The organism is Comamonas sp., from assembly GCF_036666375.1.
Lineage (GTDB): Bacteria > Pseudomonadota > Gammaproteobacteria > Burkholderiales > Burkholderiaceae_C > Comamonas.
This window is the reverse complement of sequence record NZ_JAVWWA010000030.1, coordinates 1-42,210: the sequence shown is the minus strand read 5'-3', so window position 1 is coordinate 42,210 and position 42,210 is coordinate 1. Positions and strand designations below refer to the sequence as shown.

Here is a 42,210-nt window from a genome sequence, read left to right as displayed (position 1 = left end):
GCGTCAATCCACGCGCAGCTTCGCCACCTTTGCCAGGTTCTGCCACACCGCCACATCCGTCTTCACCGTGGTCGCGAACTGCTCCACGCTCTTGATCGGCGGCTTGGCCATGTTCTGCAGCGCGAACTTCTGGATCACGTCGTCGGTCGCCAGGATGCGGTTGATTTCCTGGTTCAGGCGCTGCACGACTTCGGGCGGCGTGCCGGCCGGCGCGAACACGCCGTACCAGCCGTTCATGTCGAAGCGAAAGCCCTGCTCGTACAGCGTCGTCACTTCGGGCAGCGCCGGGCCGCGCGCCGAGCCGGTGCAGCCCAGGGCGCTGAGCTTGCCGGCGCGGATATGCGGCACGGGCGAGGCAATGTCGGTGAAACCCACCGAGATGTTGTTGCCCAGCAGATCGGTCACCAGCGGGGCCACGCCCTTGAACGGCACATGTTCCATCTGCAGCCCGTAGTGGGCCTTGATGCCTTCCATTGCCAGGTGGCCGGTCGAGCCGCTGCCCCAGGAGCCGTAGACCAGCTTGTTGGGATTGGCCTTGACGTGGCGCACCAGGTCGCCGAGGTTCTTGAAACCGGTCGAGGGATGGGCCACGAGCAGCACGCCGGCCGAGCCGACCTGGGCCACGGGCAGCAGGTCCTTCTCGGTGTCGTAGGGCATCTTGGCCTGGATCACGGGATTGATGGCGATCGCCGACGAGGGCGAGAGCAGCAGCGTATAGCCGTCGGCCTGGGCCTTGGCGACGTTGTCGGTGCCTATCAGGCTGTTGGCGCCGGGCTTGTTGTCGACCACCACGGTCTGGCGCAGCGCTTCCTGCAGGTTCACTGCGAGCAGGCGGCCAAAGATGTCCATGCCCGAGCCCGCGGGGCCGGGAACGACCAGGCGTATGGTGCGTGCCGGCCAGTTGCCCGTGCTGCTGCTGGCATGGGCCTGGAGGGCGAAGGCGGCCGTACCGGCCAGCAGCGTGCGGCGGGTGAGAGGCGTGTGGATCATGATTTGTCTCCTTTATGTTCTGCGTGGTCAGCTACCGGGCTGCCCGCAATTGGGTTGGCATCATGGCAGGGCAGGCATAAGCACCTGGCCTGTAAGGAACTGGGCGCGTGCGCCGCTCATGTAGTCAAGCAGCGCCACGCAGTCGGCGGGCGCGCAGGCGGGCGCCAGCGCATTGATGCGCAGGCCCGCCGCGCCCCATTCGGCGGCCAGCGTGCTGAGGGCCATGCGCGCCGCGGCGGCGTCGCCGGCAAGCTGCCAGTCGACAGCCGCAGGGGGTGGCGGCAGCAGCAGCGTCAGGCTGGCCTGGCGCGCATGCCGGGCGCGGAAGGCGCGCGCCGCCTCCAGCACGGCGGCAAGCAGGCCGCCGGCAGGTGCCTGCAAGGCGCGGCCGTCGATCACGGCCGGGTAGCCCGCAGCTGCGCTGGGCAGCTGCGCCAGCGCGGCCTGCCATTCGGCGCAATCAATGGATGCGGCCTGCAGCGCGCGCGGGGTGTCGAACGCCAGCGCGGTCAGTTGCGTGGGCGGCAAGGGCTGGCTGCCGCCATAGACGGACGAGCCGCCATCGAGCACCAGCAGCTGGCCGGCGCAGGGCCGGGCGCCGGGGCTCACGAGAAACGCCAGCGCCTCGGCCATGTCTTCGGGCTCGGCCATGCGCGCCAGCGGAATGCGCGCCAGCACCTGGGGCAGGTCCAGGCGCTGGCTGGCGATCAGCCGTTGCACGAGCTCGGTGCGCACAAAGCCCGGCGACAGCGCGCTCACGCTCCAGTCGGGCCGGGCGCGCGCCAATGCCTGGGTCTGGGCAATCACGCCGGCCTTGCTGGCGCTGTACAGCCCACGCCAGGGAATCGCGCGCAGGCCCGCGCCCGAGGCGACATTGACGATGCGCGCGCCGGCGCGCAGCTGCGGCGCGCAGGCCTGCACCATGCGCGCCGGCGCTTCGAGATTGAGCGCCAGCAGCCGCTGCGCCGCGCCGTCCTCGACACCCGCCAGCACCTCGGCGCCGCCGGCCGACATGCCGGCGTTGTTGATCAGCGCGTCCAGCGGCGGCAGCTGCGGGCCGAGCGCGGCAATGCGCGCCGCGTCGGTGAGATCGGCCACCAGCGCCAGCGGCGCGCGCGCCTGCTGCGGCCATTCGGCCTGCAGGCGATCGAGCGCCGCGGCGTCGGCGTCGACCAGCACGCAGTGCCAGCCGCGCCGCGCCAGCAGCAGCGCCGTGGCGCGGCCTATGCCGCCGGCGGCGCCTGTGATGAGTACGCTGCCTGGCATGGTCAGAGATTGGTGAAGGTCACGCCGCCGTCGACGGCCAGGCCCTGCGCGGTGACAAAGCCGGCGTCGTCGCTGGCCAGGAAGCAGATGGTGCGCGCGATGTCTTCAACCGTGCCCAGCCGGCCCATGGGCGTGGCGGCAATGCGCGCCGCGTCGCGCTCGGCGTTGCGGTTGCGCTGCGTGCCCTCGGTGGGCACGGCCGAAGGGCAGACCGCGTTGACGCGTATGCGCTGCGCGCCGAGTTCGGCTGCGGCCGCGCGCGTGATGCCCAGGATGCCCGACTTGATGCCCGAATAGACCAGCGAGTTGGGCGCCGAGCGCAAAGCGGCCGTGGAGGCGACGTTGACGATGGCGCCGCCGCGCTCGGCGTCCATGGCTGCCGTGGCGGCCTGAATGCCCCAGATCACGGCCTTGAAGCCTACGTCGAGCATGCGCTCCATGGTGTCGGCCTGGATGTCGGCCACGGCCTGGTAGCGCACCCAGGCCGCGTTGTTGACCAGGATGTCGAAACGCCCGCCTTCGCTGCGCGCCTGGGCCACGGCCGCATGGATGCCTTCGCGGCTGGCGATGTTCTGCACCACGCCAAACGCGCGGCCGCCGGCGGCGCGGATCTCGTCGACCACGGCCAGCACGAATTCGGGCTTGAGGTCGTTGACGGCCACCACGGCGCCGCGCGCCGCCATCTGGCGCGCGGTTTCACGGCCAATGCCGTTGCCCGCGCCGGTGATCAGGGCCACGCGGTCCTGCAAGTCGAGTTTGGCGCTGCTCATGCGGCCTCCTGTGCATTGATGAAGTCTTGTCCGATCCGGCGCGCGGCAGCGCCCGCGCCGCAGGCCGCTTCGAGCGCGCGCACGCTGCGCAGCGCGCGGTGCAGCGGCAGCTCCCAGGTGAAGCCCATGCCCCCGTGCAGGTGCATGGCCTTTTCGATGATGAACGCCGCGTGCTGCAGATTGAGCACCAGCGCGCTGCGCGCCACGCGTGCAGGCTTGGCGCGTTCGGGTTCCGCGGGATCGACGCGCAGCGCGTGGTAGATGGCCGCGCCGCTGGTCTCGTGGAACAGCTTCATGCGCGCCAGCCAGTGGCGCACGGCCTGGCGTGTCGACAGCGGTGCGCCGAACTGCACGCGCGTGCCGGTGTGTTCGACTGCGGCCTGCAGCGCGCCGTCGGCCGCGCCATGGGCGCTGGCCGCAAACAGCAGATCGAGGTCATGCCACAGCGCGGCGGCGGCCGCGGCATCGAGCTGCGCCAGCACCCGGGCCTGCGACAGGTCATGCCAGGCCGCGGGTTCCTCGGGGTCCAGCGACGGGTCGAGTTCGCGCGGCGCGCCGGCGAGATCGACCAGCTGCGCGCCGTCCCCTTCGGGCGCACGCAGCAGCAGCCAGTCGGCCTGCTGCGCCTGGCGCGCATGGCCTACCCAGGCATCGCCCAGGCGGCCCTGGGCGGCAATGGTCGCGCGGCGGCTGCCGTCGATCAGCGCGGCGCGCAGCGCGGCATCGGGCAGGTGGCGGGCCAGCACGATCTGCTCGGCCAGCGCAAAGCGCAGGCGCAGCTTTCCTGCGGCCTGCACCACGGGCACGGCAAAGGCCAGCGGCAGGTTCATGCCGCCGTCCTCTTCGGGTGCGCAGACGCCGAACAGGCCGGCCGCGGCCAGCACGCCCGCATGGGTGTCTTCGGGGCGGCCGAGCGCATCGGTGATCGCGGCTTCGGCGGCCTCGCCGAACTCTTCGGGGCGCAGCCCCTGGTCTTGTTGGGTCATGTCAGTGCTCCCGGGGCAGCTGGAGAATGCGTTGGGCAATCAGATCGAGCTGGACTTCGGAAGTCCCCGCATAGATCGTCTCGGCGCGTGAGAACAGGTAGGCCTGGGTGAAGACCTTGCGCGCGCGCCGGGCCAGCGCGCTTGACTGCGGGCCGATCTGGCTGACCTGCGACAGCGCGAAACTGGCGAACGACTGGTGGCATTCGGACCAGAACAGCTTGGTCAGCGAGCCGCGGGCGCCCACGGCCTGGCCTTGCAGGATCTGGTCGACCGAGCGCTCGACCAGTCCCTTGAGGCCGTCGATCTCGGCCAGCAGCTCGCCGACACGGCTCTGCACGCCGCCGTCTTCCAGCTGGAGCGCGAGCTGCGGATCGGAGCGCAGCGCGCGCACCAGGAAGCGCAGCTCGGCTTCGAAGCGCCAGGGACGGTACATGCGGTTGGTCGCGCGCTCTATGCCCAGCACCTTGAGCGCCGCGGCCCAGCCTTCGTCGGGCGCGCCCAGGCGCGCGCTGTCGGGCACGACCACGTCGTCGAAGAACACTTCGGCAAACGAATCCTTGCCGTCGATCGACTTGATAGGCACCACGCGGATGCCGGGCGTGTTCATGGGCACGGCAAACATCAGCAGGCCGCGGTGGCGGTCGGCGACGGTGCCGGTGCGCGCCAGCAGCAGGCAGTAGTGGGCCTTGGCCGCGCCGCTGGTCCAGATCTTCTGGCCGTTGATGCGCCACTGGTCGCCTTCCTGTACGGCCTTGGTGCGCAGGCGCGCGAGATCCGAGCCCGCGTCGGGCTCGGAAAAGCCCTGGCACCAGAATTCGCGCATGGCCAGGATATTGGCCAGGAAGCTCTGCTTTTGTTCCTCGGTGCCCACGGCCATGATGATCGGGCCCGCAAGCTCCTTGCCTATGGAGCTCACGCTGTCGGGCATCAGCAGGCGGCCGACTTCCTGGTTCACGACCAGATGCTCGCGCAGGCTAAGGCCATGGCCGCCGTAGATCTTGGGCCAGGTCATTCCCGCCAGGCCGGCCTGGTGCATTGCGGCTTCCCAGGCACTGCTTTCCTGCAGCGTGGGCGTGCGGTAGTCGAGGCTGTCGCCGCGCATGTGCGCGGGCAGGTGGGTCGCGAGCCAGTCGTGGGCATGGCGGCGGTAGCCGGCCAGGTCGACGCTCATAGGGAAATCATTCAGCATGGGCGCTCTCGGTTTCAGGAATGCAGGCCACCATCAGCGCGTCCAGGATGGCAATGCCTTGGCCAGCGGGGCGCACGAGAATGGGGTTGAGGTCGATTTCGCCGACCTGGTCGCGGTGCGTGCAGGCGAATTCGGACAGGCGGGCGACGGCGCGCGCCGCGGCATCGATATCGGCCCTGGCCTGGCCGCGCGCGCCGTCGAGCAGCGGGAACAGGCGCAGCGAGCGGATCATGGCCAGCGCCTGGGCCTGGCTCACGGGCGCGGGCTGCACGGCGACATCACGCAGCACTTCGGCGTAGATGCCGCCCATGCCGACCATGACCACCGGGCCGAACACCGGGTCGCGCGAGATGCCGGCGATCAGCTCGGTGCCGCCGCGCAGCATGGGCGCGACCAGCAGGCCCTCGATGCGCGCCTGCGGCGCATGCGCGGCGACGCTGGCAAAGATGCGCGCGCTCGCGGCGCGCACCGCAGCGGCATCGGCCAGGTTCAGCGCCACGCCGCCGGCTTCGGTCTTGTGCGCAATGTCTTCCGACAGGATCTTCAGCACCACCGGATAGCCCAGCGCCTCGGCGGCCTGCACGGCGGCGTCGGCATCGCGCACGCTGCGCTCCAGCGGCACTTCGAAGCCGGCGTCGATCAACACCTGCTTGGCCGCGTACTCGTTGCGGAACGCGGACTCGGGCAGGCGCGCGCCAGCGCTGCGCGCCGGGACCGCGGGAGGCTGTTCGGCGGCCAGCAGTTCGGCCTGGCGCACCAGCGCCGCGATGCCGCGCGCCGCGGCGTCTATGCTGGAGAACACTGGAATGCCCAGCGCCTGGATCTGCACCACGGCATCGGCCGGGCCACGGCTGATGATGATCAGCGGACGCTGCGGATAGGCCGCGCGCAGCTGGGCCAGCGCCTGCAGGTAGATATCGCGCAGCCGGCTGCTGTACAGGCCCAGCGAGAGAAACAGCACCGTCGTGGCTTCGCCCGGGTCTTCCTGCAAGGCGGACAGCACTTCGAACAGGATGTCGGGGCGGCTGGAAATCTGCGCCGAGGCATCGACAGGATTACTGGTGCTTGCGCCCGGCAGCACCTTGTGGATGCGCGCGCGCGTGGCGGCGGCAAGCGCGGGCAGGGCCAGGCCGGCGTCGCTCATCGCGTCGGCCATCATGATGCCGAAGCCGCCCGAAGCCGCGACCAGCGTCACCGCGGGCTTGCGCGGCAGGCTGTGAGGCAAGAGCTGGCTCAGCGCCTGGCCGATTTCCACCAGATCTTCATGCGAGCGCACGCGCAGCGCGCCATGGCGGCGCAGCACGGCGTCAATCACCGCGTCCGAGCCGGCAAGCGCGCCGGTGTGCGAGGCGGCCGCGGCCTGGCCTTGTTCCGTCGCGCCTATCTTGAGCACCACCACGGGCGTCTGGTGTTCACGCGCAATCGCCAGCGCCTGGGTCAGGCGTTCGCCGTCGCGGCAGGTTTCCATGCAGCACAGGATCACGCGCGTTGCCGGGTCGCGCGCCAGCGCGGCAATGCCGTCGGCCAGATCGACTTCGGCTTCGTTGCCCGTGGTCACCATGCGGCTGATGCCCACGCCGCGCTGCACCAGCAGCTGCAGCGTGTAGCTGCCGATGTTGCCCGACTGCGAAACGATGCCGATCGCGCCGGGCCGGGGGTAGTAGTCTTCCAGCGCGACCGAGAACGAGCCAATGGCGCGCTCGGCCACGCCCACCGTGCCCAGGCAGTTGGGGCCCAGCAGGCGCATGCCGTGGCGCAGCGCCGTGGCGCGCATCGCCGCCTGCCAGGCCGCGCCTTGCGCGCCGGCTTCGGCAAAGCCCGACGACAGCACGACCACGGCGCGCACGCCGCGCGCCGCGCAGTCCTCGACGGCCTGCAGCGCGTGGGCTGCCGGCACGGCAATCAGCGCCAGTTCGGGCGCTTCGGGCGTGTCGGCCAGGCGGGCATAGGCCGGCAGGCCCTGGATTTCACCGCCCTTGGGGTTGATGGGATAGATGGCGCCGGCATAGCCGTGGCGGCGCAGCAGGTGCACGGGGCGCCCGCCGATCTTGGTGGCGTCGGCCGAGGCGCCGATCACGGCAATGCCGCGCGCCAGGAAAAAGGCGTCCATCCCGGCCCCCGGGGCGGGTGTCTGGTAGTCGCTCATGGTTCAGCGGCCCTTGAATTGCGGCTCGCGCTTTTCGAGAAACGCCATGCGCGCTTCGCGTGCGTCCTCGGTGCGCGCCAGCGTCATGGTGAATTCCTGCTCGAAGCGGTAGGCGTCGCGCTGCGGCATCACGTCGACCATGTTGGCCGCGCGCTTGGCGTAGATCACGGCCAGCGGTGCCTTGGACGCGATTTCATGCGCGAGCTTCATGGCCACGGGCAGCAGTTCCTCGGGCGGCAGCACGGCTTCGAGCACATTGCGCTGCAGCAGCTCGGCGGCCGTGAGGCGCTGGCCGGTGAAGAACATGCGGCGTGCCGTGGAGCGGCCAAACAGCGTGCGCAGCATGGACGCGCCGCCGGCCAGGCCGACGTTGATCTCGGGCATGCCGAAGGTCGCGTTGTCCGAGGCGTAGAGGATGTCGCAGGCCGCGGCCAGCCCCAGGCCCGCGCCCAGCGCCGCGCCGTTGATCGCGGCAATCACGGGCTTGGCGCATTCGCGTATCGCATTGCCGGTTTCGCGGGTAATGCGGTTGTGTTCGAGAAAATCGCCGGGAATATCGGCGTCCGGGCGGTCCTTCAAATCGGCGCCGGCGCAGAAAACCGAGCCCTGGGCCGTCAATACCGCGCAGCGAATATCATCACGCGCTGAAATGTCGTCGAAGATCGCGACGATTTCCCGGCGCATTGCACGGTTGAGCGCATTGACGGGCGGGCGGTTGAGCGTGACCAGAGCCACTTTGTCCTTGACTTCAAACAGTACGCTTTTTTCAGCCATGGTTCACCTCCGCCAGATTAATCAGGGCATTTGCCGGGCAGGAATGGAAAATGTCCGCGGTCTGGCGCGGAAAATCGGTGGCGTTCAAGTTTGTCTCCTGGTATTCGGGGTAAACCCGAGCCCTCTACAAGGGGGGCGCAGGGAAATTCTAGGGACGAACCGGGCAGATCAGTCCCCGTCAAATCGTTGGATGTGTTCTGCGAAAACGTACGGAGTCGCGCTGTCATCCCCTCGTAAGATGAGCGCAATCGCCTCGCCCTTGCGGGCCTTTCACACGAGCTTTCCGCCATGTCCGCCTTCCCCGCTTCCCGTCCCGAGATCCAGGCGTTTGGCGCGCTGCACACGCGTCTGGGCGAATGCCCGGTCTGGGACGCGCGCCAGCAACTGCTGTGGCTGATCGACAGCCGCGACGGCCTGCTGCTGGCGCTAGATGCCCAGGGCGATGAATGCCGGCGCTTCGAGCTGCCCGCGCCGCTGGGTTCGTTTGCGCTCAACAGCGACGGCCGCCTGGTGGTCGCGCTGCGCGAAAGCGTGGTGCTGCTAGACCCGGCCAGCGGCCGCCTGCAGACGCTGGGCCGGCTGGAAGAGCAGCACCCCCACCTGCGCCTGAACGACGGCGCGGCCTTGGCCGACGGCAGCTTTTGCGTGGGCACCATGCACACGTTTCGCGAACCGGGCGAAGCGCCGCTGGGCGGCTTGTACCGCGTGGACCCCACGGGTCACATGGCGCGCGTCGATCAAGGCTATGGCGTGGTCAACGGCCCGGTCCAGCACCCGGTCGACGGCCGGGTGTTCGTCTGCGACAGCGCGGCGCGGCGCATCTATGTCTACCCGCAGGCCGGCGTCGCGCCCTGGCAGCGTTCCTTGTTTGCCGATACCCAGCCGCTGGGCTCGGCGCCCGACGGCTGCTGCTTCGACGACGAAGGCGGGCTGTGGAGCGCGCTGGTGCATACCGGCGAGATCGTGCGCTTCGACGCCCAGGGCCGGCCGGGCCAGCGCCTGCGCCTGCCGCTGGCCCACCCCAGCTCACTGTGTTTTGGCGGCCCGCTGCTCGACGAGCTCTATGTGACTTCGATTTCCGACAGCGGCCGGCTCAGCGCCAGCGGCCCGCTTGACGGGCGCGTGCTGCGCCTGCGCGGCCTGGGCCGGCGCGGCGCCTCGCGCTCGGCCTGCGATATTCAGCCGCCGACCTGATCGCTGGCCGCGGGCTCGTCGCCCAGCGCGATGAAACGGTTGCTCTCGCCCGACACATGCTCGACGACGAAGTCGAGAAACAGCCGCAGCTTGGTCGGCACCATGGGCGTGTCGAGGATGGTCGCGTACATGCCTTCCTCGTAGGTGGTGTTGGTCACCTGGTAGTCGGGCAGCAGCCGCACCAGGCTGCCGCGTTCCAGGTCGGCATGCACCGTGTAGTCGTCGAGCAGGGCAATGCCTTCGCCCAGGCGCGCCATCTCGAGCAGCGCCATGCCGTTGTTGCTGGCGTGGCGCGGCTGGAAGGCCAGGTCCTCGATCTGGCCAGCCTGGCTGAAATGCCAGACGCTTTCGCCGCCGGGTCGCAGGTAGTTCAGGCAGTCATGCTCGCCCAGGTCGGCAGGCTTTTGCGGCAGCGCGCGCCCTTGCAGGTAGGCGGGCGCGGCCACAAGATAGCGCGCGCTGCGAAACAGGATGCGGCGCTTGACGCCGGCCTCGACCGGCGGCGAGATGCGAAAGTCGATGTCGATCTGGTCGCGCCGCAGGTCGGCCGGCGTTTCCGACAGGATCAGCTCGATGTGGATGTCGCGGTAGAGCTTGCGAAAGCGCGCGATCAGCGGCGGCAGCACGCCCAGGCCGAACATCATGCGCGAGTGCACCCTCAGGTGGCCCTTGGGCGCCTCGCGTATCGCGGTGATGCTGGAGTGGGCCGCGTTGATGTTCCAGAGAATGCCTTCGAGCTGGCGCGCATATTCCTCACCCGATTCGGTCAGCATGATCTGGCGCGTGGAGCGCAGCAGCAATTTGACGCCCAGCGAATCCTCGAAATCGGTGATCAGCCGTGAAACCGCGGTTGCAGATACCCCGAACGTGCGCGCCGTGGTTGAAAAGTTCTTGGTTTGCGAAACCGAAAGAAAAAACTCCATAGCACGCAGCCGATCCATGACTTCTCCAATATCCGCAGGACAGAACCTCGATTTTCATGCATTCCGGCCGGCGCCGTGCCTTCCTAGAATCATTTATCAGATTCACGGCTATCAAAACAAGGAGCACAGCATGGAATTCGGCGTCTTCATCCTCGCGCAGCAACGTGGCTATCACCAGAGTTCGCAGCAGGTGATCCAGAACTCTATCGAGCAGACCGTGGTCGCGGAACAGGCCGGCTTCCACAGCGCCTGGTATGCCGAGCACCACTTCAACAACTACTCGCTGTCGCCCTCGCCGCTGATGATGGTCGCGCATGTGGCCGCCAAGACCAGCCGCATCCGCCTGGGCACGGCGGTCTGCATCCTGCCGCTGTACCATCCCGCGCGCTTCCTGGCCGAAGTCGGCTTTGTCGACACCGTGTCCAACGGCCGCCTCGATCTGGGCGTGGGCTCGGGCTATCAGGAGTTCGAATTCGAGCGCTTCGGCGTGAAGATCGCCGAGTCGGGCGAGATCTTCAACGAGTTCCTCGACATCATTCCCAAGGGCCTGGGCGAACGCATCTTCGAATACCACGGCAAGCACCTCGATGTGCCGCCGAGCTCGATTGCCGTGCGCTGCCTGCAGAACCCCATGCCCCCGCTGTGGGTCACCTCGGGCAATCCCACGGTGCTGGGCCGCGGCGTGCGCGAGAACCACAACCTGTTCGTCACCGCGCTGCTCAACGGCAACGACGCGATCACCAGCCTGCGCGCGCGCCTGGACAAGGTCGCCGAGGACAACGGCAAGGACCTGGACCGCGATGTGAAGTTCGGCTTCCTGCGCTGCGCCTATGCGTCCGACAACCGCGCCGAAGTCGACTCCTATCTCGACAACGCGCGCTTCCAGCGGCGCATTTCCGAAAGCCTCAAGTTCCGCCGCGCGCAAAGCGAGGACGGCTACATGGTGCAGGAAGAGCCTTCGCCCACCGACATGAGCTTCGACCAGATGCGCGCCAACCTGCCCGTGGGTTCGGTCAACCAGGTGATAGACAAGATGCTCGAAGAGATCAGCATCCTGCGCCCCAAGCACATCGCGCTGCAGACCCAGCTCGGTGATTTCGACCAGAAGACCATGCTGCGCCAGATCGAACTCTGGGGCGAACGCATCATTCCCGCGATCCGCAAGGAAGTGGGCGAACTCAGCGTCGCCACCGCCGCCTAAGGAGACCCATATGCGCTTTCATCTGTCCGATTCCGGGACCCTGTCCCTGCGCGAGCCCATGGATTTCAAGCGGCTCGAGGTGCTGATCGATCCCCAGCCGCCCGAGGCCGTGGAGCGCGCGATACGCCGCATCGGCCAGCGTGAGGGCGACACCCATGTGCGGCTCGCGCCCTCGGTGCTGCGCTTCGTCAGCGGCCATGCGGGCGAGCCCGAATGGGAGGAGGGCTTTGCGCGCATGCTCGACTACGCGCAGCGCAACGGCTGGGTCGACGCACAGGGCCAGGTGCGCGCCCACATCAGCCATGGCGACCAGGAAGAAGTGGTGTCCATCGCTGAATTCAAGACCGCGCTGCGCGCGCTGCCCGCGGGCATCTGCGCGGTGAGCACGGGCCAGGGCGACGAGGTCGCGGGAATGATTGTGTCCAGCCTCACCGCGGTCTGCGCCGAGCCGCCGATGATTGGTTTTTTCGCCCACCGCCAGTCGTCGTTCACCGCGCCGCTGCTTGAGAGCGGGCGCTTTGCCGCCAATGTGCTGGGCGAAGGGCATGACGCCGTGATGGCCCAGTTCCTGCAGGCGCCGCAGGGCCTGGCGCGCTTCTCGGACGAGCGCTGGCACAGCGAGAGCGGCCAGGCGCCCGTGCTGGCCGACGCGCTGGCCAGCATGGAATGCGACGTGGTCTGGACCCAGGAGCTGGGCACGCATGTGCTGGTCGTCGGCAAGGTGCGGCGCTCGCGCAACAGCCCGTCCAACCCGGTGGTGCACTTCAACGCCGCCACCCACCGCATCGCGGCGTGAACCGGGACGCCGCCATGTACACACCCTTGCTGGGAAAAATTGCGCTGGTGACCGGCGCGGGCTCGGGCATAGGCCGGGCCCACTGCGAACTGCTGGCCGCGCGCGGCGCGGCAGTCATCGTCAACGACCTGCACGCCGATGCCGCCCACGAGACCGTGGCGCGGGTGCGCGCGGCCGGCGGCCAGGCCCTGGCCTGCATTGCCGATGTCTCGAACCGCGCCAGCGTTTCAGAGGCGTTCGCTGCCGCACAGCAGCAGCTGGGCGCGGTCGACATCCTGGTCAACAACGCCGGCATTCCCGGCGGCATGCGGCCGCTCGAAGAGATTGACGAGGCGGCCATCGATCTGATGCTGGCCGTGACGGTCAAGGGCGCCATGCTCTGCACCCAGGCCGTGCTGCCCGCGATGAAAGCGCGGCGCAGCGGCCGCATCATCAACACCGCGTCGATCACCGCCTATGGCACGCACCGCAACGTGAGCGCCTATGCGGCGGCCAAGGGCGCGATCATCAGCCTGACGCGCGCCTGGGCGCGCGAATTCGCCGAGTGGAACATCCTCGTCAACGCCGTCGCGCCCGGCCGCGTGCAGACGCCCATGAGCGCCGAACTCAGCGCCAACCCCGAATACGCGCGCGAAGTGCAGCTGCGCGTGCCTCTGGGCCGGCGCGCCCAGCCCGAGGAAATCGCCTCGGTGGTGGCGTTTCTCGCCTCCCCGGACGCCGACTACATGACCGGCCAGATCCTCGGACCCAACGGCGGCGAAGTCATGTAGCCGCGCGCTTTCAGCATGAAGCGTGCGCAGGTCGAAAAATAACTACCGGAGACAAAAATGCACCTTCTCAAGATATTGGGAGTCGCCGCTGCCGTGGCCGCCACCCTGCCGCTGCAGGCCCAGGAAGCCTTTCCCAAGCGCCCCGTGACCATCGTCGTGCCGTTCTCGGCCGGCGGCGTGACCGACCTGTTCGCGCGCACCACCGGGCTCAAGCTCGGCGCGCTGTGGGGCCAGCCCGTGATCGTGGAGAACCGCGTGGGCGCGGGCACCATCATCGGCACCCAGCATGTGAGCCGCGCGCCGGCCGACGGCTATACGCTGCTGTTCACCAGCTATGCGTTCACCTCGAACCCCGAGCTGCGCAAGAACCTGCCTTATTCGCCGGCGGCGTTCCGCCCGGTGGCGCTGCTGGGCTCCACGCACAACATCCTGCTGGTCAACAACAAGCTCAAGGGCAAGTCGCTGGCCGAGCTGATCGCACTGGCCAAGGCCCAGGCGCCCAAGGGCGGGCTGTCGCTGGGCTCGTCGGGCGCGGGCTCTAGCCCGCATATCGGCGCCGAGCTGTTTGCCCAGCAGGCGGGCATTCCGTTCACCCATGTGCCCTACAAGGGCCAGGGGCCGGCGATGATAGACCTGACCTCGGGCGTTTTTGACGGCATGTTCGACGGCATGTCGTCGTACCCCCAGGTGCAGCGCGGTTCGGTCAGCGCCGTGGCGATTGCCGCGCCCAAACGCCATCCCGACGCGCCGGAGCTGCCCACGTTCCGCGAACTGGGAATGGACTTTGTCGCCGGCAGCTGGTTCGGCCTGCTCGCGCCCGCGGGCGTGCCCGACGAGATCGTCGCCAAGATCAACGCCGACCTGCGCGAAGTGCTCAAGGACCCCGAGCTCAAGGCGCAGATCGCCAAGACCGGCCTGCAGGTTTCGACCTCCACGCCCGAAGCCTTTGGCAAGTTCCTGGCGCAGGAGACGGAGAAGCTGCGCAATCTGATACGGCAGGGGGCGAAGATTGACATCAACTAGTGGGTTGTTGGAAAGGGCAGAGTGAGTCTTGTCTTGAGGACAGGACGTTTATGGTTCGACGCGGCCGGCGAGGCAGGCTCACCACGAACGGGTAACTGACCGTTCGCCCTGTCGAAGGGTGAACGTCCCGCGTTAGGAAAAAATCCCCAGCCCTTGCCGCCCCCGCCGCAAGGGCTTTTGGCATGCCTGCAACAACCCCCCTCGCCGCGTTAAGCTTTACGTCTGGCGCAGCGCCCTGCTGACGCTCCCCTTGCAAGGAAAAGACGTTGGCATCGACACTGCAGCCCGGGCTCATTGCCCTGCACGGCAACCGCACCGAAACCCTGGCCGAGACCGTGTTCTCGTGGCTGAGCGCGCACCCGCTGGGGCCGCTGGAGCAGGAAGTGGTGCTGGTGCAGAGCAACGGCATGGCCGAGTGGTTCAAGATGGGCATGGCGCAATCGCTGGGCGTGTGCGCCGCGGCGCGCGTCGAGCTGCCCGCACGTTTCCTGTGGCGCAGCTACCGCCAGGTGCTGGGCGCGGCCGCCGTGCCGCGCCAGTCGCCGCTCGACAAGACCGCGCTGACCTGGCGGCTCATGCGCCAGTTGCCCGAATGCGCGGCGCAGGGCGGGTATGAGGCGATAGGAGGGTTTCTCGCTCCCGGTGATGCCGAGCGACTGCTGCAGCTGTCCGAACGTCTTGCCGACCTTTTTGATCAATACCAGATCTACCGCGCCGACTGGCTCGACGACTGGGCCGCGGGCCGCGATGTGCTGGCCACGCCCGGGCGGCCCACGCTGGCCGTGCCCGAAGACCAGCTGTGGCAGCCCATGCTGTGGCGCTGCATACTGGCCGGGCTCGATGAAAGCCAGCGCGCCAGCACGCGGCCGCAGCTGCACCGCCAGGTGATTGCCACGCTCGAAAGCGGCGCGCCGCTGGTACAGCCGCTGGCGCGCCGCGTGGTGCTGTTCGGCATGAGCCACTTGCCGTTGTCCATGCTGCAGACGCTGGCCGCGATGTCGCGCCACAGCCAGATCCTGCTGGCCGTGCCCAACCCCTGCCGCTTTCACTGGGCCGACGCGATCGACGGCCGCGAACTGCTGCGCATCGAGCGTCGGCGCCAGCCGCTCAAGAACGGGCGCGACCTGGCCGCGCTGCCGCTGGAAATGATGCATGCCCATGCGCACCCGCTGCTGTCGTCCTGGGGCCGGCAGGCGCGCGACTATGTGCGCCAGCTCGATGCGTTCGAGACCCAACTGCCCGAAGGCATGGCGGCCGAGCTGCCGCGCATAGATATCTTCGACGAAGAGGTGGACCCCGACGCGCCGCTGCTGTCCCTGGTGCAGCAGGCGATACGCGACATGGTGCCGCTGACCGAGCACGCGCACAGCGCCGTCGCGCGCGCCGACCACTCCATCGTCTTCCACAGCGCGCACAGCATGGTGCGCGAGCTCGAAGTGCTGCACGACCAGCTGCTGGCGCTGCTGGCCGAGCCCGCAGAGGCCGGTCGCCCGGCGTTGCAGCCGCGCGATGTGGTGGTGATGGTGCCGGCGATCGAAGGCGTGGCGGCGTCGATTCGCGCGGTGTTCGGCCAGTACGGCCGGCATGACGCGCGCCATATTCCTTTCGATATCGCCGACTTGAGCGCCAGCGACAACAACCCGCTGGTCGCGGCGCTGCAGTGGCTGCTGCGCCTGCCGCAGCAGCGCTGCCGGCTGAGCGAACTGCGCGATCTGCTGGACGTGCCGGCCGTGGCCGCGCGCTTCGGGCTCGATGCCGATGATCTTCCCCAGCTCAGCGCCTGGATGGCCGGCGCGGGCATACGCTGGGGGCTCAACGCCCAGCAGCGCGGCGCGCTCGGGCTCGCGGCCTGCGGCGAGCAGAACAGCGCCTGGTTCGGCCTGCACCGCATGCTGCTGGGCTTTGCCAGCGGCAGCGGCGCCTTTGACGCTGGCGCGGCCGGCGACGCCACGGGCCTGGCGCAGATCGAGCCCTACGCGGAAGTCGGCGGCCTGGGCGCCGAGCTCGCGGGCCAGCTGGCGACGCTGCTCGAGCGCCTGCTGGACTGGTGGGCGCTGGCCGGCGCTGCGGCCGATCCCGCGGGCTGGGCGCAGCGCTTTCGCCGCCTGCTGGCCGATTTCTTCGCGCCGCAGACCGACAGTGACCGCGCGCTGCTGGCCGCGCTCGACAGTGCGCTGTCGTCCTGGCTCGAAGCCTGCGAACTCGGCGGCTTTGACGACCCGGTGGAGCTGATCGTCGCCCAGCAGGCCTGGCTCGACATCGTGCAGCAGCCTTCGGTCGACAGCCGCTTCCGTGCGGGCGGGGTGACGTTCTGCACGCTGATGCCGATGCGCGCGATTCCATTTGAAGTCGTGTGCCTGCTGGGCATGAACGACGGCGACTACCCGCGCCGCGCCATGCGCAGCGACTTCGATCTGATGGCCTTGCCAGGCCAGCTGCGCCCCGGCGACCGCGCGCGCCGCGACGACGACCGCCAGCTGATGCTCGAGGCGCTGCTGTCGGCGCGGCGCATGCTCTACATCAGCTGGGCCGGGCGCAGCGTGCGCGACAACAGCGAGCAGCCGCCGTCGGTGCTGGTCTCGCAACTGCGCGACTATCTGGCCGCGGGCTGGGTGGGCGAGGGCGGCGATCTGCTTGCGCAGCGCACTTTCCACCACCCGCTGCAGCCGTTCAGCCGCAGCTATTTTTCGCCCGACTCCACGCTGCGCACCTATGCGCGCGAATGGCGCGCGGCGCATCTGCTGCGCGCGGACGACCCGGCCAGCGCCGTGCCGGCGCTCGCGGCCTTCGTGCCCGACATCGAGGTCCCGCTGACGCTGTCCCAGCTGCATGGCTTTGTGCGCCATCCGGCCCAGGCGTTCTTCCGCCACCGGCTCAATGTGCGCTTCGAGAAAGAGGAGCAGCTGAGCCTTGACGAAGAGGCTTTCGGCCTGCAGGGCCTGGCGGGCTACAGCGTGATCGAGCAGCTGCAGACCCAGGTGGTGGCCGATATCGAGGCCGCGCCGGCCGTGGGCATTGCGCTGGAGCAGCGCGTCGCCGGCCATCTGGCGCGCATCGAACGCGCGGGCACGCTGCCGCTCGCGGGTCTGGGCACGCGCAAGCGCGCCGAGCTGCAGGAGGCCGTGCTGCCGTCGCTGCAGTCGTGGCTGGCGCATCGCAACCGGTTCGACCGGCCGGTACAGCGCCAGCGCCTGCATTTCGCCCAGGACGGCCTGGTGTTCGAGGACTGGCTCGATGATCTGCGCGTTCCCGACCGCGACGGCGAAGCCGTTCCGGCCTGGATCTCGCTGCAGGCGCGCGCGCTGCTGGGAACGCGCGGCGAAGTGCGCCCGGCTGCGGTGCTGCTGCCCTATCTGCGCAGCCTGGTGGCCGCGGCCTGCGGCGTGCAGGTCCAGGGCATCATCGTCGCGCGCGATGCGACGCTGGCGCTGCAGCCCATGCCGCCGGGCGAAGCGATGGCGCAGTTCCAGACGCTGCTGCAGGTCTGGCAGGCGGGCCAGGACAGCCCGCTGCCGCTGCCGCTCAGGACCGCGCTGGCCGCGGCGGCGGCGGGCGAAGACCTGGCGCGCGCCGAGACCGCCTATGAAGGCGATGGCTTTGCCCAGGCGGGCGAGGCCGACGACGCCTGCTGGGCGCGCCTCTTTCCCGATTTCGACGCGCTGACCGCCGACGGCCGCTTCGCGCCGCTGGCCGAGGCCGTGCATGCACCGCTGCTGGCCTGGCTGGCCGATCAGGTGCAGGTGCTGGAGCCGGGAACGCTGGCGCCGGTGATCTATCTGTTGCCGCTGGAGCAGGCATGAGCCATGTATTGAACGCACACGACTTCCCGCTGTGGGGCAGTCGCCTGATCGAAGCCAGCGCGGGCACGGGCAAGACCTGGACCATTGCCGCGCTCTACCTGCGGCTGGTGCTGGGCCATGGCGGCGCGAACGCGCATCCGCGCGCGCTGCTGCCGTCCGAGATCCTGGTCATGACCTTCACGCGCGCCGCGACGCGCGAGCTGTCGGACCGCATACGCGCGCGCCTGACCGAAGCCGTGCAGTGCTTTCGCGGCGAAGCCCAACCCGCGGCGCACGACACGCTGCTGCAGGGCCTGCTGGCCGACTACCCCGAAGGCCAGGAACGCACGGCCGCCGCCTGGCGCCTGGCGATGGCCGCCGAAGCCATGGACGACGCCGCGGTGTTCACCATCGACGCCTGGTGCCAGCGCATGCTGCGCGAGCATGCGTTCGACAGCGGCAATCTGTTCGATGAGGAGCTGGCGGCCGACGAGGAGCAGCTGCGCCGCGAGGCGGTGCAGGACTACTGGCGCCAGCAGTGCTATCCGCTGGGCGGCGAACTGCTGGAAACCGTGCTGGGCGTGTGGAGCGGGCTGGACGCGCTGGCGCAGGACATGCGCGGTCTGCTCGATCAGGCCGTGGACCCGGCCGCGGGCCAGGGCAGCCTGGCCGACGCCGTGCAGGCCGCCCAGGCCGAGCGCGCGACGGCATTGACCGATCTCGCCCAGGGCTGGGGCGCGCAGGCGCAGGCGCTGCGCGACTGGCTTGATGCCCAGGTCGCGGCGCCGGGCGCGCACTGGGACGGGCGCAAGCTCGCGCCACGCCATTACACGGGCTGGCTGCAAAGCGTGATCGACTGGGCTGCGGCCCCGCAGGAAGTCGAGCTGACATTGACCGAATCCGCGCGCCACCGGCTCAGCCCCGAAGGCCTGCTCGAAGCGCGTAAAAAAGGGGCGCCTGCGCTTGCAGTTCCGCGGGGCTTCGAGGCGCTGCAGCAGCTGCTTGCCGACATGGCCAGGCTGCCGCAACTGGGCAGCCGGCTGCGCCTGCATGCCGCGGCGCGCGTGCTGCAGCGCCTGGCCCAGCTCAAGCGCCAGCAGGGCACGTTCGGCTTTGCCGACCTGCTGCAGCGGCTGGACCGCGCGCTTGCGGGCGACAACGGCGCAGCGCTGCGCGCGCGCATCCAGGCGCAGTATCCGGCCGCGCTGATCGATGAATTCCAGGACACCTCGCCGCTGCAATACCGGCTGTTCGAGCGCATCTACCGCACGCAGGAAAACGACCCGGCGACGGCGCTGCTGCTGATCGGCGACCCCAAGCAATCGATCTACGGCTTTCGCGGCGCCGATATCTACAGCTACCTGCAGGCGCGCGATGCGACGGCCGGGCGCCACTATGTGCTCGACAGGAATTACCGCTCGACCCAGGCGCTGGTCGACGCCGTCAACCACTGGTTCGGCCAGGCCGAGCAGCGCGGCGGCGCGGGCGCGTTCATGTTCCGCAGCGAGGCGGGCAATCCCCTGCCTTTCGTTGCCGTGCAGGCCCAGGGCCGCAAGGAAGTGTTCCAAGCTGCCGGCGGCGCCGTGCCCGCGCTGCAGCTGCAGGTGGAGCTCGACCCGCTGCAGACCGCCAAGCGCGCGCAGCGCGGTTTCGCCGCGCGCTGCGCCGCGCAGATCGTGCAATGGCTCAACGACCCCGAAGCCGGCTTTGCCGCGCCCGGCGAGGCGCTGGCGCGGCTGCGCCCGGCCGACATCGCGGTGCTGGTGCGCACCGGCAACGAGGCGCGCGCCGTGCGCCGGGAACTCGGCGCGCGCGGCGTGGCCTCGGTCTATCTCTCCGACAACGAATCGGTGTTTGCCGGCAGCGAAGCCCAGGATCTCGTCGTGTGGCTGCACGCCGTGGCCGCGCCGCGCGATGCGCGCGCCGTGCGCGCCGGCCTGGCGACGCGGCTGCTTGATCTGTCGCTCGACGAACTCGGCTGGCTTGCGGCCGACGACGAAGCCTTCGACGCGCGCTGCGAGCAGCTGCGCGGACTGCAGGGCGTATGGCAGGGTCAGGGCGTGCTGGCGATGCTGCGCCAGACGCTGCACCAGTTCGATCTGCCCGCGCGCTGGCTCGCCGAGACCGGCGGCGAGCGCCGGCTGACCAACTACCTGCACCTGGCCGAGCTGCTGCAAAGCGCCAGCGCCCAGCTCGAAGGCGAGCATGCGCTGATACGCTGGCTCACCACGCAGTGCGCGGGCGAAGGCAGCCACAGCGACGAACAGATCGTGCGGCTGGAAAGCGACGCCGACCTGGTCAAGGTGGTCACGGTGCACAAGAGCAAGGGGCTCGAGTACCCCGTGGTGTTCCTGCCGTTCGCCTGCAGCTTCCGCGAGATCAACCGCCGCATGGACCGCTTCGTGAGCCTGCCCAAGCCTGAAGGCGGGCGCGCGCTGCGCCTGGATTACGACGACGCCGAACTCGCCCAGGCCGACGACGAACGCCTGCGCGAAGACCTGCGCCTGCTGTACGTGGCGCTGACGCGTGCGCGCCATGCGCTGTGGCTGGGCGTTCCCATGCTGCAGGCCGCGCGCAGCAAGGCCACGACCACCATCAACCACAAGAGCGCGACCGGCTATGCGCTGGCCGGTCCCGAGGAGCGCACGCCCGATGACTGGCGCGCGCTGCTCGATGTGTTCAGCGCCGGCCAGGACGCAGTGCAATGGCAGGCGGTGCAGGATGCGCCCGCGCGCAGCCTGCTGCAGGCACGCGCAGCGCCGCCGCAATTGCTGGACGCGCCACCATACGCCGCGCAGTTCGACCGGCGCTGGGGCATAGGCAGCTTTTCCTCGCTGGTGCGCGCGCTGGCCGCGCCCACCTTGCCGGTCTCGCCCGTGCCGCTGCAGCAGCCCGCCGACGACGAACTGCCCATGGAAAGCGACGCGCCCGCGCCGGCCCAGCCCGCGGCGCCGGCCCAGGCTGCGGTCTGGCACCGCTTCATGAAAGGCCCGGTGGTCGGCAACTGGGTACACGACGAACTCGAATGGCTGGCCGGCGAAGGCTTTGCGCTCGAAGCCGACGGCCAGGGGCCGCTGGCCCAGCGCCTGCTGCAGCGCAGCGAGCGCGCGGGCCGCGCGGCCCAGGGCGCCGATCTGCTGGCATGGCTCAAGGCCGTGGTCCACCATCCGCTGGCGCCGCTGGGCGTGCCGCTGTCGGGGCTGGACCAGGTGCTGCCCGAAATGGAGTTCTGGCTGCCCGCGGCGCGCCTGCCCGCGCCCGAGATCGACAGGCTGTGCCAGCAGCATCTGCTGGCTGGCCAGCCGCGGCCGGCATTGCCCGCGCGCCAGCTGCACGGCATGCTGATGGGCTTTGCCGATCTGGTGTTCGAGCATGAGGGCCGCTACTGGGTGCTCGACTACAAGACCAACTTCCTGGGGCGCGACGCCGCGGCCTATGACGAGCGCGCGCTGCGCGAAGCCATGGCGGCCCACCGCTACGACGTGCAGGCTGCGCTCTATCTGCTCGCGCTGCACCGGCTGCTGCAAAGCCGGCTGGGCGCGGCCTACGACCCGGAGCAACATCTGGGCGGCGCGCTTTACTTCTTCGTGCGCGGCATCGACGGCCCGGCGCTGGGAATGCATGTGGTGCCGCCTTCGCTGGCGCTGCTCGATGCACTCGGTACGCTGCTCGACACTCCAGACCTTGAGACGCAAGCCAATCTGCCATGAAATCCGTCGACAACCTGACCTTCGATCTGTTTGCCGATCCCGAACCGGCCGCTGCGCCGCCGGCCACGCCCATGGATGTGCTCGCCACCCTGCGCGACTGGAGCGAGCAAGGCCTGCTGCGCCACCTCGACACCGCGCTGGCGCGTTTCATTGCCGCCCAGGACCCCGAGGCCGCACCCGAACTGCTGGTCGCCACCGCCGTGCTGGTGCAGATGGAAGGCCGCGGCCACAGCTGCCTGCCGCTGGCCACGCTGATTGCCGACCCGAACGCCGTGCTGGCCTGGCCCGCCGATGCGCAGGACGCGCTCAACGCGCTCTGGGCGCAGTTGCCCGCGCGGCTCGCGCCATGGCAGGACGCGCTGGCGCGCAGCCCGCTGGTGCGCGTTGCCGCCAGCGCGCCCGACCAGGGCCAGCCGCTGGTGCTGGGCGGGCCCGACGACGCGCCCCTGCTGTATCTGCGCCGCTACTGGGACTACGAGCGCCAGGTCGCGGCGCAGATCACCGAGCGCAGCACGGCCGTGCTGCCGGTCGACGCGGCCGAAGTGAAGCGCTGGCTGGACAAGATGTTCGCGCCCGCGCCCGCGACTTTCGACTGGCAGCGCCTGGCCTGCGCGGTCGCGCTGCGCGGCCGTTTCTCGGTGATCACCGGCGGTCCGGGAACGGGCAAGACCTATACGGTCGCGCGCCTGCTGGCGCTGCTGTTTGCCACCGCGCCCGAGCCCGAACGGCTGCGCGTGGCGCTGGCCGCGCCCACGGGCAAGGCCGCGGCGCGGCTCAAGCAATCGATAGACAAATCGCTCAAGGAGCTGCATGCGAGCCTGGGCGGGCTGCTCGATCTCGAAGCGCTGGTGAAGCGCGTGGGCGCGGCGCGCACGCTGCACTCGCTGCTGGGAGCGCGCCCCGACACGCGCGCGTTTGCGTTCCACCATGGCCGGCCGTTGGACATCGACGTGCTGATCGTCGATGAAGCCTCGATGATCCACCTCGAAATGATGGCTGCGCTGCTCGACGCCTTGCCCGCGACGGCGCGCGTGGTGTTTCTCGGCGACAAGGATCAGCTGGCCTCGGTCGAGGCCGGCGCCGTGCTCGGCGACCTGTGCCGCAGCGCCGAAGCCGGCCACTACACGCCCGAGACCGCGCGCTATGCGCTGGCCGCGGCCGGCCAGCAGCTGCCTGCGGCATTTCTTGCGGATGCCGACAACGCCTTGCCTCTGGCCCAGCAGACCGTGATGCTGCGCGAGAGCCGGCGCTTTGGCGGCCCCATAGGCCAGCTGGCCGAAGCCGTCAATACCGGCGACAGCGCGCGCGCGCTGGCGCTGCTGCAGGCCGGCGAGGGCGGCGTGCTGCGCCTGCGCGAAGGCGCGCCCGCGGCCAGCGTCTGGCAGATGGCCGTGGAGGATATCGGGGACCACGTGAACTACCAGGCCTTTGCCCAGGCGCTGGCCGCGCGCCCCGCGCCCGCGCTCGGCGTTGAAGCGCATACCGCCTGGGTGCGCGACGTGCTCACGGCGTTCGAGCGCTTTCGTCTGCTGTGCGCGGTGCGCGAAGGCGACTGGGGCGTGGCCGGACTCAACCGCGCCATCGAGAAAGCGCTCGCTGCACAAGGCGCGATCGCGCCGCGCGGCGAATGGTATGCGGGCCGGCCGGTGATGATCACGCGCAACGACGCGGCGCTGGGCGTGTTCAACGGCGACATCGGCGTGGCGCTGCCGGGCGCGGCTGCGGGCGCCGGTCTGCGCGTCTACTTCATGGACGGCCCTGAATTGCGCGCCGTGGGCGTGAGCCGGCTGGCGCATGTCGAGACCGCGTTTGCGATGACGGTGCACAAGAGCCAGGGCTCGGAGTTCGAGCACACGGCGCTGGTGCTGTCGGCGCACGCGGGCAGCGTGCTGGGCCGTGAGCTGCTCTACACCGGCATCACGCGCGCGCGTCAGGCCTTCACCTTGATGGCCCAGGCGCCTGGCCTGCTGGCCACGGCCGTCCACAGCCCCACGCAGCGCGCCAGCGGGTTGCTGCGGTTTCTGGAGCAGCAGGCTACGGCGGCGCGGGCAGCGCCGGTGGCGGGCGTGCCCGACGAACTCGCGCCCTGGGTCGATTGAGCCCGGGCCCGCGCGGCAGGCGTCAATCGAGCTGAAGCCCGATCTTGCGCGCCACCGCGCCCCAGGTTCGGGAGTCCTCGGCGATGCGCGCCGCCGCCGCTTGGGCCGAGCTGGCGACGACTTCCTGATCGGTCTGACGCAGCCGCTCCACGACTTCGGCCTGCTGGAGCGCGCCGGCCAGGGCCGTGTGCATGGCGTCGATGATGGGCTGGGGCGTGCCGCGCGGCGCGAACAGCAGCAGCGAGAACGTTGCGTCGAAGCCGGGAAAGCCCGCCTGGGCCACGGTGGGGACTTCGGGCAGCAGCGGCGAGCGCCTGGCGCCCGACACCGCGAGCGCGACCAGCTTGCCCGCGCGCACATGCTGCAGGACCGTGGGACCGGCGAGAAAGCCGCAGTCCACCTGGCCGCCCATCACGTCCTGGATCGCCGGCGCCGGCCCCTTGTACGGCACATGCATCATCTCGATGCCCGCAGCGGACTTGAGCAGTTCGGTCGTGAGGTGGCCCGGCGAGCCCGCGCCGCCCGAGGCATAGCTCATCTTGGTCTGCCGCGCTTTCTGCACCAGCTCGCCCAGCGTGCGCACGCCCACCGACTGGCCGCAGACCAGCGTCTGGCTGAAGGCGCTGGCGCGCATCACCGGCTGCAGGTCTTCGGCCTTGAAGCTGAGCTTGGGGTAGATGTGCGGGTTGACCGTCACCAGCGTGTCCGTGGTCCAGAGCCAGGTATAGCCGTCGGGTTTGGCGCGCGCGGCTTCGGCTGCGCCCAGGTTGCCTGCGGCACCCGGCTTGTTGTCGATGACTATGGGCTGCTTGAGCAGCACATGCATTTTCTCGGCCGCGCTGCGCAGCACGATATCGCTGGGGCCGCCAGGAGGCAGCGGGACGATGACGCGGATCGGGCGGTCGGGCCAGCGCGCCTGGGCCGCGCCCGGGCTGGCGCCGGCGGCGAGAGCGCCGGCGATGGCAAGGCTGAAGGCGAGAGAACGGATGGGCATGGAAAAGGTCTCCTTTGTTGTGGGGCTCAGCGCTGCGGCATGTCCTTGACCGAATAGCCCAGGCTCACGGTCGCGTCGTCGGGAATCGCCGGCATGCCTGCATTCCATGCGAGCCAGTCGGCGCGCATCGCGGCCAGGCGCTGGGGCGCATGCGCTGCGAGGTTGGCGCGCTCGCGCTCGTCGGCCGCGATATCGAACAGATATTCGTTGCCGTCGACCTGCAGGTATTTCCAGCGCCCCTGGCGCAGCGCGCGCTGGCCGCGGTGCTTCATGCGCCAGTACATCGGGCGCTCGAACTCCGCGCCGCCGCGCAGCAGCGGCAGCAGCGAAACGCCGTCGAGCGCGTGCGTGGGCGCGGGCGCGACGCCGGCGGCGTCGAGTACCGTGGCCGTCCAGTCCATGGTCAGGCAGTGCTGGGTGCTCACGCGGCCGGGGGCGATGGCGCGCGGCCAGCGCGCAATCCAGGGAACGCGTATGCCGCCTTCGGTCAGGTCCATCTTGCCGCCGACCAGCGGCCAGTTGTCCGAGAAGCGTTCGCCGCCGTTGTCGCTGGTGAAGATGACCAGCGTGTTGTCGGCCACGCCATTGCGCTGCAGCGCGGCCATCACCTGGCCGATTCCTTCGTCCATCTGCTGGATCATGCGGCGGTAGGTGTTGACGTTGCCGCCGTCCAGATGAAACAGCGAGCCGCGCATGGCCGAGCTCACGGCCGCGTCTTCGCGTGTTTCCCAGGGCCAGTGCGGCGCGGTGTAGTGCAGGCTCAGCAGGAACGGCGCGCCTTCGCCGGCCACGCCGTCTATCCAGTCGGCGGCGCGTTGCGACAGCAGGTCGGTCAGATAGCCGCTGTGCTCGACTTCGCGCTCGCCTTCGAACAGGTCCGGCACGCCGTTGGTGCCGCGGTGGCTGAAGTAGTCGACGCCGCCCGACATCGGTCCGTAGAACATGTCGTAGCCCGAGCGCAGCGGGCCGAAATGCGGCGGATAGCCCAGGTGCCACTTGCCGATCAGTGCCGTGCGCCAGCCCGCCTGCTGCAGCAGCGACGGCATGCTGGGATGCTCTGGCGGCAGGCCCAGCACGGCACTGTCGCGCGAACGGCTGCTGATGGGCTCGTCGGCCGCGCCGCGCAGGCGATACTGGTAGCGCCCGGTCATCAGCGCGAAGCGCGTGGGCGAGCACACGGGCGAGTTCGCATAGCCTTGCGTGAGCCGCAGGCCCTGGGCCGCGAGCCCGTCGATCACGGGCGAGACGGCGCCGAAGTCCGCGGGCCGGCCGCCATAGCAGCCCAGATCGGCATAGCCCAGATCGTCGGCGACGATGAACACGATGTTTGGAGGTTGGTGCATGCGCAGCTTTCAGTTCTTCGCTGGCCCGGTGCGATTCCCATGCGCGCCATGGGTTGTCGTCGGATCAGCCATCTGTGCGCGAGACTACGGCGCGGCAAGACAGTTCATCTAATCAATCAAACTCAGGGATTGCCCCATGCCTTCACCGTCCCCCTTGCAAAACCCCCGGTCGCTCGATGAGCTGCTGCTGTTCCGCATCGGCCGCCTGCTGGCGATCGCGGGGGCTCCGGTGATACGTCTGTGCGAAGGCCAGTACGGCATCACGCGGCGCGAGTGGCGGCTCATCGCGGTGCTCGCGCAGCAGGGCCCCATGCTGTCTTCGGTGCTGGCCGAACGCGCGCACCTGGACCGCGGCCGTACCTCGAAGACGGTTTCGGATCTGGTGCGAAAGAATCTGTTGGTGCGCACGCCGCTGCCGCAGGACCGGCGCTATGCGCAACTCACGCTGACGGATGCGGCCCGGGAAATCTACGCGGCGCTGTTTCCCGTGATCGTGCAGCTGAACCAGTCGCTGCTCGACGGCCTGGCGCCGGCCGACGTGCAGCATTTCGATGCCGTGCTCGCGCAATTGCAGCAGCGCGCCGCGCAGCAGCCGCTGGCGCAGGACCTGCCCAAGGCCGACAGGCGCAAGGGCGCGCGCGCCACGGCCGTGCGCGTGGCGCCGGGCTGAGCGCTGTCAGCGCTGCGCCATGCGCGCCATCATCAACGCGGTACTGGTCTTGCGATCGGCCTGCACCTTCTGCACCGTGGGGCGCTCGCCCATGCGCGCCAGGTAGTCGCGCACCGGCAGCTCGGCCAGCACGTCGCGGCCGCCGACGATCTTGCTTGCGGCGCTGATCAGCGGCAGGTGGACGATGGCGCAGCAGTCGGCAAACGTGAACTGCTCGCCGGCAATGAAGGGGCTCCAGCGCGCGAGCTGGCCCAGCGCCCTGGCGCTCTTGTCGAGCTGGGCCATGCTGCGCTCGCGCACGCCGTCGCTGACCTTGCCGCCGAAAAACGCCTGGGGGTAGAGATTGCGCGCCACCAGTTCCAGGTGCAGATCGAGATACAGCGCCAGCTCGCGCACCTTGGCCGCGGCAAACGGGTCGGCGGGCAGCAGCGGGTGGGCGGGATAGGCCTGCTCTATGTATTCGAGCATCACCGCCGACTCGCTGAGCGCGCCGTGTTCGGTGCGCATGTAGGGCACCTTGCCCAGTGGCGAAGCCGCAGGGTCGGTTTCGCCCAGCCAGGCAAGTTCCTCCTCGAAAGCGACGCCTTTTTCAAGCAGTGCGAGCTTGACCTTGTTGTAGTAGTTGCTGGCAGAAAAACCACAGAGCTGAAGCATGGGAAGTCCTTGATGGCTGGGGGAGGGACGCAACGCTGGCGGCGCCGGCTGCGCTGACTGCGTGCCATGCTAGGCGATCGCCGCCGGGCCTGGCGTCACGCAGATGACGGGGCCTGCCTACAATGCTGTGATGTTCCGGCTGCGCTCCTTCCCCCCTGCATGGCTGCGTTCGCGGCCCATGGGGCTTGCGCGCGCCACTCTGGCCGCCTGGCTGCTGGTGCTTTTTGCGGGCCTGTTCACGCCCTGGGTCCAGGCGCGCAGCCTCGATGCCGTGTGTTCGGGTGCGGGCCATCGCAGCTATATGCTGGCGCCGCATGCCGATGGGCTCGCGCATGCGCTGCATGGGCTCGAGTGTCCGCAGTGCATGCCGCAATTGGCCGCACCGCCGCCCAAAGTGGCCGCGCTGCTGGCCGCCGCGCCGCATCCGGGCCGGCCGCTGCGTGCGCGGGCCATGGCCTGGACGCCCGTGCCCTCGGCCTGCCCGCCACCGGCACGCGGGCCGCCTGTGTGATGAATCAAAGCGTCGGCCGCGCCTGCGCGCTGCAGACTATTTTTTCCCGGGCCTGGCCCCGGAAGTTTTCATTCCACAGAGTCCCCGCAGGGGACAAGAGCATTCCCATGACCAAGAACCAATGGATTTCCCCTTTCATCGTTGCCGCCGCCCTGGTGGCCGGTCTTGCGGGCAACGCATCTGCCCATACTGAAGCCGCGCATGTCGAAGTCGACGGCGCCTGGGTCCGCGCCACGGTGCCCGGCCAGCAGGGAACGGGCGGTTTCATGCGCCTGAAGGCCAAGGAGTCGCTGACCCTGGTCGGCGTGCGCTCGGAAGCGGCCGCGGTGTCCGAAGTGCATGAAATGAAAATGGAGGGCGACGTGATGCGCATGCGCGCCATCAGCGCGCTGGCGCTGCCCGCGGGCAAGACGGTCGAGCTCAAGTCGGGCGGCTACCACCTGATGCTGCAGCAACTCAAGGCGCCGCTGCTCAAGGGCACGGAAGTGCCGGTCACGCTCGAGTTCAAGGATGCCAAGGGCGAACTGTCGCGCCTGCACCTGCGCCTGCCCGTCGCCATGACCGCGCCCACCGGCGCGAGCCCGGCTGCGGAACACAGCCACGGCCACGCGCACTGAACCGTTTGCCGGGCGCGCCCGGATGGTGTCATCGCCGGATCGCCGTTACAGTAGGCTTGGTAGCGCGCCCCGGCCTGGCCGGGGTTGTCGCATGATGTCCCATGTCCCAGCGAGGTAGGCGATGAGCAATCCCAACGGTTCCGATCCTTTCGGCTTTGCCAAATTCATTCCCGGCTTTGAGTTCCTGCAAAGCCTGTCCCAGGGCGCAGCGGGGGCGGCCGGCGCCGGTGCCGAGGCACCGCTGGCCGGCATGGCGCAGTGGGTCGCGCCCACGGTCAACGCCGAGGAAATCGACAAGCGCATCAAGGAGCTGCGCGCCGTGCAGTTCTGGCTGGAGCAGAACGGCCGCGCGCTCACGGCGACGATACAGGCGCTCGAAGTACAGAAGATGACGCTGGCCGCGCTGCAGAGCATGCAGGGCGGAATCAACGACTGGGCCAAGGCCTCGCCGTTCAAGATGCCCGAGGCGGGCGCAGCCGCGAGCCCGGCCCCTGCGCCCGCGCCCGCGCCCGCGCCCGCATCGCCGCCACCGGCTGCCGCGCCGGCCGCCGCCACCGATGCCGCCGCTGCGGCCCAGGCGCCTGCCGCCGCGGCCGTCGATCCGTTGCAGTGGTGGGGCGCATTGACCCAGCAGTTCCAGCAGATCGCGACCCAGGCGCTGCAGGAACCCGCAGGCCAGAAGGTCATGGAAGCCGGCACGCAGATGGCGGGCGAGTTCGCGCGCAGCGCCATGCAATCCGCCGCGGATCTTGCTAAGGCCGTGCCTGCGGCGGCGGTCATGCCTGCGGCCGCCAAGCCTGCAGCCAGGGCCTCCGCGCCGGCGACCAGTAAAGCCGCGCCGCGCAAACCAGCCGCGGCGCCAACGCCCCAAGCCGCGGCGAAGAAAACCACCGCCGCCCGCAAGACTCCGCGCCGCGCGCCCTGATCGCGGCACAATGCCGGCAATGCTTCACCTCAAGGATTGCCGGCATGCATGACGAAGACGCGGACCGCCCCAATCAGTACGCGCTGCTGCGCCAGCGCCGTTTCGGGCCGTTCTTCTGGACCCAGTTCGCGGGCGCGGCAAACGACAACCTGTTCAAGTTCGCGTTCACGGTCCTGGTGACCTACCAGCTGAGCGTGTCGTGGCTGCCGCCTTCGCTCGCCGGCCTGGTGATAGGCGCGCTTTTCATCCTGCCCTATCTGCTGTTCTCGGCGACGTCGGGCCAGCTCGCCGACAAGTGGGACAAGCGGCGCATCTTCCTGCTGACCAAGAACCTCGAGATCGCCATCATGGCGCTGGTCGCCTGGGGCATGCTCGCGCAGAACGTGCCGCTGCTGCTGGCCTGCATCTTCCTGATGGGCACGCATTCGACGCTGTTCGGTCCGGCCAAGTTCGCCTATCTGCCCCAGGTGCTGTCCGAGCGCGAGCTCACGGGCGGCAATGGCATGGTCGAGATGGGCACTTTTGTCGCCATTTTGCTCGGCAATGTCGCCGGCGGCCTGCTGGTTGCCGTGCCCGAAGTCGGCCATGCACAGGTCGCGGTCGCCGGCCTGTTGCTCGCGCTGCTGGGCCGGCTGTCGGCACAGTTCATTCCCGCGGGGCCGGCAACCGACCCCGATCTGCGCATCAACTGGAACCTGTTCAGCGAAACCTGGCGCAACCTGCGGCTCGCGCATGCGCATCCCGTGGTGTTCCGCTCGCTGCTGGGCATCAGCTGGATGTGGTTCTTCGGCGCAGTGTTCCTGGCGCAGTTTCCGGCATTCGCGAAAGAGGTGCTGCACGGCAACGAGCAGGTCGCGGCGTTGCTGCTGGTGGTGTTCTCCGTCGGCGTGGGCGCGGGCGCGCTGCTGTGCGAGCGGCTGAGCCGCGCCCAGGTCGAGATCGGCCTGGTGCCGCTGGGCGCGCTGGGAATGAGCCTGTTTGCCGCCGACCTGTATCTGGCGTCGCGCAGCCTGCCTCCGGGCAGCCTGATGGACATGGCGGCGTTCCTGTCGCGGCCCGCGCACTGGCGCGTGGTCGCCGACCTGCTGCTGCTGTCCATGGCCGTGGGCATCTACAGCGTGCCCATGTACGCGCTGATCCAGCTGCGCAGCCAGCCCACGCACCGCGCGCGCATCATTGCCGCCAACAACATCCTGAATGCGCTGTTCATGATTGCCAGCAGCGTGCTGGCCGGCGCGCTGCTGTCCGCGGGCTGCAGCATTCCGCAGCTGTTTCTGATCATCGCCGGCGCCAATCTGCTGGTGTCGATGGCGGTGTTCCTGCTGGTGCCTGAATACCTGTTGCGCTGCGTGGCGCTGGTGCGCACCGCGCGTGCATGAGGAGTCTCCATGAGTAAAGCCTTGCGTCTTCCCGAGAAATGGTTTCGCCGCGGCCTGTGGCTGGTGGCGCTGGTCTTCGCCTGGTTCCTGGTCGGGCTGGGCAGCCTGGTGGTCGGCGATCTGCCGCAGGTCGAAAGCGTGCAGCGCATCGAGGATTTCATGCCGCCCGAGCGCGCGGCCCAGGTCAAGCTGCAGCGCCAGACATCGGAGCAGCTGCGCGACCAGGCCGCGAGCGCGCTGGAGCAGGCCGAGCTCAAGTACCGCGCCGCGCGCAAGTCCTATGCCGCGGCGCGCGAAGCGTTCGACAACTGGGTCGCGACGCGCAGCGCCACGCAGCGCGCCGACCAGGACGAAGAACTGCTGGCGCGCACGCGCGCGCTCGACCAGCTCAAGGAAGCCGAGCGCCGCGCCGGCGTTGCCGTCGAGGCCCAGCAGCAGCAGCAGCTCGACGCCCAGCAGGCGCTGGCGCGCGCCGAGGCCGACTGGCAGCAGCTCAACGACGGCGCGCGCGAAAAATGGCAGGCCGCGCAGCGCGCCCAGGAACTGCGCGTATTCCTGTACCGGCTGGCCTTGACGCTGCCGCTGCTGCTGGTCGCGGGCTGGCTGTTTGCCAAGAAGCGCCGCAGCAATGCCTGGCCTTTCGTCTGGGGCTTCATCTTCTTTGCATTGTTCGCCTTCTTTGTCGAACTCGTGCCCTATCTGCCGGATTACGGCGGCTATGTGCGCTATATCGTCGGCATCGTGCTCACGGTGGTGCTCGGCCGCGCGGCCATCCAGGCGTTCAACCGCTATCTTGAAAAGCAAAAGCGCCAGGAAGCCATGCCCGACGCCCAGCGGCGCGTGGAGCTGAGCTATGACACCGCGCTGTCGCGCCTGGCCAAGGGCGTTTGTCCGGGCTGCGAGCGGGTGGTGGATCTCAAGGATCCGGGAATCGACTTCTGCCCGCATTGCGGCATAGGCCTGTTCGACCGCTGCGGCAACTGCGCCACGCGCAAGAGCACGTTCTCGCGCTTTTGCCATGCCTGCGGCACACCGGCCGCGGCCATGCCGGCGAGCGCTCCGCTGCCGCCGTCGGCGTCAGACCCCCAGGTTCGCGACTAGCGCCGGGTTGTGGGCGTCGGCGGCAGCGCACAGGCTCCAGCCATCGCGGCCCGCAGCCTTGGCCTGATAGAGCGCGACATCGGCGCGCTGCAGCAGCTCTGCCAGCGTCTGCGCCTTTCCGTCGGTCAATGCCACACCGATGCTGACCGTGACCGTCAATTGCTCTCCCTGGGGCAGCACCAGCCGCTGCGCGCGCACGGCCGTGCAGATGCGCGTGGCAATCTGCTGGGCCGCCGAGGCGCGCACGCCCGGCAGCAAGACGGCGAATTCCTCGCCGCCCACACGGCCCAGCAGGTCCTGAGGCCGCAGGACCTGGCTTACGGTCTGGGCGAAGGCACGCAGCGCGGCGTCGCCCGCGGCATGGCCATGGTGGTCGTTGACCAGCTTGAAGTGGTCGAGGTCCAGCATCAGCACGGCCGCGGGCTCGGTCGACTGCTGCAGGCGTTCGAGCCGGCGCTGGCCCTGGCTCAGGAAAGCGGCGCGCGCCAGCACATCGGTCAGCGAGTCATGGCTGACCGCACGGTCGAGTCGGCGCAGCAGCTCGCTGCGCGCAATCTGCGAGCAGGCCACGGCCAGCGGTCCCATGGACAGCAGCGTCAGGCCCAGCCGCAGCGAGACCGCGACGTCGAGGTCGGCGGGCGTGAACTCGAGCATTCCCGCTGAAATGGTGGCGATTTTCCAGATGCAGACCAGCAGGCTCAGCAAGGTCGTGGTGAACAGGCGGTAGGCCAGCGCGCACCACAACAGCGAGGGCACGGTGAAGGCCAGCGCGCCCGGTCCACCCAGTGCGATTGCCGCGTATTCGGTGGCAATCACGGACAGCAGCGGCAAGGCCATGGTCCATGAAGCGCGCGACTTGATGCGCGCGAACCAGCGCCCAGGGCTGCGGGTCGGGATGCTCAGGATCAGCGGCAGGATCAGCATCTGGTTCATCAACTCTGTGCTGAACCACATCATGGCGGTCTGCGGCCAGCTGCTATGGAACAGCAGGGGGCCGGTGCCGGCGCCGACCAGTGTCGAGCCTGCGGCGGCGAGCGTACAGCCCACGAGCAGATACAGCACCGAACTCTGGCGCCGCATGTAAAGCCGCGGCGCGTCGAGGCGGCGCATGAACCACCAGCCGCAGGCGACGCCGAACAGGTTCGCGATCGACAGCCAGACTGCGGCCAACGGATTGCTGCCTGTGAGCAGGTCGGCGAGCACGAATGCCACCAGGGCCACCAGCCACGAGGCCTTTTGCGCGAGCCGGGGCCAGCGCAGCAGCATGCCCAGCAGTACCGCGTTCGCCGGCCAGAATGCGGACAGGAATCCTGAGGGCCGGCTCAGGATGCCTGCCAGGCATGCGAGAAACAGGCACAGCCCCAGGCCCATGACGCTCGCCATCGGGGCGAGCGCGGGCATGGAGCGGTTGCGCGCAGGGGAGGCAAAGGAAGGCAAAGGCATTTATTGGACGAGAAACCGTGGTCTCGGCCAATATAGCGGCGGGGTGCGACAGGGTTTGTCAACTCTTGTCAGATGGCATGCAAAGGCCGCGCCGGGGGTGACCACTTACCCCGGACGCCGGCAGGGTCTCAGACGCCGCGCGCGCGCTCGCTCTTGAACCGCGCACGGAACGCAGCGAATGTGCCCGCGTCCAGTGCATCGCGCACTTCCTGCATCAGGTTCAGGTAGTAGTGCAGGTTGTGGATGGTGGTCAGCATGGGGCCGAGCATTTCTCCGCAGCGATCGAGGTGGTGCAGGTAGGCGCGCGAGAAACCGTCGCGCCCGCCGTCGTCCCAGCTCACTCCCGAGGCGCCCGCGCAGGCGTGGCAGGTGCAGGTGGTGTCTATGGGCTGGTGGTCGGTCTTGTGGCGCGCATTGCGCAGCTTGAGGTCGCCAAAGCGCGTGAAGATGGTGCCGTTGCGCGCATTGCGCGTGGGCATCACGCAGTCGAACATGTCGACGCCGTCGGCCACGCCCTGCACCAGGTCTTCGGGCGTGCCCACGCCCATCAGGTAGCGCGGCTTGTGCGCCGGCAGGCGATGCGGCGTATGCGCCATGATCTGCAGCATCAGGTCCTTGGGCTCGCCCACGCTCACGCCGCCGACCGCATAGCCGGGGAAGTCCATCTCGACCAGCGCGTCCAGCGACTCCTGGCGCAGGTCCTCGAACATGCCGCCCTGCACGATGCCGAACAGCGCGTTGGGGTTTTCCAGGCGCTCGAACTCGTCCTTGGAGCGCTTGGCCCAGCGGCGGCTCATTTCCATCGACTTGCGCGCTTCGGCGGGGGTCGTGAGGTGGCCCTTGGTCTCATAGGGCGTGCACTCGTCGAGCTGCATCACGATGTCGGAGTTGAGCGTGGTCTGGATCTGCATGCTCACTTCGGGCGACATGAACAGCTTGTCGCCGTTCACGGGCGAAGCGAAGTGCACGCCTTCCTCGGTGATCTTGCGCATCGCGCCCAGGCTCCAGACCTGGAAGCCGCCCGAGTCGGTCAGGATGGGCTTGTTCCACTTCTCGAAGCCGTGCAGGCCGCCGAAGCTTTCCATGATGTCGAGGCCGGGGCGCATCCACAGGTGGAAGGTATTGCCCAGGATGATCTGCGCGCCCATCTCTTCAAGGCTGCGCGGCATCACGCCCTTGACGGTGCCGTAGGTGCCCACGGGCATGAAGATCGGGGTCTGGACCACGCCGTGATTGAGCGTGAGCTTGCCACGGCGCGCGTGGCTGGAGGGGTCGTTTTGGAGGAGTTCGAACTGCAGCATGGGCGCCATTGTCCCAGACTGCCTGTGGACCGTGCTTCCCGAGGGGCAGCCCAGGGTCTGGCACACTGGGGTATCGATAACTTCCGGAGGCCTAGATGCTCAGAATCATGATTGCAGTGGATGGATCGGAACCCTCGCTGGACGCCGTGCGCCATGGCGTGAAGCTGGTGCGACAGGGGCTGCATGCCAGCCTGGTGCTGGCCCATGTGCAGCAGGAGGCCACGTTCTTCGAGCTCGCGACCCAGGACCCCGACCTGATCGCCCGGGCCAGCGTCGCCGCGGGGCGGCATCTGATGGAGGCCGCCGTGGCGCTGGTCGAGGCCGCGGGCGTGAGCTATGAAACCGAAGTCGGCCTGGGCGAGCCCGCGCCCACGCTGGTCGACATGGCCGAGCGCAACGGCTGCGACATGATCATCATTGGCGCCTGGGGCCAGGGCGGCGTGCGGCGCGCGTTGATCGGCTCGGTGTCGCGCGAGGTTGCCCGCCTGAGCAATGTGCCCGTGACCATCGTCAAGCATCCCGATCCGGCCGATGTGGCCGATGCGCAGGATGTGGTCGACGAGGACTAGAAACTGGCAGGTGCCGGCAAGTGGGCAGCGAGCAAGGGCCGCCCCGAAGCGAGGCTGCCGTCCCCCTCCACCGAAGGTTGAGAGGGGGAAGCGGCGAAGCCGCTCAGGGGGTGTTTTTCATCTCATCCACTTGCCGTGGGGCAGGCTTGCCAAGCGTTGGAACATGCGCCGGCAGTAGCCGCGTATGCGCAGGCAGTTGTTGATTTCTTCAATGGGCAGAGGACCGGAGACCACCACGATGTCGTCGGCCGACTCCCAGGCTCCGGCGGCGCGCAGGCGCCGGCGCGCGGTCAGCGCCCAGGAATGGATGCGCGTGGGCGTGCCGTGCTGGTGCACCTCGCCGGTGTGCAGGTCGAAGGCAATCGCCACGGTCTCGGTCCTGAGCCGAAAGCGGCGCTCACCCGTGACTGCGCTGGGTGTGTCGCGCATGTCGTACAGGTAATAGTGGCCGGCCTTGAGCTGGTATTGCTGATCCATCGATCCTCCTTCAAGCCCCCATTCTGCGCGGCCTGGGCGGCGTTGCAAAGTCGGGTAAGCGGTGCGAAAGTCGGGCTGTTCGCGGTGGCGGCGCTGCGCGCGCCGGCCGCCGCGGGCTCAGAAGTCCAGCAGGCTGAAGCCCACGCTGAACACGGTGCGTTTGTGGTTGTAGTCGATCAGGCTGTCACCATACCCCGAGAACAGCTGCGTGTGCAGGCGCAGATTGCTGCGTCCGCCGCCTATGCCGTCGCCCAGTGTACGCAGCCATTCGAGTCGCACGGCGCCGCGCGGCGTCGCACCCAGCGAGCTGCGCACCGTGGCGCTGAGCGTATGGATGCGGTTGGGGTTCCAGGTGGCGGTGAGTTCGGCGCGGCCCAGATAGTTGCTGATGTCGGGGTTGTCGTCGTTGAGCGCGCCTTCCTTGACGCGCTTCCAGATGCGGCTGGTGACCGCGAAGTCGTTGCCCTTTTCCAGGCCGGTCATCAGGTACCAGCGGTTCCAGCTGCGCGACAGCGGCAGGCTCTGGCCGTTGGACTGGTGCACCAGACCCGCGCCCGCATAGGCCCAGTTCCAGCCCGCAGGCAGCGACAGCGACAGCGGATAGACGTAGATCAGCTCGGGTTCATGGTCGGTGGTGCGGAACGGCCGCGACAGATCGGGGCTGAACACCTGCCAGTACGACTGCTGGGTATAGCCGAACCACAGCGAATCCTTGCGCTCGGGCGTGTGCGCCAGCAATCCCTTGGCGAGCTTGGTGCGCACGGAGATGTTGAGCCGGGTCTCGGTGTGGCGGTAGTCGGTTTCGGTTGTGCTCTGGTGGTCGGGCGAGGGCGACGAAGGCAGGCGGTTGACATTGCTGCCCGAAACCACCGAGATCGACATCGGGCGATAGCCGCGCACGGCGAAAGTGCCGCAGTCGGTGCCTTCGGTCAGCTCCCAGAACCGCGTCATCGCGCTGTATTTGGCGTCGTTGCAGCCCCGCACCACGGGATCGGCGGGCATGGGGTCGGCCGTCAGCGGAGCTGCCGACGTGGCGACTATGGGCGCGGGCACGGGCAGCGTGGGCTGGTCGGGCAGGGCCTGGGCGCTGGCCGCGGGCGCCTGCCAGGGCTGCTTGTTGGCCCATTCGTCAAAGCATGCCAGGCGTTCGGTCCCATTGGCGGCTGCGGTGCACAGCCGCCAGGCATCGGCGGGCGTGCTGCCGACCGGGGCGCTGCCTGCGGCCCATGCGGGCAGCGACAGCAGGCTCCAGGCCGCAAATGCCGCCAGCGTGGGCGCGCCGGGCGCGTTCATTCTGCGGGCTGCTTGCGCAGCACGAAAGAAAGGGCGAGTGGAGGGTTTTCCTGAGTCCATGTTCCGCGAATTTCCTTGCCGCAGCTGTCTGCCACCACCTGGCCAATCCAGGTGGCGCTGATATTTGTTCCGTTGATCGACTCCTCGAGCGTGAAATCGCCCTGGTCGACATCGCCGGCGAGCAGCGCTTCGCTGCCCGCGCGTTGTACCCGGCCGCGCACGCTGGCCGCGAGTTCGGGATGGGGGATGAGTTCGAGACGGGCCGTGGTGGGCGTCGTCGGCGGCGCATCGGCCGCCGGCGTGAATTGCGCGTTCCAGTGGCCCAGCAGCGTCTGGTGGCTGGCCTCGGCGGCGTCTATGCATGGCGCTGTCTGGGCGAAGGCGCTGGCGGCAAGCCACAGCAGCGCGGTCGCCGCGATGCAGCGCAGAAAAGGGATGCGGGAAAAAAGCATGGCAGTCGGAATCGGTGGTCAGGGCGCAGGCGTCTGCGCGGCGGCCTTGCGGGCAAATTCGGCGCGCAGCTGGCGCAGCTTCTCGCGCGGGTCTTCGCGCGCGGTCGATTGGTCCAGGCCCATTTCCTTGATGAAGCGGCTGGGCATGGCGGCGACCATTTCGCGGCCTTTCTTGCGGCGCTTGGTCCAGCTCACGGCCAGGCTGCGCTGGGCGCGCGTGATGCCCACGTACATCAGCCGGCGCTCTTCCTGCAGGCGCTGGGCGATTTCGTCGCTGACCTTTTCCTGGCGGCCGTTGTCGTCATCGAGCTTGAACGGCAGCATGCCTTCGGTCACGCCGACCAGCATCACATGCGGCCACTCGAGGCCTTTGGACGCGTGCAGCGTCGACAGGATCACCATGTCCTGCTCCTTTTCGCGCTCGCTGATGGTCGACAGCAGCGCAATCGTCTGCGAGACCTCGAGCAGGCTTTTCTTCTCGCTGGTGATGGTGCTGCCGCTGGTGTCGTCCACCTGGCCGCCGGCGCGCTGCGCCATCCAGTCGCAGAACTCGAGCACATTGCTCCAGCGCGCGGCGGCGACGGTCTCGCTGTCCTCGCTGTCGTAGATGTGCTTCTCGTAGTCGATTTCCTTGAGCCAGTCGGCCAGGAAGGCGCGCGAGTCCTCGGCGCCCAGCGTGTGGCGGGCGCGGTATTCGAGGTCGTTCACATAGCGGCCGAACTCCATCACGCTGTCGTGGGCCTTGGTCGGCAGCACGGCGGGCAGCATGTGGCTGAACAGCGCGCCGAACATGCTGAGCTTGTGCTGGGTCGAGAACTCGCCGAGCTTGCCCAGCGTGGTGTGGCCTATGCCGCGCTTGGGCGAGGTGATGGCGCGCAGGAACGCCGGGTCGTCGTCGTTGTTGATCCACAGCCGGAACCAGGCGCACAGGTCCTTGACTTCGGCGCGGTCGAAAAAGCTGGTGCCGCCCGAGACCTTGTAGGGAATCGCGGCCTTGCGCAGCGCCTTCTCGAACGGCTTGGCCTGGTGGTTGGCGCGGTAGAGGATGGCGAAGTCCTTCCAGGCCGGCGGCGGGTTGCTGGCCGCGCGCAGCGTCTGGATGCGCGCCACGGCGCGCTCGGCCTCGTGCTCCTCGGAGTCGGCATCGACCACGCGCACCGGGTCGCCTTCGCCCAGCTCGGAAAACAGCGTCTTGGGATACAGCTTGGGGTTGGGCTGGATCACGTTGTTGGCGGCGCGCAGGATGGCGCTGGTCGAGCGGTAGTTCTGCTCGAGCTTGATGACCTTGAGCTGCGGGTAGTCGAGCGGCAGCTTCTTGAGATTGTCGAGCGTCGCGCCGCGCCAGCCGTAGATCGACTGGTCGTCATCGCCCACGGCAGTGATATGGCCGCGCTCGCCGATCAGCAGCTTGAGCAGCTCGTACTGCGTGGCGTTGGTGTCCTGGTATTCGTCGACCAGCACATGGCCCAGCAGCTTCTGCCATTTCTCGCGCACTTCGGGGTGGTCGCGCAGCAGGCGCAGCGGCATGCCTATCAGGTCGTCGAAGTCCACGCTCTGGTAGGCCGTGAGGCGTTCCTCGTAGCGCGCCATCAGCAGCGCGACGCTGCGCTCGCTGTCGTCCTGGGCCATGGCCAGCGCCGTGCGGCTGTCGTAGCCCATGTTCTTCCACTTGCTGATGGTCCACTGCCATTGGCGCGCCGTGGCCACATCGGTGGTGCCGCCGGCCGCGTCCTTGAGGATGCCGACCACATCGTCGGAGTCGAGAATGCTGAACTGGGGCTTGAGGCCCAGCGCCTGGCCGTCCTCGCGCACCATCTTCACGCCCAGCGCGTGGAACGTGCAGATCAGCACATCCTTGGCGGCGCGGCCTATCAGGCCCTTGGCGCGCTCGCGCATCTCGGCCGCGGCCTTGTTGGTGAAGGTGATGGCGGCAATCCGCTTGGGATGCAGGCCGGTGTCGATGAGCCGGCCGATCTTGTGCGTGATCACGCGTGTCTTGCCCGAACCCGCGCCCGCGAGCACCAGGCAGGGGCCTTCGGTGTAGTGGACAGCTTGGAGCTGGGCAAGATTGAGACCGGCGGACATAGGCGGGGAGAGGATCGGGCGGTTGGATGACAGAGGCCGGGAAAGGGCAGTGCGCGCCGGCGTGCGGGACGCGGGGCAGCACGCATGATACTGGTCCGAAGGCGGGATTGGTGTTGCACTGCAGCATGCCCGGGAGGCGGATGGGTATGTCACAGGCGTAACACTTCGTGCCAAACTGCATGCCTTAGGCTGGCGCGCCGGCTGCTGCCCATACGCTTCCCTTTGATCGCCTGTCGCCATGCTGTCTGTTTTGCTGGTCACCTCTCCGTTTTTCGCGCTCGTGCTCTGTGGCTTTGTCGCCACCCGGCGCGGCATCCTGCCGCTGTCGGCCATTGCCGGGCTCAACAGCTTCGTGCTGTATTTCGCCCTGCCCTGCATGCTTTACCGCTTCGGCGCGCGCACGCCGATCGCGCAATTGCTCGATCCCGCGGTTGCCGGTGTCTATCTGGCCAGCGGCCTGGTGCTGGTCGGCACTGTGGTCGCGCTCACGCGCCGGCGGCTGGGCTGGAACGACGCGGCGTTTGGCGCGCTGGTCGCGGCCTTTCCCAATACAGGCTTCATGGGCGTGCCGCTGCTCGTGGCCCTGCTCGGCGCGCACAGCGCGGGTCCGGTCATACTGACCATGGCGCTCGACATGCTGGTCACGACTTCGCTGTGCATTGCGCTGTCGCGCCTGGGCATGGCCGGCGGTGCGGGCGTGGCGCTGCGCAATGCGCTCAAGGGAATGGCCGCCAACCCCATGCCCTGGGCGATCGCGCTGGGTGCGCTGGCGTCATGGGCGCAATGGACGCTGCCCAAGCCTGTCGAGCAGACGCTGGCCATGCTCGGCGACGCGGCCTCGCCCGTGGCGCTGTTCACCATAGGCGCGGTGCTCGCGCGCTCGCAGATGAACGCCCATGAGCGCGTGGCGGCGCGCGACTATGTGCCGGTGGCGCTGGCCAAGCTGATTGCCCACCCGCTGCTGGTGTGGCTTGCGGGCCGCGCGGCCATCGCGCTGGGCGTGCCGCTGACGGAGCAGGCGCTGGTCGTGCTGGTGCTGCTCGCGGCGCTGCCCAGCGCGAGCAATGTGGCGCTGCTGACCGAACGCTTCGGCGCCCATGGCGGGCGCGTGGCGCGCATCATCCTGGTCAGCACGGCGCTGGCGTTCCTGAGCTTCTCGGGCGCCGTGGCGCTGATGACACGGGGCTGAAGCCTCCACCTTTGCTCCCGGGCAGGTGCCTGGCCGGCCATGCCTTTGGCTTGAGGGCAGGGCGTTCATGGTTCGACAGGCTCACCACGAACGGGGGGAGAGCGCGTCTTTCCTTTGAGGCTGGCCAGCAACCGTTCGCTCGGCCTCGTCGAGAGGCAGCGCGAACGGGTCGACGGGCTAGTACTCCCAGAAAATCCGCTGCAGCTCGCGCGTGTCCCGGGTCTGGGTCAGCGCCACCGCCGCGAGCAGGCGTGCCTTCTGCGGGTTCAGGTCATGCGCCACGACCCAGTCGTACTTGTCGTCGGGCTGCTCGGCATTGCGCAGCACGAAGCCGCCGGGAATGCGCGAGCTGCGGATCACGACCACGCCTTTGCTGCGCAGGTCGTTCAGGCGCGGCACGATGCGGTCGGCGACCGAGCCATTGCCCGTGCCCGCATGGATGATGGCCTGCACGCCGGCCGCGCCCAGCGCGTCGATGGCCGTGCTTGGCACGTTGCCGTAGCCGTAGACGATGTCCACGGCCGGCAGCGTGGTGATGCGCTCTATGCTGAACTCGCTGTTGCGCGTGTGGCGCTTGACCGGCGCGCGGAACCAGTAGGACTTGCCTTCGACCACCATGCCCAGCGGGCCCCAGGCGCTGCCAAAGGCGTTGGTGCGGATGTTGACGAGCTTGGCGACATCGCGCGCGGTGTGGATTTCATCGGCCATGCTGACCAGCACGCCCTTGCCCACCGAATCCGGGCTGCCGGCCACGCTCACCGCGCCCAGCAGGTTGAGCGCGCCGTCGGCCGACAGCGCCGTGCCCGGGCGCATGGAGCCGACCAGCACGATGGGCTTGTCGGTCTGCACCACGAGGTTCAGGAAGAAGCCGGTTTCCTCCAGCGTGTCCGTGCCGTGGGTGATGACAATGCCTTGCACATCGGGCTGGCGCACCAGTTGCTGCACGCGCCGCGCCAGCGTCAGCAGCTGCTGGTTGGTGAAGCTTTCGGAGGCAATCTGGAACACCTGCTCGCCCGACACGCGGGCCACCTTGCCCAGCTCGGGCAGGCCGATCAGCAGCTGCTCGACCGGCACCTTGGCCGCCTGGTAGGTGGCGCTGCTGGCCGCCGACGCGCCTGCGCCCGCAATGGTGCCGCCCGTGGCCAGCACCACCACATGGGGCAGGGCTGGCGGCGTAGCGGCCGCGGCGGGTGCGCTGGCGACGGGCGTGGCGGCCGGCATGGCGGCCAGGCTTTCCTGGCGCGGCGCCGAAGTACAGGCGGCAAGGGCCAAGGCGCCGGCGCATACCGCCAGACGCCAAAGGGAAGGGGTGGAAGCAGTCATGGTTATTGGCTCCAGCACAGGGTGGTTGGCGCCGCGGGGACCCGCAGTGCGTCAGCGACTGACAATGCACTGCCGCCCAGGCCTTGGCAAGATGCAGACCCCAGTAACAAAATGTCCTTGACAAATCAATGCCGCCGGCGCCGGGCCGCCCCAAGCCGGCGACGGCCCCCTTGGGGGGCAGCGGCTACGCGAAGCGAGCAAGCGTGGGGGCCTAGATCGCCAAGGGATCTACATCGACCAGCCAGCGCACTAGTGGCCGGTGCTGGGG

General features: G+C 68.9%; 33 protein-coding genes and 1 pseudogene. 16 read left to right on the top strand and 18 right to left on the bottom strand.

Features of this window, described 5'->3' with window-relative positions:
• Positions 1 to 3: 3 nt before the first annotated feature.
• Genes RR928_RS09875 through RR928_RS09845 form a run of 7 tightly spaced genes read right to left on the bottom strand, consistent with a single transcriptional unit; the run spans position 4 to position 8,121 of the window.
• Positions 4 to 990 (bottom strand): Bug family tripartite tricarboxylate transporter substrate binding protein, encoded by a 987-nt coding sequence (locus tag RR928_RS09875; RefSeq protein ID WP_332535697.1) that lies wholly within the window; start codon positions 988 to 990, stop codon positions 4 to 6.
• A 60-nt stretch (positions 991 to 1,050) separates the two neighbouring features.
• Positions 1,051 to 2,256, bottom strand: coding sequence for an SDR family NAD(P)-dependent oxidoreductase (locus RR928_RS09870; RefSeq protein ID WP_332682357.1), 1,206 nt, complete (start codon positions 2,254 to 2,256; stop codon positions 1,051 to 1,053).
• 2 nt (positions 2,257 to 2,258) lie between these two features.
• Entirely contained in the window at positions 2,259 to 3,026 is a 768-nt protein-coding gene (locus RR928_RS09865) for an SDR family NAD(P)-dependent oxidoreductase (RefSeq protein ID WP_332682355.1), read from the bottom strand.
• The gene (locus RR928_RS09860; RefSeq protein WP_332535691.1) at positions 3,023 to 4,012 is read right to left on the bottom strand and encodes an acyl-CoA dehydrogenase family protein; all 990 of its coding nucleotides are present in this window, start codon (positions 4,010 to 4,012) and stop codon (positions 3,023 to 3,025) included. The genes RR928_RS09865 and RR928_RS09860 overlap by 4 nt, the downstream gene beginning before the upstream one ends.
• 1 nt (position 4,013) lies before the next feature.
• Positions 4,014 to 5,201 (bottom strand): acyl-CoA dehydrogenase family protein, encoded by a 1,188-nt coding sequence (locus RR928_RS09855; RefSeq protein WP_332535689.1) that lies wholly within the window; start codon positions 5,199 to 5,201, stop codon positions 4,014 to 4,016.
• Entirely contained in the window at positions 5,191 to 7,347 is a 2,157-nt protein-coding gene (locus tag RR928_RS09850; protein WP_332535688.1) for an acetate--CoA ligase family protein, read from the bottom strand. The genes RR928_RS09855 and RR928_RS09850 overlap by 11 nt, the downstream gene beginning before the upstream one ends.
• A gap of 3 nt (positions 7,348 to 7,350) precedes the next feature.
• Complete coding sequence (locus tag RR928_RS09845) at positions 7,351 to 8,121, bottom strand: enoyl-CoA hydratase/isomerase family protein (protein ID WP_332535687.1); 771 nt, start codon at positions 8,119 to 8,121, stop codon at positions 7,351 to 7,353.
• Between the two features lie 288 nt (positions 8,122 to 8,409).
• Here RR928_RS09845 and RR928_RS09840 point away from each other — a divergent pair, with 288 nt between their 5' ends.
• Positions 8,410 to 9,315, top strand: a complete 906-nt coding sequence (locus RR928_RS09840; protein WP_332682352.1) for an SMP-30/gluconolactonase/LRE family protein — start codon at positions 8,410 to 8,412, stop codon at positions 9,313 to 9,315.
• On the opposite strand, the gene RR928_RS09835 is transcribed toward RR928_RS09840, so the two are convergent.
• Positions 9,300 to 10,238, bottom strand: coding sequence for a LysR family transcriptional regulator (locus tag RR928_RS09835; RefSeq protein WP_332548002.1), 939 nt, complete (start codon positions 10,236 to 10,238; stop codon positions 9,300 to 9,302). The two genes, RR928_RS09840 and RR928_RS09835, sit on opposite strands and share 16 nt — an antisense overlap.
• A 130-nt stretch (positions 10,239 to 10,368) precedes the next feature.
• On the opposite strand from RR928_RS09835, the gene RR928_RS09830 reads away from it, so the two are divergent.
• The 7 genes from RR928_RS09830 (at position 10,369) to recD (ending at position 23,616) form a co-directional block, all read left to right on the top strand.
• Positions 10,369 to 11,439, top strand: a complete 1,071-nt coding sequence (locus tag RR928_RS09830; protein WP_332535683.1) for an LLM class flavin-dependent oxidoreductase — start codon at positions 10,369 to 10,371, stop codon at positions 11,437 to 11,439.
• A 10-nt stretch (positions 11,440 to 11,449) separates the two neighbouring features.
• Positions 11,450 to 12,235 carry a flavin reductase family protein gene (locus tag RR928_RS09825; protein ID WP_332535681.1) on the top strand — a complete coding sequence of 262 codons (786 nt, stop codon included), beginning with the start codon at positions 11,450 to 11,452 and terminating at the stop codon, positions 12,233 to 12,235.
• 14 nt (positions 12,236 to 12,249) lie between these two features.
• Entirely contained in the window at positions 12,250 to 13,005 is a 756-nt protein-coding gene (locus RR928_RS09820; protein WP_332535679.1) for an SDR family NAD(P)-dependent oxidoreductase, read from the top strand.
• A 57-nt stretch (positions 13,006 to 13,062) separates the two neighbouring features.
• Entirely contained in the window at positions 13,063 to 14,028 is a 966-nt protein-coding gene (locus tag RR928_RS09815; RefSeq protein ID WP_332535678.1) for a Bug family tripartite tricarboxylate transporter substrate binding protein, read from the top strand.
• Between the two features lie 266 nt (positions 14,029 to 14,294).
• On the top strand, positions 14,295 to 17,828 hold the full coding sequence (recC, locus tag RR928_RS09810; RefSeq protein WP_332548000.1) for an exodeoxyribonuclease V subunit gamma: 3,534 nt from the start codon (positions 14,295 to 14,297) through the stop codon (positions 17,826 to 17,828).
• Positions 17,825 to 21,517, top strand: a complete 3,693-nt coding sequence (gene recB / locus RR928_RS09805; protein ID WP_332682348.1) for an exodeoxyribonuclease V subunit beta — start codon at positions 17,825 to 17,827, stop codon at positions 21,515 to 21,517. The genes recC and recB overlap by 4 nt, the downstream gene beginning before the upstream one ends.
• Complete coding sequence (gene recD / locus RR928_RS09800) at positions 21,514 to 23,616, top strand: exodeoxyribonuclease V subunit alpha (RefSeq protein WP_332682346.1); 2,103 nt, start codon at positions 21,514 to 21,516, stop codon at positions 23,614 to 23,616. The genes recB and recD overlap by 4 nt, the downstream gene beginning before the upstream one ends.
• A 22-nt stretch (positions 23,617 to 23,638) precedes the next feature.
• Here the strand turns inward: recD and RR928_RS09795 are convergent, their stop codons facing one another.
• Together RR928_RS09795 and RR928_RS09790 are read right to left on the bottom strand one after the other, a co-directional pair.
• Positions 23,639 to 24,610 carry a tripartite tricarboxylate transporter substrate binding protein gene (locus RR928_RS09795; RefSeq protein WP_332535673.1) on the bottom strand — a complete coding sequence of 324 codons (972 nt, stop codon included), beginning with the start codon at positions 24,608 to 24,610 and terminating at the stop codon, positions 23,639 to 23,641.
• A 26-nt stretch (positions 24,611 to 24,636) separates the two neighbouring features.
• On the bottom strand, positions 24,637 to 25,953 hold the full coding sequence (locus RR928_RS09790; protein WP_332535671.1) for a sulfatase family protein: 1,317 nt from the start codon (positions 25,951 to 25,953) through the stop codon (positions 24,637 to 24,639).
• Positions 25,954 to 26,089: 136 nt separating this feature from the next.
• Here RR928_RS09790 and RR928_RS09785 point away from each other — a divergent pair, with 136 nt between their 5' ends.
• Positions 26,090 to 26,623: a MarR family winged helix-turn-helix transcriptional regulator gene (locus RR928_RS09785; protein ID WP_332547996.1), complete on the top strand. Its 534-nt coding sequence runs from the start codon at positions 26,090 to 26,092 to the stop codon at positions 26,621 to 26,623.
• Positions 26,624 to 26,629: 6 nt separating this feature from the next.
• Here RR928_RS09785 and RR928_RS09780 read toward each other — a convergent pair whose 3' ends face one another.
• Positions 26,630 to 27,277: a glutathione S-transferase family protein gene (locus RR928_RS09780; protein ID WP_332535668.1), complete on the bottom strand. Its 648-nt coding sequence runs from the start codon at positions 27,275 to 27,277 to the stop codon at positions 26,630 to 26,632.
• A gap of 130 nt (positions 27,278 to 27,407) precedes the next feature.
• Between RR928_RS09780 and RR928_RS09775 the strand changes: the two genes are divergently transcribed.
• From RR928_RS09775 to RR928_RS09755, 5 genes and pseudogenes are all read left to right on the top strand, one after another.
• A complete protein-coding gene (locus RR928_RS09775; RefSeq protein WP_332547994.1) occupies positions 27,408 to 27,788 on the top strand; it encodes a hypothetical protein in 381 nt (126 codons plus the stop codon).
• Positions 27,789 to 27,895: 107 nt separating this feature from the next.
• Complete coding sequence (locus tag RR928_RS09770; RefSeq protein WP_332682343.1) at positions 27,896 to 28,405, top strand: copper chaperone PCu(A)C; 510 nt, start codon at positions 27,896 to 27,898, stop codon at positions 28,403 to 28,405.
• A 121-nt stretch (positions 28,406 to 28,526) separates the two neighbouring features.
• Positions 28,527 to 29,330 (top strand): PhaM family polyhydroxyalkanoate granule multifunctional regulatory protein, encoded by an 804-nt coding sequence (locus tag RR928_RS09765; protein WP_332535663.1) that lies wholly within the window; start codon positions 28,527 to 28,529, stop codon positions 29,328 to 29,330.
• Positions 29,331 to 29,374: 44 nt separating this feature from the next.
• A pseudogene (locus RR928_RS09760) lies at positions 29,375 to 30,691 on the top strand (MFS transporter); the annotation flags it as partial.
• 27 nt (positions 30,692 to 30,718) lie between these two features.
• Entirely contained in the window at positions 30,719 to 31,810 is a 1,092-nt protein-coding gene (locus RR928_RS09755; RefSeq protein ID WP_332535661.1) for a zinc ribbon domain-containing protein, read from the top strand.
• Here the strand turns inward: RR928_RS09755 and RR928_RS09750 are convergent.
• Together RR928_RS09750 and tgt are read right to left on the bottom strand one after the other, a co-directional pair.
• Positions 31,787 to 33,253 (bottom strand): GGDEF domain-containing protein, encoded by a 1,467-nt coding sequence (locus RR928_RS09750; protein ID WP_332682340.1) that lies wholly within the window; start codon positions 33,251 to 33,253, stop codon positions 31,787 to 31,789. The two genes, RR928_RS09755 and RR928_RS09750, sit on opposite strands and share 24 nt — an antisense overlap.
• Before the next feature lie 128 nt (positions 33,254 to 33,381).
• Positions 33,382 to 34,554, bottom strand: a complete 1,173-nt coding sequence (gene tgt, locus RR928_RS09745; RefSeq protein ID WP_332549550.1) for a tRNA guanosine(34) transglycosylase Tgt — start codon at positions 34,552 to 34,554, stop codon at positions 33,382 to 33,384.
• A gap of 95 nt (positions 34,555 to 34,649) precedes the next feature.
• On the opposite strand from tgt, the gene RR928_RS09740 reads away from it, so the two are divergent.
• On the top strand, positions 34,650 to 35,123 hold the full coding sequence (locus RR928_RS09740) for a universal stress protein (protein WP_332682338.1): 474 nt from the start codon (positions 34,650 to 34,652) through the stop codon (positions 35,121 to 35,123).
• Between the two features lie 117 nt (positions 35,124 to 35,240).
• On the opposite strand, the gene RR928_RS09735 is transcribed toward RR928_RS09740, so the two are convergent.
• The 4 genes from RR928_RS09735 to RR928_RS09720 all read right to left on the bottom strand — a co-directional run bounded on the left by RR928_RS09735 (position 35,241) and on the right by RR928_RS09720 (position 39,430).
• Positions 35,241 to 35,600 (bottom strand): hypothetical protein, encoded by a 360-nt coding sequence (locus RR928_RS09735; protein WP_332540082.1) that lies wholly within the window; start codon positions 35,598 to 35,600, stop codon positions 35,241 to 35,243.
• Positions 35,601 to 35,717: 117 nt separating this feature from the next.
• Positions 35,718 to 36,893 carry a phospholipase A gene (locus tag RR928_RS09730; protein WP_332540084.1) on the bottom strand — a complete coding sequence of 392 codons (1,176 nt, stop codon included), beginning with the start codon at positions 36,891 to 36,893 and terminating at the stop codon, positions 35,718 to 35,720.
• Positions 36,890 to 37,345, bottom strand: coding sequence for a hypothetical protein (locus RR928_RS09725; protein WP_332682336.1), 456 nt, complete (start codon positions 37,343 to 37,345; stop codon positions 36,890 to 36,892). The genes RR928_RS09730 and RR928_RS09725 overlap by 4 nt, the downstream gene beginning before the upstream one ends.
• An 18-nt stretch (positions 37,346 to 37,363) precedes the next feature.
• A complete protein-coding gene (locus RR928_RS09720) occupies positions 37,364 to 39,430 on the bottom strand; it encodes an ATP-dependent helicase (protein WP_332549546.1) in 2,067 nt (688 codons plus the stop codon).
• A gap of 238 nt (positions 39,431 to 39,668) precedes the next feature.
• Here RR928_RS09720 and RR928_RS09715 point away from each other — a divergent pair, with 238 nt between their 5' ends.
• A complete protein-coding gene (locus tag RR928_RS09715; protein ID WP_332540087.1) occupies positions 39,669 to 40,619 on the top strand; it encodes an AEC family transporter in 951 nt (316 codons plus the stop codon).
• A 177-nt stretch (positions 40,620 to 40,796) separates the two neighbouring features.
• On the opposite strand, the gene RR928_RS09710 is transcribed toward RR928_RS09715, so the two are convergent.
• Positions 40,797 to 41,840, bottom strand: a complete 1,044-nt coding sequence (locus RR928_RS09710) for an asparaginase (RefSeq protein ID WP_442881554.1) — start codon at positions 41,838 to 41,840, stop codon at positions 40,797 to 40,799.
• Between the last annotated feature and the right edge of the window lie 370 nt (positions 41,841 to 42,210).

Excerpts from the sequence above, each read along its gene's own strand:
- RR928_RS09875 (WP_332535697.1), bottom strand. The coding sequence starts at position 990 with ATGATCCACACGCCTCTCACCCGCCGCACGCTGCTGGCCGGTACGGCC.
- RR928_RS09870 (WP_332682357.1), bottom strand. The coding sequence starts at position 2,256 with ATGCCAGGCAGCGTACTCATCACAGGCGCCGCCGGCGGCATAGGCCGC.
- RR928_RS09865 (WP_332682355.1), bottom strand. The coding sequence starts at position 3,026 with ATGAGCAGCGCCAAACTCGACTTGCAGGACCGCGTGGCCCTGATCACC.
- RR928_RS09860 (WP_332535691.1), bottom strand. The coding sequence starts at position 4,012 with ATGACCCAACAAGACCAGGGGCTGCGCCCCGAAGAGTTCGGCGAGGCC.
- RR928_RS09855 (WP_332535689.1), bottom strand. The coding sequence starts at position 5,201 with ATGCTGAATGATTTCCCTATGAGCGTCGACCTGGCCGGCTACCGCCGC.
- RR928_RS09850 (WP_332535688.1), bottom strand. The coding sequence starts at position 7,347 with ATGAGCGACTACCAGACACCCGCCCCGGGGGCCGGGATGGACGCCTTT.
- RR928_RS09845 (WP_332535687.1), bottom strand. The coding sequence starts at position 8,121 with ATGGCTGAAAAAAGCGTACTGTTTGAAGTCAAGGACAAAGTGGCTCTG.
- RR928_RS09840 (WP_332682352.1), top strand. The coding sequence starts at position 8,410 with ATGTCCGCCTTCCCCGCTTCCCGTCCCGAGATCCAGGCGTTTGGCGCG.
- RR928_RS09835 (WP_332548002.1), bottom strand. The coding sequence starts at position 10,238 with ATGGAGTTTTTTCTTTCGGTTTCGCAAACCAAGAACTTTTCAACCACG.
- RR928_RS09830 (WP_332535683.1), top strand. The coding sequence starts at position 10,369 with ATGGAATTCGGCGTCTTCATCCTCGCGCAGCAACGTGGCTATCACCAG.
- RR928_RS09825 (WP_332535681.1), top strand. The coding sequence starts at position 11,450 with ATGCGCTTTCATCTGTCCGATTCCGGGACCCTGTCCCTGCGCGAGCCC.
- RR928_RS09820 (WP_332535679.1), top strand. The coding sequence starts at position 12,250 with ATGTACACACCCTTGCTGGGAAAAATTGCGCTGGTGACCGGCGCGGGC.
- RR928_RS09815 (WP_332535678.1), top strand. The coding sequence starts at position 13,063 with ATGCACCTTCTCAAGATATTGGGAGTCGCCGCTGCCGTGGCCGCCACC.
- recB (WP_332682348.1), top strand. The coding sequence starts at position 17,825 with ATGAGCCATGTATTGAACGCACACGACTTCCCGCTGTGGGGCAGTCGC.
- recD (WP_332682346.1), top strand. The coding sequence starts at position 21,514 with ATGAAATCCGTCGACAACCTGACCTTCGATCTGTTTGCCGATCCCGAA.
- RR928_RS09795 (WP_332535673.1), bottom strand. The coding sequence starts at position 24,610 with ATGCCCATCCGTTCTCTCGCCTTCAGCCTTGCCATCGCCGGCGCTCTC.
- RR928_RS09790 (WP_332535671.1), bottom strand. The coding sequence starts at position 25,953 with ATGCACCAACCTCCAAACATCGTGTTCATCGTCGCCGACGATCTGGGC.
- RR928_RS09785 (WP_332547996.1), top strand. The coding sequence starts at position 26,090 with ATGCCTTCACCGTCCCCCTTGCAAAACCCCCGGTCGCTCGATGAGCTG.
- RR928_RS09780 (WP_332535668.1), bottom strand. The coding sequence starts at position 27,277 with ATGCTTCAGCTCTGTGGTTTTTCTGCCAGCAACTACTACAACAAGGTC.
- RR928_RS09775 (WP_332547994.1), top strand. The coding sequence starts at position 27,408 with ATGTTCCGGCTGCGCTCCTTCCCCCCTGCATGGCTGCGTTCGCGGCCC.
- RR928_RS09770 (WP_332682343.1), top strand. The coding sequence starts at position 27,896 with ATGACCAAGAACCAATGGATTTCCCCTTTCATCGTTGCCGCCGCCCTG.
- RR928_RS09765 (WP_332535663.1), top strand. The coding sequence starts at position 28,527 with ATGAGCAATCCCAACGGTTCCGATCCTTTCGGCTTTGCCAAATTCATT.
- RR928_RS09755 (WP_332535661.1), top strand. The coding sequence starts at position 30,719 with ATGAGTAAAGCCTTGCGTCTTCCCGAGAAATGGTTTCGCCGCGGCCTG.
- RR928_RS09750 (WP_332682340.1), bottom strand. The coding sequence starts at position 33,253 with ATGCCTTTGCCTTCCTTTGCCTCCCCTGCGCGCAACCGCTCCATGCCC.
- tgt (WP_332549550.1), bottom strand. The coding sequence starts at position 34,554 with ATGCTGCAGTTCGAACTCCTCCAAAACGACCCCTCCAGCCACGCGCGC.
- RR928_RS09740 (WP_332682338.1), top strand. The coding sequence starts at position 34,650 with ATGCTCAGAATCATGATTGCAGTGGATGGATCGGAACCCTCGCTGGAC.
- RR928_RS09735 (WP_332540082.1), bottom strand. The coding sequence starts at position 35,600 with ATGGATCAGCAATACCAGCTCAAGGCCGGCCACTATTACCTGTACGAC.
- RR928_RS09730 (WP_332540084.1), bottom strand. The coding sequence starts at position 36,893 with ATGAACGCGCCCGGCGCGCCCACGCTGGCGGCATTTGCGGCCTGGAGC.
- RR928_RS09725 (WP_332682336.1), bottom strand. The coding sequence starts at position 37,345 with ATGCTTTTTTCCCGCATCCCTTTTCTGCGCTGCATCGCGGCGACCGCG.
- RR928_RS09720 (WP_332549546.1), bottom strand. The coding sequence starts at position 39,430 with ATGTCCGCCGGTCTCAATCTTGCCCAGCTCCAAGCTGTCCACTACACC.
- RR928_RS09715 (WP_332540087.1), top strand. The coding sequence starts at position 39,669 with ATGCTGTCTGTTTTGCTGGTCACCTCTCCGTTTTTCGCGCTCGTGCTC.
- RR928_RS09710 (WP_442881554.1), bottom strand. The coding sequence starts at position 41,840 with ATGCCGGCCGCCACGCCCGTCGCCAGCGCACCCGCCGCGGCCGCTACG.